We start from the raw sequence: 56771 nt of genomic DNA, 5'->3' as shown, positions 1-56771 counted from the left end.
CATCGACCGGGTCATCGCCGCAGCCGCGGTGCGCGGGGTCCGGATTCTCGCGGTGGCCGAAACGCATCTGCACAACGACTACGTGACCGGCGGGCAGGAACTGGCGCGCATCACCGGCGCCGCGTATCTGGTTCCGGCCGCGGCCGCGGTGTCCTTCGCCCGGACCCCGGTGGCCGACGGTGACGCCGCTCAGGTCGACGAGGGGCTCGCGCTGCGGGCGCTGGCCACCCCGGGGCACACCCCGCACCACATGGCGTACGTCCTGGAGGAGGACGGCCGCGCCGTCGCCGCGTTCACCGGCGGATCGCTGCTCATCGGTGGCGTGGGCCGGCCCGATCTGGTGGAGCCCCGGCTGACCGGGACCCTGGCGCGGGCCCAGTACGCCTCGGTGCACCGCCTCGCCGCCGAGCTGGACGACGCGGTCGAGGTGCTGCCGACGCACGGCTTCGGCAGCTTCTGCTCCTCCTCCCGCGCCGGGGGAACCTCGTCGACCATCGGTGCCGAGCGGGGGCGGAACGCCGCACTGGTCCAGGACGTGGACGCCTTCGTCGACGGCCTGCTCGCCGGCCTGGACGACGTCCCCGCCTACTACGCGCACATGGGACCCGCGAACGCGGCGGGCCCCTCCCCCGTGGACCTCACACCGCCGGCGCGCGCCGATGCGGAGGACATCGCCCGGCGGCTCGCAGCCGGCGAGTGGGTGGTCGATCTGCGCAGCCGGGTGGCGTTCGCCCAGGGGCATGTGGCCGGATCGTTCAACTTCGAGGGATCGGGGCAGCTCGCCACGTATCTGGCCTGGCTGATCCCCTGGGGCAGGCCGGTCACGCTGCTCGCGGGCACGGCCGACGAGCTGGCGCAGGCCCAGCGCGAACTGACCCGGGTGGGCATCGGCCGGCCCGTCGCGGCGGCCACCGGCGATCCCGTGTCCTGGGTGCGCGGACCGGAGGAGCTGCGGTCCTTCCGCCGGGCCGGCTTCGCGGACCTGGCCTCGGCGCGCCGACGCGCCGAGGACCCCGTGGTTCTCGACGTCCGGCGCACCGCCGAGCGCGCGGGCGGCGCGCTCGCCGGCTCGGTGCACATCCCGTTGCACGAGCTGCCCGGGCGCCTGGACGACGTGCCGCCGGGCGTCGTGTGGGTGCACTGCGCGGGTGGTATGCGCGCGGCCATCGCCGCGTCGCTGCTGGACGCCGCGGGCCGGGAGGTCGTGGCGGTCGACGACGGCTTCGACGGCGCTGCCGCGGCCGGCCTGACCCTGACGACGAACCGGCCCGCCGGCTGACAGCGGCCCACGGCGCCCCGGCCAGAGCCCCGGCCCCTGACAACGGCCCGGTCCGCCGGGCTGACAGCGGCCCCGGCCCCGGCCAGAACACCTTTCCCGTACTTCCGGAGTGCTTTCCATGTCTTGTCCGAAGTCCCTCCTCCCGTATCCGAAGTCCCTCTTCCGTCGCGGCCCCGGACGGATCGGCGCCGCCGAGGCCAGGCGGCGGACCGCCGACGGTGCGGCCGTGCTGCTGGACGTCCGCGAAGTGCCCGAGTGGCGTGCCGGCCATGCACCGGGCGCGGTGCACCTGCCGCTGTCCGTGCTGGCCGCCGGGGCCCAGCTGCCCACACCGGCAGGCCTGCCCGTGGTGGTGATCTGCCGCTCCGGCAACCGCTCGCGCCGGGCGGCCCGGATCCTCGCGGACCGCGGGGTGCCCGTCGTCGATGTCACCGGCGGGATGACCGCCTGGGCCACCGCCGGCTTCCCGGTACGAGACCGGCGCGGAGACGCGGGCAGCGTCGCATGACCCCGCTCGTACTGGCGCTGCTCGCCGGCGCCGTCGTCGGGCTCGCGCTCGGCGGACTGGGCGGCGGCGGCAGCGTGATCGCCGTGCCCGCCCTGATCTATCTGCTCGGCTTCGGTCCGGCCGCCGCCACCACGGCCGGACTGCTCATCGTCATCGCGACATCGCTCACCGGGCTGCTCGCCCATGCCCGGGACGGGCTGGTGCGCTGGCGGACCGGTGGACTCTTCGCAGCGGCGGGCATCGTGCCGGCGGCGCTCGCCGGGGCTCTGTCCGTACGCATCCCGTCCGGGGTCCTGACCGCGGCCTTCGCGGTGCTGGCCGTCGTCGCCGGGGTCCGGATGCTGCGCACGGCCGGTGCTCGGCAGGCGGATGCGGCACGGCCGGAGACCGTGCCGGCCGGGAGGGCGGCCGGGGCAGGGGCCGGGCTCGGCGCGGTGACGGGCCTGCTCGGGGTGGGCGGCGGCTTCCTCGCCGTTCCCGCCCTCGTCACCGTTCTCGCCGTGCCGATGTCGGCGGCCGTAGGGACCAGCCTGCTGGTCATCACCGTGAACTCCACGGCGGCACTGGCCGCCCGGCTCGCCACGCCGACGGCACTGGACTGGGCGCTCATCGCCCCGTTCACGGCGACGGCGGTACTCGGGGCCTGGGACGGGAAGCGGCTGGCCGGCAAGGTCTCCACGGAGTCGTTGCAACGGGTCTTCGGCGCGGTACTGCTGGCGGTCGCCGCCTTCATGCTCGTCGACTCCGTCACCTGAAACGGTGCCGGTCCGTGATACGAAACGGTGCCGGTCCATCGCACGAAACGGTGCCGGTCCGCTCGCCTGCAACGGTGCCGGACGTGGTACCAACGGTGGCGGGAGCCCCGCTACGCCCCCTCAGGCAAGGGAGAGGAAGAGCTTCTCCAGCCGGGCGCGCATCTGGTCCCGGTCCGCCGGTTCGCTGCCGCCGTCGGCCATGCAGTGCTGAAGGCCCGTCGCGATGATCGCGAAGCCCGCGCGGTCGAGGGCCCGCGAAACTGCGGCCATCTGGGTGATGACGTCCTCGCAGTCGCGCCCTTCCTCGATCATCCTGATGATTCCGGTGAGCTGGCCCTGTGCGCGGCGCAGGCGATTGAGGACCGACTTGAGTTCATCGGCCGCCATGTCGAGTTCCACACATCCTCCTTTTAATACCCCAAGGGGTATTCTAGCCCGTCCGGGGCAGGAGAGACGGAGTCTCTGCCTCACACCCGGTGAACGAAAGGAAACACTGCTCGTGACCAGCCCCGTATCCCTCTCCCCCACCCAGGCCGCCGCCCGTCTCGCGGAGTTCACCGTGATCGATGTGCGCGCTCCCGGCGAATACGCCTCGGGGCACGTCCCCGGCGCCCTGAACATCCCGCTCGACCGTCTCTCCGAGGCGGTGCCCGCCCTCAAGTCCGCCTCGGCCCGCGGCGCCCTGCTCGTGGTGTGCGCCTCCGGCGTCCGTTCCACGCGGGCCTGCGACATCCTCTCGGCGGCCGACATCGACGCGGCGACGCTGTCCGGCGGCACCTCCGCCTGGGAGGGCGAGGGCCACGGCCTCGACCGCCCGGAGGGCGGCCGGACCACCTGGCCGATGGAGCGCCAGGTACGGCTCGCCGCCGGCTCGCTCGTGGTGGCCGGTCTGCTCGCGGGTGTGCGCCGGCCGGCCGCCCGCTGGCTCTCCGCCGGTGTCGGAGCCGGACTCGTCTTCTCCGCCGTGACCAACACCTGCGGCATGGCGGCGGTGCTGTCGAAGCTCCCGCACAACCGCGCTCCGCGCTCGGCCGCGAACCTGAACGCGACGCTGGACGCGCTCCAGGGCTAGGGCCTTTCGTTCGGATCATGCCGGCTCGCGGGGGTCCGGCCCCCGTGAGGTCGGGTCGCAGCGGGTGGGGGCCGGTCGCACACCCGATGCGACCGGCCCGCGCCCGTGACCGAGGACTCAGACCTCGTCGCGGACCAGAGCCAGGAGCCGGTCGAGCACGCGCGGTCCGCCCGCGCGCAGTCCGTCGTGCTCGAACTCGTCGGTCACCCAGGTGCGCAGCCCGCGGATCGCTGCGGCGGTGCGCAGCGCGTGCGCGGTGTCCACGTACATGTCGTCGTGGTAGACGGCCGCGGCCACCGGCACCTCGTTGGCCGCCAGGCGCTCCATGTCGTACAACGGCTCCCAGTCACCACGCGTGGCAAGCAGTTCCGCCGTCTCGCGCAGCGGGCGCAGCGCCGGGTCCACGTCGAAGTGCCAGGGGTGGATGCTCTCACCCGTGAACAGGACCGGACCGTCCCCCTTGAGTGCCGCCTCGGCGTCGAACTGCGGGAACTCCGCACGGACCCGCTCGGCCGCCCAGCCCGTGGGGCGCTCGTCCTGGCCGTAGATGGCCTCGTGCAGGACCGCGTAGAGCGGGTGTCCGGCGAACGAGTTGGCCGTGCGCATGGCCTCCTGGAAGGTGTCGGAGAGCTCCGTGCCGTGCGGGGTGGTGACGAAGGCGTTCTCCAGCAGGTAGTGCAGCTGGGGGCTGCCGTTGCTCCCGCCGAGCATGATGCCGAGGGACTGGAATCCCTCGGGCGTGAGCCGGTGTCCGGCACTCTCCGGCCGGTGCTCCGCGAGGTGAGCGGTGATCTCGCGGGCGCGCTCGACGTCCTGCGGGTAGCGGGCGTAGTGCGCGGCGACCTTCCGCTCGATCCTCGGGTACGCGGCCCGGTACACGTCGTCCGCGTGGGCGTCGAGGGACGGCAGGCCCCCGGTGATCAGGACCGTGCTGAGGCCTTCCGGTGCGGACGAGAGGTACCGGACGGCGCAGAAACCGCCGAAGGACTGGCCGAGTACGGTCCAGGGCGCGCCGCCCGTCAGCTGCGGGCGGATCAGCTCGCAGTCGCGCACGATGCTGTCGGACCGGAAGTGCGCGAGGTAGTCGGCCTGCTCGCGCGGACCGCCGCGCAGCGGCAGGGTCTGCCGGTTCGCCGGGGTGGACAGGCCGGTGCCGCGCTGGTCCAGGAGCAGTACCCGGAACTCCTTCACCGCCCGGCCCAGCCAGGCCTCGGCCCCGGTGAAGCGCCGGGCGCCGAAGCCGGGGCCGCCCTCCAGGTAGAGCAGCCACGGCAGTTCCTCGTCGGCCCGGGAACCGGCCACCACCTCGCGGCCGAAGATCTCGATGTGCTCACCGCCGGGATCGGTGTGGTCGAGCGGCACGGAGAAGTGACGGTCGGTGAGGACGAGGCCGGGGTGGCGATAGCTGTTCAAGGAAACTCCTGGATCGATGGTTCACGGACAGTTCAGCACACCGCCGTGCCCCGGACGGTCCCGGCCCGTGTGCGGCTGACCCGACCGGCTCCTACCGTGCAGTCATGATCCGGTTCGAACAGGTCGGCAAGGTCTACCCGGACGGGACGACCGCGGTCGACGAGCTGTCCTTCGAGGTCGCCGAGGGGGAACTGGTCACCCTGGTCGGCCCTTCGGGCTGCGGCAAGACCACCACGATGATGATGGTGAACCGGCTGATCGAACCGACCTCGGGCCGGATCCTGGTCGACGGCGAGGACATCTCGAAGGTCGACCCGGTGAAACTGCGCCGCCGGATCGGCTACGTCATCCAGCAGGTGGGGCTCTTCCCGCACCGGACCGTCCTGGACAACACCGCGACGGTCCCGGCGCTGGTCGGCTGGAAGCGGTCCCGGGCCCGGGCGCGCGCGGCCGAGCTGCTCGATCTGGTGGGCCTGGATCCCGGGACGTACGGCTCGCGGTATCCCGCCCAGCTCTCCGGCGGCCAGCGCCAGCGGGTCGGGGTGGCGCGCGCCCTGGCGGCGGACCCTCCGGTGCTGCTGATGGACGAGCCGTTCGGCGCGGTGGACCCGGTGGTGCGGGAGCGGCTGCAGAACGAGTTCCTGAGCCTGCAGGCCACGGTCAGGAAGACGGTCCTGATGGTCACGCACGACATCGAGGAGGCGGTCCGGATGGGTGACCGGATCGCGGTGTACGGGCAGGGGCGCATCGAGCAGTTCGACAGCCCCGGAGCCGTGCTCGGGTCGCCGGCGACCCCGTACGTGGCGCGGTTCGTCGGCGCGGACCGCGGGCTGAAGCGGCTGTCCGTCACGACGATCGAACCGGAGGACCTCGAGGAGCCCCCGGTCGCCCGGCTGGACGAGCGGGCCGCGGTGGCGGCGGCCCGGCTCGGTGCGGCCGGTGCGCGCTGGGCGGTGGTGCTGGACGGTGACGACGAGCTGCACGGCTGGGTGTCGGCGGACGCCCTGAGGATCGCCGGGGACGACAGGACCGTGGCTGACCCGGCCCGCCGGATGGACGCGTGGGTGCCGGTGGGAGCCCCGCTCAAGCAGGCGTTCAGCGAGATGCTCCAGCACGATGCCGGGTGGGTGGCGGTGCTGGACGGATCACGCTTCCTCGGCGTGCTGACTCCGGCCAAGCTCCACGAAGCCCTGCGCCGTTCGGTGGACGCGGACGCGCGGGGCGTGGGACGCGACGAGGTGCGGTTCGACTCGGTGTCGGACGCCTGACGGCCGGACGGGATTCACTCGCCGACGGCGTGGCGCCAGAAGTCCCGCATCATCAGGGGCGGCTTGGGACCGGCCATCTCCATCTGGCTGAGCATGACGGCGACCGTGCCGGTGGCCGGGACGATGTGTGCCGTGGTGCCGGTGCCGCCGACCCAGCCGTAGCGGCCCGGTACGTTCCAGGGGTCGGTCCGTTCGACGTCCACCGAGCCGCCGAACCCCCAGCCCTGCCCCTCCGTGAACAGTCCGCTCGCCTTGCGCTGTGCGAGCGTCAGGTGGTCGGTCGTCATCCACCGCACCGATCCGGGCGTCAGCACAGCACGGCCGCCGAAGGTCCCGCCTGCGAGCAGCATCCGGCCGAAGGCGTACCAGTCGCCGGCGGTCGAGACCAGACCGCCGGCCGCGGAGGGGAAGACCGGCAGGCTGCTCCACTGGCCGTCGGGAGCGTCCACGAGCTCGGAGCCCCCTGCCTCACCCGCCCGGTAGTAGCCGGTGAACCGGTGGAGCTTGTGCGCGGGCACCGCGAAACCGGTGTCGCTCATGCCGAGCGGCTCGAAGAGCCGCTCGGCCAGGAACTCCGGCAACGGCTGCCCGGAGGCCCGGGCGATCAGAACGCCCAGGATGTCGGAGCAGGCGTTGTACAGCCAGGCCTTCCCGGGCTGGTGGAGCAGCGGGATCCTCGCGAGGGTCGCCATCCACTCGTCCGGGGCGGCGACGGCCTGCGGCCGGGGCGGCCCCTGCTTCAGCTCGCTGAACAGGGGCGCGACAGCGGGCAACGAGAAGTCGGACGGGAATCCGTACCCGGCCCGGAAGGTCAGCAGATCGAACACGGTGATGGGCCGGGCGGCCGGAACCACGTCGTCGACCGGGCTCTCGGGCGTGCGCACGACCATGGGCGACGCCAGTTCGGGCAGCCAGGACGAGACCGGGTCCTCCAGCGCGAACCGGCCGTCCTCGATCAGCATCATGGCCGCCGCCGCGGTGACCGGTTTGGTGAGGGAGGCGATCCGGAAGATCGAGTCCGGGGCCATCGAGGCACCACCGCCCGCCTCGGCGCTGCCGGCTGCCTGGACGTCGACCCGTCCTTGCCGGGCCACCAGGGCCACGGCTCCCGGCGCCGATCCATCGCGTACGTGCGTCTCCAGTAGTTCGCGCAGGGTGTTCATCGCTCCGCCTTGTCACCTGGCCGGGGGCTGTCCCAGGAATGACTTCCACGGCGCTGCGAACTCATCGGTGGCCGGGAAAGGGTTCCCTTGACCCGAACCCTGCGCAAAGCCTAGGTTTCCGCAGGGAGAAAGCGCTTGCTATCGGGTGGGCGCCCCTCACCGTGGAGGTGTTTGTCACGCCCAGCCAGGCTTCCCCCCGCAGGCCGATCCGGGTCGCGATCGTCGGCACCGGCGCGATCGCACGCGTCAGCCATCTGCCTGCCCTGCGTGCGCTGGCCGCCGAACAGCCCCTGGAGATCGTCGCGGCCGTCGATGTCGACGCCGCGTCCGCGGAGGCGTTCTGCGCCGAGGCGGGCACCGGCCGTCCGTACACGGACCTCGGCAGGATGCTCGCCGAGGAGCGGCCCGATCTCGTCACGCTCGGCACCCCGCCCCGCTTCCACCGCGACCAGACCGTCGCCGCACTGCGGGCGGGGGCCTGGGTGTGGTGCGAGAAGCCCCCCTGCCCCTCGTTGGAGGACTTCGACGCCATCGAGGCTGCGGAGGGCCCCGACAACGGCGGTCCGTACGCCGCGATCGTGTTCCAGCACCGGTTCGGCTCCGGCTCGGACCACGTCCGGGCGCTGCTGGCCGGGCAGGCCATGGGCCGTCCCCTGGTCGCCCACTGCCAGACCACCTGGTACCGGGACCAGGCGTACTACTCCGCGCCCTGGCGCGGGCGCTGGAGCACGGAGGGCGGGGGCCCGGCGATGGGCCACGGCATCCACCAGATGGATCTGCTGCTCGACCTGCTGGGCCCGTGGTCCGAGATCCGCGCGATGGCGGGGCGGCTGGTGCACGACGTGGAGACGGAGGACGTCTCCACCGCACTCGTCCGCTTCGAGAACGGCACCATGGCCACGATCGTCAACAGCGTCCTCAGCCCTGACGAGGTCAGCCGGATCCGGATCGACTGCGAGCGGGCGACGGTCGAGCTCACCCATCTGTACGGCCACCGCAACGCCGACTGGCGCATCACCCCGGCCCCGGGGGTGCCCGCCCAACAGGTCTCCCGCTGGCGGGACTTCGGCGCCGATGTGCCCAGCTCCCACGAGGCGCAGCTGCGCGGCCTGCTCAGCGACCTGCGGGCCGGCCGCCGGCCGCGCAGCAGCGGGGCCGACGGGCGTACCAGCCTGGAACTGGTCGCCGCCCTGTACAAGGCGGCCTTCACCGGGAACACCGTCCGGGCGGGTGAGATCGGCCCCGGCGATCCGTACTACAGCGCCTTGCACGGAAACGCCCCCGGCTGGGCGCCCGAGCCGGCCGGGGCTTCCTCGTGACCGGCGGGCCGGTCCTCGCGCACCGGCACGGCGACCACATCTCCGTCTCCGTGGCCGGCACCGGCGTGGAACTCCTGCGGTACGTGTACCGGCCCGAGGCGGCCTGGGAGGCACCGAAGCCGTACATCCATCCGCTGCGGACCCTTCTCGACCGGGTGGTGACCGACTACCGGCCCAACGACCACCGCTGGCACAAGGGGTTGCAGCTGACCGCCTCGCACCTGTCGGGGCAGAACCTGTGGGGCGGCAACACCTATGTTCCGGGCGAGGGCTATCAGGCGCTGCCCGAGCGGATCGGTTCGATGACGCACCGCGGGTTCGACGAGGTGTCGGTGCGGGAGGACGGAGCCACGATCGCCGAGCGGCTCAGCTGGCATCCGTACAGCGGTGAACTGTGGGCCGAGGAGGTGCGCCGGGTCGACGCGCACGATATCGACCCGTCGTCCGGCAGCTGGGTGCTGACGTGGTCGTCCGCCGTCACCAACCGGCGGGACGAGCCTCTGCGGTTCGGCAGTCCGACCACCCACGGACGTCAGGACGCGGGCTACACGGGGCTGTTCTGGCGCGGCCCCCGCGCCTTCCGCGACGGCCGGATCCTCACCCCGGACGGCGGGGGCCGCCAGGCGATGGGGCGGCAGGCGGCCTGGCTGGCGTACAGCGGCGAGCACGACGGAGCGGACGGCCACGCCACGCTCGTCTTCGCGCACGCCCCGGAGAACGACCACACAGGCGCGGGCGGTGAGCACCCCGCGCACTGGTTCGTCCGCAACGACCCGTTCGCCGCGGTCGCCCCGTCCTTCGCCTTCCACGACGAACTCGTACTGGAGCCCGGGGCCACGCTGGCCCGGCGTTACCGGGTGGTCGTCGCGGACGGGGCGTGGGACCGCGAGCGGATCGAGGGCCGGCTCGCGGAGCTCACCTGGTGAGCCCGCGGGCCGCCGCCGTCATCGGTCGGCGGGGATGAGGTCGTGCGAGCGAAGGTAGCTGCGGGCCACGTCCTCGGGGAGCCGGCGCCAGCTGTCCACCTGTTCGTTCATCCGGGCCAGGCCCCTGGTCGTGAGTACGGTGTTCAGCTTGCCCAGCGCCGAACGGACGCCCTCGCTCCCCGCCCGGGAACGGTTGACGACGGGTACCAGGTAGTCGGCGTTCTGCAGGTGCCGGTCATCCGCGAGCAGCACGAGTCCGAAGTCGTCCAGGGTGGCGTCGGTGGTGGTGGTCAGCAACATCTGGTCGCGGCCGCTCCGGACCGCCTGCTTGGCCTGGGTGGTGCCCACGCCTTTGGGGTCGACCCGGGTGATGTCGATGCCGTACGTCTTCTTCAGCCCGGGAGCGCAGTAGGGGCGCTGGACGCACTCGTCGCCCGCGGCCAGGCGGACCGGCAGTCCCGACCTCCCCAGGTCGCTCAGTGACTCCAGGTGGTGCTTCGTGGCGTAGGCGGAGGTCACCGCGAAGGCGTTCTGGTCGACGGCTCGGCCGGCGTCCAGGACGGTCAGGCCGCGGGGGGCGGCCAGGGCGCGCAGGGCCTTCATGGTGGCGGCGAGGCCGGGCGAGCCGACGGGAGTGGCGTCGGCACCGTTCTTCTTGGCGTTCAGCCAGTCGGCGAAGGTGGCGGCGTACTCGGGGACGACGTCGATCTGGCCGCTCTCGAGGGCCGGTTCGTAGATCTCGCGGTTGGTGACGGAAATGACCTTCGTGGAGTATCCGGCCCGGCCGAGCAGCAGCGCGTACATCTGGGCGAGCAGATCGCTCTCGGTGAATCCTGCCGAGCCGATGGTGAGGTGCTTGCTGTCGCCGGGCGGGGCGGTGACCTCACCCTGGTTCTCCAACGTGGGTCCGGCGGCGCAGGCGGACACCGGTGTCAGCAGCAGGAGCAGGGCACCGATCGTGTGCCGGGCCCTCATCCGGGGCTCCCCCCGCGGACCCGGCCCGGGGCGAGCCGCTGTGCCAGCTCGAAGAGACCTTCCACGATCAGGGCGAACACGGCGACCAGCACGGCCCCGGCGACCACCTGCGCGGTGGAGGCGAGATTGAAGCCGGCGGTGATGATGCGCCCCAGCCCCCCGCCACCCGCCAGCGCGGCGATGGTGGCGGTGGCGACGAGCTGGACCGCCGCGATCCGTACGCCGGTCATGATGAGCGGCATCGCGAGCGGCACCTCGACCTGGGCCAGCATCTGCCGGCCCGTCATGCCCATGCCCCGAGCCGCCCGTACGACGTCCTCGTCGACCTCCCGCATGCCGATGTAGGCGTTGGTGAGCAGGGGTGGCACGGCGAACAGGACGAGCGCGACGACGGTCGGTCCTTCCCCGAGCCGCCCGACCGGCGTGAGCAGCAGCAGGACCAGAACGGCGAAGGTGGGGACGGCACGGCCGACGTTGGAGATGTTGACGGCCAGGGCGCCGCCCTTGCCGAGGTGGCCGAGGATCAGTGCGACGGGCAGGGCGATGAGGCAGCTGATCAGCAGACAGGCGACGGTGAGGACGAGGTGCTGGGCCAGCCTGGTCCAGATGCCGTCCTCGCCGTACCAGTGCGCCGAGGTGGTGAGCCAGTTCCAGGCGCCGGAGAGGGTGTTCACGACTTCCTCCGTGTCCAGGGGGTGAGCAGGCGCTGGGCGAGGAGGAGCAGCAGGTCGGCGGCGACGGCGATGACGACGCACAGGACGGACGCGGTGAGGACCTGGGCCTTGAAGTAGGTGTTCATCCCCGAGTAGATGAGATTGCCGAGTCCGCCGTAGCCGACGATCGCGCCGATGGTGACGAGGGAGACGGCCGATACGGTGGCGATGCGCAGGCCCGCCATCGCGGCCGGCAGGGCGAGCGGGAGTTCCACGGCGACGAGCAGCCGTACGGGGCCGTACCCCATGCCGCGCGCCGCCTGCCGGGTCTCCTCGGGCACGGCGCGCAGCCCGGCCAGGATGTTGCGGACCAACAGGGTGAGCGAGTACAGGACGAGGCCCGCCACGACGAGCGAGGCGGAGAGCCCGTACACGGGGAGCAGCAGCGAGAACATGGCGAGCGACGGAACGGTGTAGAGGATGGTCGTCACCCCCAGCACCGGCCCTGCCGCCCAGCGCCAACGGCGGGCGGCGAGGGCGAGTGGCACCGCGATGACCAGTCCGATGAGCACGGAGGCCGCGGTCAGCTGGAGATGTTGCAGCACGGCGTCCAGGAGGATGTCCCGACGACTGCTCAGATACGCACCGCAGATCCACTCGTTGCGCGCGAGGCAGTCGTCCGGGGGCGCGGTCACCCGTCCATTGCAGCCCGGAGCGGTGCGGGGGCGCGCGTCCTGTTCCACTGTTGGAGGGGCGCCGGCCGCGGTACTCCCACCCGACGGGTGAATCGTGCAGGTGCGGGTCGGTACGCTGCGGCGCCGTCCGGGATCCTGACCAGGTCGCCCGGCCGGGAGAGCATCCCCGGTGGCCCGTGTCCATCGCGATCGGCTCCCGCCGCTCACCGGTCAGCGACGCGGCCAGGTCATCGGATGGTTCGGGGCCGTCGGACGGCACTCGACGCACGTCGCCGGAAGGTCGCCGAGCGGACCGCTCAGCACCGCCGGGCATTCAGCGAGGCTCCCCCATGCGGGGTATAGCCGCTCACCAGCCGTGCCGCTGCGCGTCGGTGAGGCCCTGCCCGGCGAAGTCGGGCGCGGTCGGCCGAGCCCAGGAGCGGCCGTTCCCCGCGAACACCTGGACAGGCACCACCGACATGATTAATCTACTTCACACTTATTCAAAAAATTGAGTATGGAGTTCGGAATGCACCCTTTCCGTAAAGCCGTCGAGGCCCATGACCTCGGCGCCGTCGAGGCCCTGCTGGCCGAGGACGTCGTCCTCGTCAGTCCGGTGGCGTTCAAGCCCTACCCCGGCAGGGCCCTCACCGCCGCGATCCTGCGCGCGGTCGACGACATCTTCACGGACTTCCGCTATGTCCGGGAGATGGCGAGCGACGACGGCCGCGATCACGCGCTCGTCTTCGAGGCGAAGGTGGGCGACCGGGAGATCAACGGCTGCGACTTCCTGCACATGAACGAGGCGGGCGAGATCGACGCCCTGACGGTCATGGTCCGGCCCCTCTCGGCCGCGCAGGCGCTGGCCGCCGCCATGGGTGCCCGCTTCGAGCAGATCAGCCGTGAGGCCTCCGCGGGCTGAGCGGGCCCCGCCAAGGCCTCGTAGAACGCGGGCGGTTGCTCCGGTTTCGCCATCATTCCGCGCGAAGCGTGGTTGATAGGATCACTGCCCTATGGAAACCAGTGCCGAGATCGCCATGGTCGACGTCCCACCGGGACGGGTGACCCTGTCGGACCGTCGTACACAGCGCAGCTGGGCGGTCGATCTCGCGCCGTACCGGCTCGCGGCGTGCCCTGTCACGCAGGGCCGGTACGCACAGGTGACCGGGGAGCGGCCGAGCACCGCGCAGGGCGAAACGCTGCCCGTCGAGGGTGTCTCCTGGCTGGACGCCGTCCGGTTCTGCAACGCCCTGTCCCTGCGCGAGGGGCTGGCACCCGCCTACCGCCTCCACGACGATGCCGCACGGGTCGAGTGGGACACGGCCTCCGACGGGTACCGCCTTCCGGCCGAGGCCGAGTGGGAGCACGCGTGCCGGGCCGGCACGACGGAGGCGCGGTACGGACGGCTCGACGACATCGCCTGGCATCGCGGCAACTCGCAGGAACGTCCGCACGAGGTGGGCGGCAGGCTGCCCAACTCATGGGGCCTGTACGACACGTTGGGCAACGTGTGGGAGTGGTGCTGGGACGTCTACGACGCCGAGGTCTACGGCACCTACCGGGTACTGCGTGGCGGTGGCTGGTTCGACGAACGCTGGAGCTGCCGGGCCTCGGTGCGCCGCCGCAGCCACCCGACGTTCCGGATCGACGACACGGGATTTCGCGTCGCACGCTCGGGCACCCGGTGAGCGGCCTCACCACGGAGCGGTGCGTCCGCCGCCGACGGTCCGCATCGACCGTGCCGCAGCGGTCAGTTCGACGGTGAAGGGGTGGCGCGGCGCGTGCAGTACGTCGCCCACCGCCCCGGTCTCGACGATCTCACCGTGCTCCAGCACGACGATGCGGTCGGCGAGGGCCGCCGTGTCCAGATCGTGGGTGATCAGGACCAGGGCGGGTACGGCGCCGGAGCGGAGCAGTCCCGCGAGCAGGCCGAGGAGGGAGCGCCGGGCGAACGTGTCGAGGCCCGAGGTGATCTCGTCGCAGACCAGGACCCGTGGGCGCGCCAGCAGGGCGCGAGCCAGGGCGGCGCGCTGGAGTTCGCCGCCGGAGAGCCGCGCGGGGGGTCGCAGCGCCCGCTCGGCCGGGAGGTCCAGCGTGCCCAGGACGTCGAGCGCTTCGGCCCGTGCCGCGACCCGGTCCACGCCGCGCAGCCGTACGGCCGTCCGCGCGATCTGATCGAGTACGGGGCGGCGGGCGTCGAAGGCGGCCTTCGCGTCCTGGAAGACGTACTGGACCGCGGCCAGTTCCTCGCGGTTGCGGTCCCGCAGACTGCGTGGCAGCGGCACCCCGTCCAGGAGCAGTTCGCCGTCGTGGTCCCGGTGGAGGCCGCTCAGACAGCGGGCCAGTGTCGTCTTGCCGCTGCCCGAGCGGCCGACGACGGCAAGGCTCTCTCCGGCGCGCAGGGTGAGGGACGCGTGGTGGAGAACCGGGGTCCGGCCGTGGCGTGCGGTGAGGGACCGGACGTCCAGCACGGTGGCGGCGCACGTCGGTACCGGTGCCGCGTGCGTGCCCCGCGGCTTCGCCGGCAGTTCGCGGGTCCACGCGCTGTCCGGTGCCCGCAGCACCTGCTCCGCGGGCCCGCCCTCGACGACTCTTCCGTCGCGCAGGACGACCACCTCGTCGGCCAGGGCGCGGACGACGTCCAGGTCGTGGCTGAGCAGGACCACCGCGATGCCCTGCCGGGCCACGGCGGTCAGCCGCTCCACGATGCGCCGCTTCGTCAGAGGGTCCTGACCGGTGGTGGGCTCGTCCGCCACCACCACGCGGGCGCCGAGCAGCAGCGCCTGGGCCAGGACCACGCGCTGCTGCTGGCCGCCGGAGAGCTGATGGGGGTAGCGGCGCAGCAGGGCACCGTCCGCAGGAAGCTGGGCCCGGGCGAGAGCATCGAGAACCAGCGCCCGATCCGCCGCCCTGCGCCGGGTCCGGGGAAGGTGCCTCACCTGTTCCCGGGCGATGTCGCCGAGCAGGGCGCCGGTCCGGCGCGCCGGGTTGAGTGCGGTGGCCGGGTGCTGCGGAACGTACGCGATCAGACCGTCCGCGACCCGCACGTCCCCCGTCACGCGCGCGCCGGGCGGATACTCGCCCAGCAGCGCGCGTCCCGTGGTGGTCTTGCCACTGCCCGACGCCCCTACCAGCGCGATGATCCGCCCCGGCAGCACCCGAAGGCTCACGCCGTCGACGATCGCCCGTCCGCCGGTCTCCACCCGGAGTTCCCGGATCACGGCTACGGGGGCTGCTCCGACGGCCGTCCCGGGCTGTGCGGCTGTGTTCACGAGTGGTTCTCCTTGCTGCCACGACGGGTGAGTGCGGCGTCGACGATCAGGTTTCCGCCCACGGTGAGCGCGACGATCAACAGGGCCGGGACCACCACCGCCCACGGCTGGACGAACAGACCGGTGCGGTTGCGGTCCACCATCACCGCCCAGTCGGCGGCATCCGGGGCGACTCCCACGCCGAGGAACGCCGCCGTGGCCACGAGGTACAGCGCCCCGGTCAGACGGACGCCGGCGTCGGCGGCGAGGGTCCGGGCGACCGACCTGCCGACGTAGCCGAAGGCGATCCGCGCCCAGCTCTCACCCTGCATGCGCAGCGCCTCCACCGCCGGGCGCGAGGCGGCTTCCGCCCCGGCAGCGCGGACGATCCGGGCCGCGTCCGGGATGTTGACGAGTGCCACCAGAAGGGCGAGACCGCCCGGGCCCGGGGCAACGAGGGCGGCCACCAGCAGAATCAGCAGGAGCGACGGGACGGAGAGGAGCACGTCCAGCGGGCGCATCAGCAGGTCCTCCACCCACCTGCGTCGTGTGAGGGACGAGATCAACCCGACCGGCAGCGCCACCGCATGGGCGAGGGCCGTCGAGGCGAGCGCGACGAGGACCACCGACCGCCCGCCGAGCAGCACCTGTCTGCGGACGTCCCTGCCGATGAAGTCCGTGCCGAGCCAGTGCCCGTCACCGGTGGTGAGCGAGGTGCCGCGCGGCCCGGAGTCGCCGGCGAACAGCGGCCCTGCCAGGGCGAGTACGAGCGGAATGCCGACGAGGAGCAGACCGGGGAGGAAGCGGCCGGCCCGGGCGCGCCCCTCCTTCCGCCGCGGCCGGCCGAGGACAAGTGTCTTCAGCCCGCGCCGGGAGCGGGCGAGCGCGAGGCCCATCACGCCGCCACGCCCGTGCGCGGCGCGAGGCGGTGGGTGACCAGGTCCGCCCCGAGATTGAGCAGTACGGTGGCCAGGCCGAAGACGACTGCCAGGCCCTGCACCACGGGAACGTCCCGCTCCGCGACGGCGTTCATCAGGACCGTGCCGAGCCCGGGGATCACGAACAGCGCCTCCACGACGACCACCCCGCACACCAGCCAGTCGACTGTGCGGGCCAGTTGCTGGGCGGCCGGGGCGATGGCATTGGGCAGGGCATGGGTGTAGCGGACCCGGGCGCCGGGCACGCCGCAGCGGAGCGCCTGTGCGACGTACGGCGAGGCCAGCGCGTCAGTCATACCGGCCCTGATCAGCCGGGCGAGCGAGCACACCGGGCGCGCCAGCAGGACGAGGACGGGAAGCACCAGGGCACCCGGGTGGGCGAGCAGATCGGTGCCGTATCCGACAGCGGTCGGCGGCAGCCATCCGAGCCGGAGCGCGAAGACCGTGACCAGCAGCACGCCGAGAGCGAACTCCGGTACGGCGTACAGCCCCAGCGTCACCGCGCTGACGATCCGGTCGACGGGGCGCCCTTCGTTCCGGGCGGCGAGCACCCCGAGACCGACCGCTGCGGGCACCAGCAGCAGGACGGTGGGGACGGCGAGCAGGAGGGTCGGCCCGAAGCCGTCCGCCAGGTAGCCGCTGACGGGCCTCCCCGAGGTCAGCGAGACCCCGAGGTCGCCGTGGAGCAGCCCGGCCGACCAGTCCAACAGGCGCTCGAGAGGCGGCCGGTCCAGGTGAAGGGCGGCTCGGACCGCCTCGATCCTTTCCGGGTCCGGCTGGTCGCCTGCCAGGGCCACGGCGGCATCGCCCGGAAGCGCCTCGGTGAGGGCGAAGACGAGCAGCACGACAGCTGCGGTCTGCGCACCACCGAGCAGCAGCCGCCGTGCCGCCCAGGGCATGGGTCCGCTCATGCGAGCCACACCTTGTCGAAGCGGGCCCAGTCGAGGGTGTTGGCGGGTGCCTTCTGCTCGATGCCCCTGACGCTGCGGGCGGTGCCGAGTATCCAGTCGGCGAAGCCCCAGATCAGAAAGGGGCCCTCGGTGTGGAGGCGTCGCTGCATGCGGGCGTAGACGGCGGCGCGCTGCTTCGGGTCCCGCGTCGACTGGGCCTGCTGGTAAAGGGCGTCGAAGTCCTGGTGGCGCCATTTGGTCGCGTTGGTGGTCGAGGCCGTCAGCAGGCGCTGGGAGAGGTGCGACTCGATGGGCATGGCGCCGGAGCGGTAGCAGCACAGGGTGCCGGCGTCGAGAATGTCCTTCCAGTAGGTGTCCTTGCTGCCGGTCCTCACCTCGACCGTGATACCGGCCCTGGCCGCCTGGTCACGGAAGACCGCGGCGGCCTCCGTGAAGCCGGCGGCGACGGGTGAGGTGTCCAGCGTGATCCGCAGATCCCGGGCGCCCGCCCGCTTCAGCAGGCTGCGGGCCCGCCCGAGGTCCTGCTCACGCTGGGGCAGGCTGCCTGCGTAGTACTCGTATCCCCTGCCGAACAGGTCGTTGCCGATCTCCCCTGCGCCGGACAGCGCTCCCTGGACGAGTTCCTCGCGGTCGGCGACGAGCATCAGGGCCTGCCGCACGCGCCGGTCGTCGAAGGGCGGACGGTCGGTCTTCATGGCGAACGACTGCATCGCGCTGTTGCGCAGCCGTACGATCCGGATCCGGCCGCCGCCCTCGTGGGCGCGGGCGGTCGCCGGGTTCAGCTCGTGGGCGTACTCGACCTGGCCGCCGATCAGGGCGTTGACCCGTGCGGACTCCTCGTTGGCGACGACGAACTCCAGTTCGTCCAGGTGCGGGGCGCCGTCCCAGTAGTCGTCGTTGCGCCGCAGGACGGTGGACCGGCCCGGGGCGAAGGACACCAGACGGAACGGCCCGCTGCCCACCGGCCTGTGGTCGTAGTCGCCGTCCCGGGCGGACGCGGGGACGATGTAGGCGCCGAATGCCGCCATCACATTGGGGAATTCGGCCGTCGGCCGCTTGAGGACGAACTCGACGGTCCGCTCGTCCAGGGCCCGGCTGGCCGCCAGGTCGATCGGCTCGAGGGACGCCTTGGCGCGGAAGGCACGCTCGGGGTCGGCGATGCGCCGGTAGCTGTGCAGCACGTCCTGCGCGGTCACGGGCTGCCCGTCGTGGAACGCCGCTGCCCGCAGGGAGACCTTCCACCGGTCCAGGCCGCTGTTGGGCTCCCAGGAGGAGGCGAGGCGGGGCCGGGCGGCGAGGTCGTCACCGTAGTCGGCCAGCTTGTCGTAGAGAGCCTTGGCGCGGGCGGCGTCGGCGAAGAGGTTGCTCAGGTGCGGGTCGAGGGTCTCGCTCGCCCCGCCACCGGCGAAGGCGGCCCGCAGTCGGCCGCCCCGCTTCGGCCTGCCGTCCCCCTGACCGTCGTCGGGGGCGGTGCCGGAGGCGCCGGCGCAGCCGGTCAGCGCGAGGGCGCCGAGACCGGCGGCGCCGGAGGCGGCCAGGAAGCCGCGGCGGCGCAGGCCGGGGAAGGGCGGGGGCGTGGTCGTACGGGAAGGGCAGCGGTGTCCGTCGCTGTGCATGGGGTGTCCTTGATCCGGTGGGAGCGTTCGGGCGGGCGGAGCGTTGACCGATGGGAAGGCTCAGGTGGGCAGGGTCGACCGGGTGGGCAGGGCCGGGAGCCGCCCGTGCCCGTCCACGCGGCGGGGCCGGTCAGCCCTCCGTGAGCCGGGCGATCACATGAAGCCGGTCGGCGTGCGTCGTCGCGGCGGGCAGGTCACCCTCGCGCCAGGGCGGCGCGGTCCGGGGCCCGGGGCCGTCGTGGAGGGCGAGGACCTCGAATCCGTGCGCGGTCAGCGCCCGGCGGAGTTCCGAGGGCTCGAACAGCCGCCAGGCCGAGCGCTGTTCGACCGGGGGTGACCCGTCGTCGGTGGTCCAGGTGCGGCTGCGGTGGAGCATGCGGGCACCCGGGTCCACGCGCAGCCGGGTGACGGAGCGGTGGACGATGCCGCGGTGGGTGAAGGTGTGGACGGCCGGGGCCGCGGGGAGCGCGGCACGCCCGAGGAAGTACGCGCCGTTGCGCATCTCCGCGAGGAGAAGGCCTCCGGGTGCCAGACAGCGGCGACAGGAGGTGAGGAAGCTGTCGGTCTCGGCGTCGGTCCGGCAGTACAGCAGCGCGCTGTCCAGGCACACGACGGCGTCGAACCTCCCTGCTCCCAGATCGAACGCGCGCAGATCGGCGCGGAGATACTCCGGTCCCGGGTGCTGCCGGGACGCGTGGCGGAGCATCGCGTCGGAGAGGTCGGCGCCGGTCACGGTGCGCCCCGCCGACTGGAGGTACGCGGCGTCGCGGCCGGTGCCGCAGCCGATGTCCAGGACGCGTGGGCCGGATCCGTGCCTTCTCAGCGTGTCCTCGGTCCAGCGTCCGGCGAGCCGGTGGGGGTCCGGGAAGCGGGCCTCGTACAGCGCCGGGTTGTCGGTGAGCAGGTTGGCGTCGTCCACGGAGCCCTCCTCAGGCATGGGCGGCTACGGGAACGGGCCGGTCGGGCAGCGCTCCGCGGCGGTGCAGCCGGGCGATCCCAGCTGCCGATACGAGACCGAACGCAAGGCAGCAGACCCAGGGCAGCCAGCCGGCACCGATGTGCCGTCCGGTGTCCATCGCCCGGCCGACGGCGGCGTTCGCGAGGGCGGCGGCGATGCCGGACACGACGTAGAAGACGCCGAAGTACGTGCCGGTGAGGCCGGGCCGGCCGAAGTCGGGGATCAGTTCCATCACGAACGGCTGGGCGACCATCAGTCCGGTCTGGAGCAGCAGGGCACCCGTGAGAACGGGAATCGCGCGCAGCATCGCCTGGCCCACGCCGGCTTCCGGCGGTGCACCGGTCGTCACGAGCATGGGCGGCACGAAGGCCAGGGCCATCAGCGCGAGGCCCGCGGCGATCCATCCGGCCCGGTTGCCCCGCCGCTTGAGTACGCGGGTGATGCGCAGTTGGAAGGCGAGCCCGGCGAGCGTTCCCACGAGGAACACCAGGCCTGCCGCGCCGTCCCACCCGGTGGCACGGCGCGCCCCGTCCGGGAGCAGCAGATAGAGCTGGCTCTCCAGTGCCACCATGGAGACCGCGGCACAGGCGAACGCCATGAAGGGGCGGTTGCGGACCACTTCTCGCCAGTCTGCAAACACGCTGTTCGTGGTGGTTGCGACCCGGCTCTGCGGCAGTGTCAGGGCCTGGGCAACGGTCAGCACGGCGAAGATCCCGGCCGCCGTGAGGGCGGCCGCCCGGAAATCGACCAGGAGCAGGGCACTGCCCAGAAGGGGGCCGATCAGGGCTCCTGTCGTCGCGAAGACGTTGAAGAGCGCGAACGCCTCCGCCTTGCGCTCCCCGGCCTCCTGGGCGAGGTGGGCGCGGACGGCGGGGTTGAACAGGGCGCCGGCCAGTCCGGTGAGCACGGAAGCGGTGAGCAGAACCGCGATCCCGTCGCCGAGTGCGAACAGTGCGAAGCCGGCCGTCCGCAGAGCGCAGCCGGCGATGATCACTCGGCGGGCTCCGAGCCGGTCCGAGGCCGATCCCCCGATGACGAACAGTCCCTGCTGGCTGAGGTTGCGCACGCCGAGCACGGTGCCGACCACGGCGGCGGACATCCCGAGGTCGTCGCTGAGATGCACGGCAAGGTAGGGGATGAGCAGGTAGAAGCCGGTGTTGACCCCGAACTGATTGACCAGCAGGAGGCGTACGGCCGGGGGCAAGGCCGATATCGTGCGCAAGGTGCTCACGGCCGCGCCTCTCCTTCGTGGCGGCTCCCCCGGACGACGCCGTCGGCCATGACATGCGACCGGGGCGCGTCGAACGGCGTGCGCGGGCGCACACCCAGTCCGGGGTAGATGCTCGCCCGCACGGTGCCGTCGTTACCGCCGATCCCGGCCCACGGGTCGTGGGCGAGCAGCAGGTGTCCGTCCAGGTCGGTCCACCGGGCCCGGTCCACGAGGTGCACGGCCGGTGCGATGCCGAGCGAACTGGCGGTGAGGCAGCCGAGCATGAGGGCGGTTCCGCTGCCGGCGATCAGCCCGGCGATACGCAGGGCCGCGCTCACGCCGCCGCATTTGGCGAGTTTGACGTTGATGCCGTGGACACGGCCGGCGAGCCGCCGGGCGTCCTCGATACCGACCGCGTCCTCGTCGGCGACCACGGGCAGGGGTGAGTGGGCGGCAAGCCGGGCCAGGGCCTCGGGGTCGCCCGGGGCGACGGGCTGTTCGACGGCCTCGACACCCAGTGCGGCGAAGCGCCCGAGGAGGGCAGGCGCCGCTGCCGCGCTCCAGCCGCCGTTCGGGTCGAGGAGCACACGCACGTGCGGGACGGCGGCGCGCACGGCACGTACGCGTGCCACGTCGTCCTCCGGGTCGGTCGAGCCGGCCTTCAGCTTGATGACGGTGAACCCCGCCTCCGCCAGCCGGACGGCAAGATCCGCGGCGCGGCCGGGCGCGGTGATCCCGATGGTCCGGGCGGTCGCGGCGACGGGGGCGACGGCCGTGCCGAGGAGGCGGTGCACCGGTGTGCCGGCGCGCTTGCCCACGAGATCGAGCAGCGCGGACTCGACGGCGGCCGTGACGGCCGGGGGTGTCCCGGGAACGGCCGGCCCGCCGGCGCCGGCGGGCTCCCCGGAGACGCGGCCGGACAGGACGGCCAGGGCCGTCTCCGGGTCGGGGAACCGTGCGAGTGCCCGGCCGCACCGGTCCAGCCAGTGGAGGACGGCCGCGGTGTCGAGGCCGTAGTACACGCTGGTGACGGTCTCGCCGTGGCCGTGCAGCCCCTGGTGCTCGATGGACAGGCGGACGGCGTCACGGGCGGTCGTGACGGAACGGGAGATCCGCAGCGGCTCGGACAGTCGCAGCCTGACGGTGCGCAGGCTCGTCCTCATCGGGCCTCCCCCGGCTCGTACGGCAGGCGGGTGTACGTCCAGGAATGCGCAGGAGTGGTTGCCGCGGGCATGCGGGCGACCGGCGCACCTCCCGGAACACGGGACACCGGCAGCCGTGCGGGCCGGCGGTCCTCGCACCGTCCGGTGACCGCACGGCAGCGTGTCCAGCCGGTCGCCTCCACGGCCTGCGGGTGTCGGATCTCCACGGGGCGGGTGGCCGCGGTCTCCGGCCCCAGCCCGTGCACGGCGTTGAACCCGTCGTCGAAGATGCTGCCGAGATAGCGGTGCGGTCCGTCCGGGAAGACCGTGACCACGACGGCGCCCGGGTGGACGCGGGCCGCCCAGGCCGCGACGAGTGCGACGGCGCCCGTGCTCCAGCCCCCGCTGACGAAATTGTCCCTGGCCAGCCGCCGGCAACTGTCCGCGGCCTCCGCGGGTCCGACCCAGTGGATCTCGTCGAACTGGTCGTGGGCCACGTTGCGCGGATGGATGCTGCTGCCCAGACCTCGCATCAGGCGGGGCCGGGCTGGCTGCCCGAAGATCGTCGATCCGGTGGCGTCGACGCCGATCAGCCGCAGTCCGGGCCAGCGTCTGCGCAGCGGACCGACCAGACCGGCGCTGTGACCGCCGGTTCCGACGCTGCAGACCAGGACGTCCGCATGGTCGAGGCCGTCAGCGATCTCGGTGGCCAGCGACGCGTAACCGGCCGTGTTGTCAGGGTTGTTGTACTGGTCGGGCCAATAGGCGCCCGGGAGTCCGGCAAGGAGCTCCCTGAGTCTGGCCAGCCGGGCGGCCTGCCAGCCGCCCTCGGGGGCGGGGTGGTCGACGAGTTCCAGCGCGGCACCATGGGCGTGCAGGAGACGGCGCATCGACGGTTCGAGTTCGGTGTCGCCGACCAGCACGACCGGATGGCCGAGCGCCTGGCCCGCGAAGGCGAGTCCGATACCGAGGGTGCCGGAGGTGGACTCCACCACCGGGGCGCCCGGGCGCAGTTCGCCGCGCTGTTCGGCTCCCAGCAGCATGGACACGGCGGCGCGCGCCTTCATCCCGCCCACGGCGAAGCCTTCGAGTTTGGCCCAGAAGCCGGGGTGCGGGCAGGGCAGGTCTGCGGTGATGCGGGCGAGCGGGGTCCCGCCGACGAGCCCGAGGAGTTCCCTGTTGCCCGCGGGGCGCAGAAGTGCGGTGGTCACAGGGCGCCTCCATAGCGGTGAACGGTTCCGGGACCGCCGTCGAGCCAGAAGAAGGGGTACGGCTCCGCGGACACGGCGGTGACTCCGGCGCCGATGAGCCTCGGCAGCACCGCGCTGCCGGTCTGGGCGAACACCACCAGTGGCTTACCGTGCCGCTGGGCGTGCACGCGCAGTGGTTCGAAGCTCCCGTTGCCGAGGGTCATTCCCGAAGCGAGGATCGCGTCGCAACGCTCCTGTTCGGCGCGCGCGTCTGTCCGTACCCGCTCACCCCACTCCGTCGATCCGCCCTTGAGATCGCACGGTACGTAGGCGAGACCGCGCTCACGCAGCGCCTCCAGCAGGGAGTTGACCACGCCGACGACGAGCACGGTGCTGCCCGGCGGGGTGTCGAGCATGCCGACGACGGCACGTGCCCGCGCCCGGGACTTCTCCAGCGAGCCGCCGGCCGGAAGCGCCCACGGCCGGGCGCCGGTGCCGGGGCCGTGGGGCAGCACATCCATCAGATACGCGTCGAGTGCGGCGATCCGCACCGGGCGCAGCCGGTGCGCGAGGAGCGCGGCCACGTCCGCGCCGACGCAGTCGTCGACGACCTCGGCGGGCAGTTCCCCCGGTTCGACGGCGCAGGAGCCGACGGCCGCGCCGAGGCGCAGACTCAGCACCTCGTTGCGGTAGCCGCTCCCGCGCCCCGGGTGCCGTACCGACTGCCGGGTGATGAAGGCCATGGCGATGTGGCGGGCTCGCGGATCGGGTCCGTACCGGCCCGCCAGGACTCCGGTGACGAGATCGTCGTACGAGGCCGCGGCGGCGGGGGCGGTCCGCGCGGTCCCGCTCATCGGTTCACGACCTGGGGGCGCAGCCGGGCAAGGAGCGCCTCGACGTCCGCTCGGGCGCCCGGCCCGTCGGGGTCACCTGCCATGACATGGCCCAGGTACTCGTTGTTGTCGCTCGCCACGCCGACCCGGGTGCCGGGGGTCGCGACGCCGATCTCCAGGACGCCGTCTCCCTCACCCACCTCGTCGACGCCGTCGACCCCTTCCAGGACGCCCTCGGCCCGGGGCACCAGGAAGCCGATGGCCGCGCTGTGCAGTCCGGTGGCGCGTGGCCGCAGGTCCGGTGCGTGCCCGAGCGCCACGCTCACGCACGCTGCTGCGAGGTCGATGCCGGTCACGTGGCGGACCAGTTCGGTGATGCGGTTGCCTGCCGGGCGGGGGTTGACCTCCACCACGCGGGGGCCGCCCGGGGTGAGCTTGACCTCGGTGTGCGCCACCACGGCGTCAAGCCCGAGCGCCTCCACGGCCCGCACGGCGGTCTCCCGCGCCGCGCGCTCGTCCTGCTCGGTGAGTGCCGCGGGGAACATGTGGCCCGTCTCCACGAAGGCCGGGGCTCCTCCGGTGGTCTTGTCCGTCACCCCGACCACCTCGGTCCGGCCGGCGAACGTCACGGTCTCCACGCTGACTTCGGGCCCGTGCATAAGTTCTTCGAGCAGCGCCACGGGCGCGCGGGCCTGGCCTCGCGCATTGACGGGAAAGTCCATGAGTGCCCGATGAGCATCGGCAAGGCCCGTCTCGTCGTCGACGCGCCGCACGAGCATTCCGGCGCACAGGTCCACGGGCTTGAGGACGAGTGGAAAGCCGATCTCCCGGGCGGCCCGCACGGCCTCCTCATGATCTCCGCAGACGGCGAACCGCGGTCCCGGTACCCCCGCTTCGGCGAGGATCCTCCGTGTGGCGTCCTTGCGGCAGGCGTTCACCACGGCTTCGGGAGTGGGGCCCGGAAGGTTCAGGGCGGCGGCGATCCGGGCGGCGACCGGCAGGTAGTAGTCGCAGGACGTGATCACCCCGTCGAACCGCAGGGAGGCGTGGGCCCGTTCGGCGAACGGCAGGAGCAGTTCGGCGTCGTTCGTGTCCGCCGTCAGCACGTGGCGGGCCGCGAGCAGCGGGTGGCCGACGCCCTCGGGGGCGGCGCGCAGGTAGTGGTGGAGATCGCGGGTGAGGAAGGTGAACTCGTGACCGCCTTCCCGGACCGCCCGTGGCAGAAGCCTGCTCATCGATCCGACCCAGCTCTCGACCATCAGCAGATGTGCCACGACTACCCCTCTTCGCCACGCAGTTCAGGACCGGACAGGCGGGAGCACCCGTTCGAGGGCTCGCGCCTGACTCGCCATACGTTATCGACAATCGTTTTCATTGTCATCTAGCTGGTGAGGACTCCCCCGGGCCGTCGGCGCGATGTGCGAGTGAAGAGGGGAATGTTCCGCCGATGCCGAACGGTCATGCTCAACGGAGGTTCGACCACAGCGCTTCGAGACGTCCGGACGATCGGGCCGACCGCGACGGCACGCCTGCCGTCCGCCCGGCACATCGGCCCGGCTCGGTTCCCGGCGGCGGGACCGGCCCCGGCGGTTGCGGGCCGACGGCACACGGTGTTGATTCGAAGTAGGTGTCCGGGCGGCCGCCATTTCCCCGATCCGGGGGTGAACCCCTGTGTTGTTCGCCGACCGCGCCGACGCGGGGCAACGGCTGGCCGAGGCCCTTCACCCGCTGGCGACAAGCGACCCGGTCGTGCTGGGGCTGCCGCGCGGCGGCGTACCGGTGGCCTTCCGGGTCGCCGCGGAGCTCGGCGCCGCACTCGATGTGATCGTGGTGCGCAAGCTGGGCGTTCCTTACCACCCGGAGCTGGGCTTCGGTGCCATCGGCGAGGGTGGTGTGCGGGTCATCAGCGAGGACATCGTGCGCCGCGGCCGGGTGTCGGAGGCGGATGTGGCCGCGGTCGAGCGAGCGGAGGAGGCCGAGCTGCTGCGGCGGGCGCGGACGTTCCGGGGCGAGAGGCCCCGTATCCCGCTGGCGGGGCGGACGGTGATCGTCGTCGACGACGGCATCGCGACCGGCGCGACCGCCCTGGCGGCCTGCGAGGTGGCGCGGGCCCAGGGTGCGGCGCGCGTGGTGCTGGCCGTCCCGGTGGCACCGCCGGACGCCGCCGAACGGCTCGGCGGACAGGTCGACGAGCTGGTGTGCCTGTCGACACCGCACGGATTCTCCGCCGTGGGCGAGTGGTACCGGGACTTCGGCCAGACCCCGGACGAGGAGGTCGTCTCGTTGCTCGCCCGGGCCGCGGCCCGGAGTTCGTCCCGGAGCACCGTCGAGGTGGCGGTGGAAGCGGGAGGCGTGGTGCTGCCGGGTGCGTTCACGGAGCCCGGGGACGTCGGAGCGGTCGTCGTGTTCGCCCACGGATCCGGCAGCAGCCGGCACAGCCCGCGCAACCGGTCGGTGGCGGCGGCCCTGAACCGGGCGGGACTCGGCACCCTGCTCCTCGACCTGCTCACCCCCGCCGAGGAGGCAGACCGCGCCAACGTCTTCGACATCGGCACCCTGGCAGGCCGGCTGGTCGACGCCACCGCCTGGGTGCAGCGCCGCGCACCCGTCCCCGTGGGCCTGTTCGGCGCGAGCACCGGGGCCGCGGCCGCGCTGCGGGCGGCCGCGGCCGTCGGCACGGAGCGTGGGACGGGCATCCGCGCCGTCGTTTCCAGGGGTGGCCGCCCCGACCTGGCGGGCGACTTCCTCGGCGGAGTACGGGCCCCGACGCTGCTCGTCGTGGGCGGCGAGGACACCCGGGTCCTGGAGCTGAACCAGCAGGCACAGGCACAGCTGCGCTGCGAGAACCGGCTCGACGTCGTCGCCGGGGCCACCCACCTCTTCGAGGAGCCGGGCGCGCTGGACGAGGTCTCCGAGCTTGCCCGCGAGTGGTTCACCGGCCATCTGTCCGCGCCGTCCGCCTGACGCGTGGCCGGTCCGCCCCAGCGGTGGAGCGTGCGGCCACCCCACGTTTCCGCGCGGTTTCCCCGACCGCCGAGCAACCCTGCGCGCGCATTCGCCGTCTTGATCCACAACAAGGCGGCACACCGCACACGACCGACCTCGACCCACCCCCCACGAGCACAGGGGTCCATCCGTCGCGCACCTATACGCACGCTGTATACATGGAGCGTATAGGCGCCTCGGGCAGCCCCGTACGCACGCGAAAGGCTCCCATGCACAGCAAAGCGATGGCGCCCGAGTACCAGGGCGCCCTCACCAAGATGTCCGTGAACGCATCGCTCACGGACGTTCTGGCCGAGGGGCAACGTCACCTGAAGGAGGCCGAACTGGCCGGCTCCCCCCAGGAAGTGGCCCGCACCGGCCTCGCGGTGGCCGAGGCACACCGCAGGCTCGGCCACGTACAGGACGCAGACCGGGCCTGGAAGGCCAGCTACCGGGCCGCCCGGTCAGCCGGCGCCACGGGGGCCATGGCCTGGGCACTGTGGAGCGGTGGGACGCTCGCCCGGCAGCGCGGCGAACTGCGACTCGCCTTCCGCCTGTTGCGGCTGGCCGCGGACCTGGGGAAGGCGGGCGGGGACGCGGTCGCTCGCGGCTACTCGCTCGCCGGCCTCGCGGAGACCGGACGCATCCAGGGTGACTACCGGACCGTCGCCACGCTGCATGAACAGCTTCTCGCCGAGGCACGTGCCCGTGGCGAGGCCCGCCACACCGTCTGGGCCCTGGAAGGCATCGCCCAGATCCACCGCAACACCGGATCGTTCGACACCGCCCTGGAGATGTTCGAGGAGGCCGCCCAGCTCGCCGGGGACGCCGACGACCGGCGCGGCCGGGCATGGGCGCTGCGCGGGATGGCCGACATCATCTCCGTACGGGACGACGACCCGGAGCGCGCGCTCGGTCTGCTCGCCGAGGCCGAACTCACCTGCCGTGCGATGAATTTGTCGAGCGCTCTCGCCTACAACCACAAGATGCGCGCCAATGTGCTCTATCGTGCCGGGCGCTACGAGGAGGCCCGGACGGTGTACGAGGATGCACTGGCGGAGTTCCGTGCGATGTCCGAGCCCCGCGGCGAGGCACTGGCGCGGCTCGGCCTCGTGAAATCGCTCGCCCGGCTCGGCCGCGACCGTGACCGGACCGCCGCGGAACTGGACGAACTACGGGGCACGTTGAGCCGGATCGGGCTGCTCAACGCCCGGGACATGGTCGACAAGGCGTACGCGGAGCTCGGCGTGACCCCGGCCGGCGCACCGGCTCCCGCCGACCGCGCGACGGCCCCGGCGGGCGGCCGCCGATGACGCCTCCCGTGGCCCAGCGGACGGACGCGCCGCAGATACTCGCCCGCTGTCGCGAACTCGTCCGTCCGGCGCTCGGCCGGGCCGTCGCGCAGTTGCACCCGTGGCATGCGGAGATCACCGCGTTCTCCCTCGGCTGGGGTGGGGCCGACGGCCGTGCCGTCCCCGGTGCGCAGGGCAAGGGGGTCCGGCAGGCCCTGGCCGTCCTCGGCGCGGAGGCGGTCGGCGCGAAGGCCGAGAGCGCGGTCCTCGGCGCGGTCGCCGTCGAACTGATCCACACGTTCTCCCTGCTCCACGACGACATCATGGACGGCGACGAGACCCGCAGGCAGCGGGCCACCGCCTGGAAGGCCTACGGGACCGGGCCCGCCGTCCTCGCCGGGGACGCGCTCTTCGCGCTCGCCGTCCGGACGCTGGCCGGGGCTCCCGGGGGCGCCTGCGTCCCGGCGGTCCGGCTGCTGGCCGGGACACTCGACGACCTGGTGCGCGGCCAGGCCGACGACCTGCTCTTCGAGTCCCGGCCCTGGACCGGTCCGGATGCCGTGGAGCCGCACGAGTACCGGCGGATGGCCGAGCAGAAGACAGGCGCGCTGCTGGGCTGCGCGGCCGGTCTGGGCGCCGTTCTCGGCGGCGCCGGCCGGTCCGAGACCGACGCCCTGACCGCGGCGGGGCGCCACCTCGGCGTCGCGTTCCAGGCCGTCGACGACGTCCTCGGGATCTGGGGCGACCCGGAGGTCACGGGCAAGCCGGTCCACAGCGATCTGCGTCGCCGGAAGAAGACGTACCCCGTCCTCACCGCCCTCGCCGCCGGCGGCCCGGCCGCTCGGCGACTGGGCACGGTGCTGCGTGGCGGTGGGGCTCTGGAGGACCGCGCGGCCCGGCGGGCGGCCGGTCTGATCGAGGAGGCCGGCGGCCGCGCGGCGGCCATGGCCGAGGCGGACCGGCACCTGGAGAGCGCCCGCGCCTGCCTGGAGAGCGTGGCTCTGGCTCCGGACGCTCGAGCGGACCTCCTCGCCCTGCTCCCGTACTTCGCAGAACGCACCCTGTGACGCCTCGCGCGGTCGGCCGGGACGGAAGGGGATCCGCCCACCGGCCGCGCACAGGGACCCGCGCACGCGGCGGGCGTGCTCAGGGATGCATCGAAGCGCCCTTGAGGATCTTGTCCACGGCGTTGCGGGGTCCGTGCACGGCCATCCCGACCAGGTCCATCTGGTCCCGCCGCACCGCGCGAACGGCGGCCCGGTTGTCCCGGTCGTTGCCCGTCGCGAAGAGGTCGGAGGTGAACACCGACAGGGCCACGCCCCGGCTGACGGCTCGGGTATGCGCTGTCGTCAGGAGTTCCTTCGGGCCTTCGAAGACCATGACCGGCTGGCGGAACATCGGCAGATAGCGGGTGTCATCGGCGTCGGCATACGGCTCGCCGACCACCTCGGGCACGACGGTGCCGAGCCCGCTGACCAGGAAGGCCGTCACGTTGAGCCGCTGCCAGGTCTCCAGGTCCTCCCGGAGCAGCACGGCGATCTTGGTGTCGAAGCGGACGGGGGCGAGTTCTTCTGTCATGGGACCGAGCCTGCCGGGCCGTGCGCCTCCCCGTCTTGTACGAACTTTGCACGGCTGCCCCCGGATCCCAAGGCGGCGCCCCGGGCGTACGATCGGCTCATGGCTGCACGTCCGGACATCACCGCGTGGCGTCCGTCGGTGGCGGGAATCGACGAGGTCTTCCACGCCCACTTCACCGACCACACCTACCCGATGCACACGCACGACGCCTGGACGCTGCTCATCGTGGACGAGGGAATGGTCCGCTACGACCTGGACCACCACGAGCACGGCGTACTCACCGACGTGGTCACCCTGCTGCCCCCGCACGTCCCGCACAACGGCGGCGCCGCCACCCCCGCGGGCTTCCGCAAGCGCGTCCTCTACCTCGACGTCGGCCAGGTCGACGAGGAACTCATCGGCATGGCCGTGGACCGGCCCGTTCTCCGCGATCCGGCTCTGCGCCGGGGGATCGACCGCCTGCACACGGCGCTCGCCGGACCGGGCGACGAACTGGAGGCGGCAAGCCGCCTCGCCCTGGTCGCCGAACGCCTCGACCGGCATCTGCGCAGCCGCCCGGAGCCCGTACGACACGTCCACGACCGCAGGATCGCGCACCGGCTGCGGGACCTGCTCGACGAACGGTTCGTGGAGGGGATCACGCTCCAGGAGGCGGGGCTGCGGCTGCACGCCCATCACGCGCACCTGGTGCGGGCCTTCAGCCGGGAGTTCGGCATGGCGCCGCACCAGTACGTGACGGGCCGCCGCGTCGATCTCGCTCGCCGGCTGCTGCTGCAGGGGCGGCCGGCGTCGGAGGTGGCGGGCGCCGTGGGGTTCTACGACCAGTCCCACCTGACGCGCCATTTCAAGCGGGTCGTGGGGACCGGTCCGGGGCACTATGCCCGCACCCGCGGCTCATCAGCCGCGCCGCCCGTATGACCGGTCGCTTCCGGACTGCCCCGATCCGTTCGGAGCCTCCGCCTTCGCCCAGCTGCCCCCGGACGGCCCCTCACCGGAGCCCGTCCGGTCGGCGTTCCAGACAGCCCCGGACGAAGGCCGCCTGCCCGGCGTGCTGGAGGTCGTCCGACAGCACGCTGACCAGGCGGACGCCCAGGGTGACCGGAGGCGACCAGGCTTCGTCGACGATGCGGTCCAACGCCTCGGCGTCGAGCCCCCGGACGAATGCGACCGACCGGTTGTGCACGGCGTCGTAGTACCCGAGCAGCAGTTCCGCCGAGCCGACCTGGACCGCGCCGACCTGTTTGCTGCTGTGGCCGTATCCCGTGGCCGCCTTGGTGACGGGCAGGTCGAAACGCGCGGCCCAGCCCTCGGTGAACCAGATCTGCTCGGCCTCCGCCGCGTCGGCGATGTGGTCGTCCTGGACGCGGGTCAGGTGCCAGACCAGCCACGCGATCGAGTTCGCCCCCTCGTCCAGGCGGGCGTTGAGGTCGTCGGGTTCGAGACCCCCGACGGCCGCGTGCACGGTCTCCCTGATGCGGGTGTATCCATCGGTCAGGATGTCTGCGACGTTCATGCCCTCACCTTGGCCGCTCCCCCGTCCGCACGCGCCTTCGACACGCCACGCGGCGTTCCGCGCCGATGAGGGCGCCATGCCATCCCTCGCACGATGCCGCCCTCCCTCACAGGCACGCCCGTCGGTCTGCCGTGGATACCGCCCTCCCGGAGGAAGCAGCCCTTACCGGTGCCCCGTTGCGTGAGCTTGCGCATCGTGCCGCTAATCACGGGGCGGGATGCCATCGCCGGGCGTGAAACCGGCGTACGCCCTGAAAGAGCGCTCTCCCAGCAGAGTGACGTGTACGCGCACAGCTGGCCACGAGCTCGGCGGTTGCGGCTGCCGACACGCGGCGCGGACGCCCGGAATGGGGACGTCGCTCCCCACCCGAGGTCACGTCGGCGCTACGGGCGTCCCTGCCGCACGAGGCTCGGGGCCTCCACCGGACGCTCCGCATGCCTGCCCACTCCGGCCGCCCGTGCGGCGCTGTGCAGGGAACGCAGTGCCACCAGCAGGAAGCCGATGTCGTCGAGGTAGATGGGGTCCGGCAACAGGTCGACGGGCGACACCGTGTAGATCACCGCGGCCCAGAACAGGGCCTTGTCCCGCAGGGGGATCCCGGCGTCGGCCAGCAGTTTCCTGGCACGCAGAACCCGTACCAGGAGAACGCCGGCGACACCCACGGTGAGCAGCACGACAGCCGCGCCGATGACGATCCAAGCCGTGGTGTCCATGCTTCATCGTGTACCCGCCTGCGGGAGAAATACCAGCGAGGGCGTCGGGCACCGGTGTGACGGTGCCCTCCTCGCTAGCCGGGGCTCTTCGCCTGCCTGCGCGAGCGGCGCTTCAGCGCGCGCCGTTCGGTCTCGTCCAGACCACCCCACACCCCGGCGTCCTGGCCGTTCTCCAGGGCCCACCGCAGGCACTCCTGCCGTACGGGACAGCCCTGGCACACCATCTTCGCCTCCTCGGTCTGGACCAGGGCGGGACCGGTGCTGCCGATGGGGAAGAACAGATCCGGGTCCGCGTCGCGGCAGGCCGCGAGCATGCGCCAGTTCTCCATGGGTTCTCACTCTCCTGACGGTCGTTTTCGTCCGTTCGGCTCCGTACGCTGCGGGTGACCGTCTTCGGGCTTCCGAAACCCCCTGCGGCGCACGATCCGCAGCAGTCGGAGCTGCGCGGGTGGGGGATCCGGGGCGACCATGGGAGACAGCGGACCTGCGTCCGGGCGCGAGGACTGCATGGGAAGGATCATCTGTGGGCGGCGCTGATGACATGCGGACCGGTTGGGGCGATGCGCGCCGGGAGGGTGTGCACCGCTCCCCGGAGGGGGGCCTGCTCGACGTCCTCGGCGTGGGGGCGATGGTGCTCGACACCGAGGGACGCATCGTGCTGTGGAGTCCGCAGGCGGAGCAGCTGCTCGGCTACGCGCCCGGAGAGGCGCTGGGGCGCTTCGCCGCACAGGTCCTCGTGGACGAGGAACACTTTGAGCTGGTGCTGAGGCTGTTCACCGGGGTGATGAGCAGCGGCGAGGCATGGGCGGGTGTCTTCCCCGTGCGGCACAAGGACGGAACCTCCCGGCTGCTCGAGTTCCGCAACATGAGGCTTCAGGACGACCGTGGCGACTTCTACGCCCTCGGGCTGGCCGCCGACGGGGCAACGCTGCGCGAGGTCGAACGGGACCTCGCGCTGTCCGTGCGCCTGGTCGACCAGTCACCGATCGGCCTGGCGGTCCTGGACGGCGACCTGCGTTATCTGGCCGCCAATCGCGCGCTGGAGCGGATGGACGGGCTCAGCGCCGGCGGGCACCTGGGCCGCCGGGTGGGAGAGGCTCTGCCGTTCCTGGACACCGACACCATCGAGGCGGCGATGCGCGACGTCCTCAGGAGTGGTGTTCCGCAGGTGTCGCACGAGGTGGTGGGGCGCACGCCGGCCGATCCCGGCACCGACCGCGCCTGGAGCGTGTCGCTGTACCGGCTGGACGACTCCGGAGGCCGGGTGCTCGGCATCGCCCTGTCGTTGATCGATGTGACCGACCGTTTCCGGGCGGCCGCCGAGGTGGAGCGCGCCCGGCACCGCCTGGCACTGATCGCCGACGCGTCGGTACGGATCGGGACCACGCTGGATCTGGAGCAGACGGCCCGGGAGCTGGCGGAGGTCACCGTGCCCGAGCTCGCCGACGTCGCCGCGGTCGATGTCCTGGACAGCGTCCTGAAGGGGCGCCCCGGCCTGACGGAGGGGCCGCTCCTCATCCAGGCCCTTGCCATCGTCGCGGCGCGGCCGAATCCCGTGGTGGAGGCCGCGGATCCGCCGGGCCACGCCGCCCAGTACGGTGCCGACCGCCTGATCACCCGCTGTGTGCGTACCGGCCGACCGGTACGGGAGCCGTACCTCGACGCGGGGATACTCGCGCGCATAGCCCGTGACAGCCGGTCCGCCGCGCTGCTCGCCCAGGCAGGTGCGCACTCCTACCTGGCGGTTCCACTGATCGCGCGGGGTGAGGTCCTGGGCGCGATCGACCTCATCCGTACGGACAATCCGCTGCCGTTCACCGAGGACGACGAGGTGACGGCGTGCGAGCTGGCCGCCCGTGCGGCGGTCAGCATCGACAACGCGCGGTTGTACCGGCAGCAGAGGGAGACCGCGCTCACCCTCCAGCGCAGCATGCTGCCGCGTGACCACCACGATCCCGTGGGGCTGGAGGTGGCGTCCCGCTACCAGCCGGCCGCTTCCCGGTACGAGGTCGGCGGGGACTGGTTCGACGTCATCGGGCTGCGGCACGGGCGGACCGCGCTGGTGGTGGGCGATGTGATGGGCAGCGGGATCAACGCGGCCACCACCATGGGACGGCTGCGTACCGCCACCCAGACCCTGTCCAGGCTCGGCCTCCAGCCCGCCGAGGTGCTCGGGCACCTCGACGAGATCACCGCCGACCTGGACCCGTCGTTCGCCACCTGCGTGTACGCCGTCTTCGACCCGGACGCCGGGCGGTGCCGGGTCAGCACCGCGGGCCATCTGCCGCCGGTGCTGATCCCGAGGGGCGGCGCGCCGCGCCTGCTCGGTCTGCCGCCCGGGGCGCCGCTCGGTGTGGGCGGTGTGCCGTTCAGCGACGTCACCGTCCCGTTCGGGCCCGGCGACCGGCTCGTGCTGTACACGGACGGGCTGGTGGAGACCCGTGACGACGACATCGACAGCCGGCTGGCCACCCTGCTGGAGCTGTTGCGCCGGCCGGATCCGTCGTTGGACGAGTCGTGCGACCGACTGCTGCGCGAGCTGCGGGCGCCTCAGAACCTCGATGACGTGGCCCTGCTGATGGCCCGCGTGCGCTGACGACGCAGGGGCGGTGGCACGCGACCGTGCCACCGCCCCTGCGTCCGGGTGCCCCGGCGTCCGGGGCACGGGTCCCACCTCGTCAGCGTGTGCACCCGCGGTGCCGACGGCACCGGTGCGATGCCGCGCCCGCCCGGCGCGCGCCCGCGAGGAGGAAGCCCAGCCCGATGCCGAACATCCAGGAGTCCTTGGCCAGCGGCACACCGTCCTGACTCGGGCGCACGCTGCCGGGCTCACGCATCCCGGGCACCCGCAGATACAGGCCGACCAGCCCGCCGGAGAATCCGGTGAGGGCCAGCCCGGCCAGCCTGGTCGGGACGAAGGGCACCAGAAGGCTGCTGCCGACCGCGATCTCGGACCAGGCGAGCAGCCGGGTGAACCGGTCGGGCTCGATCTTATTGAGGAAAGGGTAGGCCGTGCAGGCCATGCCGTGCAGGCCCTGCTGAGTGGCTTCGTCCGCCTTGAGCTTGCCCAGGCCGGAATTGAGGATGAACGCGCCGGTGGCGATGCGCGGCGGGAAGTCGCGTGGTTCGGGCAGCGGCAGCATGGGTGCCTCCCTGTCTCAGGTCGTCGGCCCCTGATCGAGCATATCCAGCGCGCCTTTCGGACGCGCGCAGAGAACGGCCGTCCGTCCCGGCCCGTCCCAGCTGAGGACCGTTCGTCTCACAGGGTCCTGCGCAGCACCTCGGCGAATTTCCGCGGGCTGCCCGAAGAGGGCAACGCATCGCCCGCCCTCCGGCGTGGGAGAGGGACAGACATCCCGGCGGGGCCTCGGCCATACTGATCACGGCGGGTACGGAGAGGCGGCACAGTGGTCCAACAACTAACGCGGTACGACGTCTTGGTGGTCGGCGGCAGCGGGGTGGACACCATCGTCCGCGTCGACGCGCTGCCGGTCCCGCTCGCCGACTCGGTGATGGTCGGCCCGATCGAGGAGTGGCCCGGTCACACCGGGGGCAATGTGGCCCTCGGTGCCCGTGCGCTGGGGCTGGACGTCGCGTTGCTCGACTGCATCGGCGACGACTGGACCGGTGCGCAGGTACGTGAGCGGCTGGCCAAGGGCGATGTGGAGTTCCATCCGATGGTCTCGGCGGCGGGCACCCGCCGCGCGGTGAACCTGGTGGACGCGACCGGCCGGCGGATGTCGTTCTACGACGCCCGCGATCCGGAGGACCTGCGGATGCCCCCGGACTTCTATCTGCCCCGGCTGCGGCGCGCCCGCCACGTCCATGTGTCCATCATGAACTTCACGCGCTTCCTCTACGACGACATCGAGGCGCTCGGCATTCCGGTCTCGACCGATCTGCACGACTGGGACGGAGTCGCCGACCACCAGCGGGAGTTCGCCCTCCGGTCCGATCTCGTGTTCTTCAGCGCGGCTGAAACGGGAGACCGTACGCCCGCGCTGATGCGGGAAATCCTGCGTGCGGGCCGCGCCACGACCGTGGTGGCCACGGCGGGTGCGGAGGGCTCCTACGTCCTCACCCGCGACGGCGGCCCGGAGCCGCGCCACGTCCCGGCGACCGTGCCCCCCGCACCGGTGGTGGACAGCAACGGTGCGGGCGACGCGTTCGTCACCGGTTTCCTGTACGGCAGGCTGGAGGGGCGGGACGCGTTCGGGTCCGCCCGTCTGGGCGCGGTCGCGGGTGCCTATGCCTGCACGGCACCGGGCTCCACCGCCATGATCGGCCGGGAGGCCCTGCTGGCGGCGGACAGCGGCGGCTCGTAGCCCTTCCTCGCACGCGGACGCGCCCCGACGAGCCGGATCTGCCGGCCCGCCGGGGCGCTTGCTCTGCGGGAGGGGCTCCGCAGCCGCCCACCTACTTCAGGTAGGGACCCGCGGTGCCGATCATGCCCGGGCCGTTCAGCACGTAGACGCGCATGTTGCCCTTGCCCGGGGCGGCGACGGTCAGCTTCCCGTCGGTGACCACCCGGGTGTCGCCGGTGACGGCGTCCTTGTACGTCCCGTTGGGGATCCCGGTGTACGAGGCCCCGCCCGTGACGGTGACGAGTGCGAAGCTGTCCGTCGTGCCGCTGGTGTAGCGGCGCTTGTACGCCATCTGGCCGGTGATGCCCTCGGTGGAGTACTGGCCCATCTGGAGGGCGGGCACGGCCCTGCGGATCTCGTTGAGCCGTTGGACGTGCTTGACCAGCGGCTTGGTCAGCGTGTTGGCGACCTCACCGGTTGCGGAGTCGACCTTGGAGAACTCCGAGGATGTGACGTTTCCCGCGAGGTGGTCGCCGTAGTAGGCACGGCCGGTGGTCGCCAGCGGGCAGCTGGGCCCGCAGTCGATCTTCTTGCCGGCCTGGAACTCGATCTCCGATCCGTAGTAGAGCGTGGGGATACCGCGGAAGGTCCACATCAGGGACATGTTCTCGGCCCAGGCGTCGGTGCCGCCCGTGTAACGCTCACTGCTCTTGTTGGGGCCGTAGTCGTGGCTGTCGACGTAGACGACGTTGTAGGTGGCGTCGTTCGTCGAGTCGTCGGAGTCCTTGCCGTTGTTGTAGGCGTTCGTGGCATCACCGAAGTTCATGTGCATGCGCATGTCGATGATGTTCATGCCGGAGAACTTGCTGTGGTCCGGCGCGTGGTAGGTGTTGCCGCTCAGGAACGCGTTGTCCGAGGTCGGCTGTGCCCCGGTGCCGAGCTGCTGCTCGTAGTCGTACATCTCCAGCGCGGCCTTGGCGTCGTCGGCGTCGTACTCCTTGCGCTCCTTCCAGGTGAAGAACTGCGCGGAGTGGTTCACCGAGCCGCGGTTCCACTTGTCGTTGACGAACGCGCCGACCTCGCCGAAGACCAGGAAGTTCCTCGCGGCCTCGGCACCGAACTGCTGGGTGACGCGCTCCTGGATCGCGGGCAGGAAGCGGCGGTTCCAGGTCGTGCGCGGGATATGGACGGCGGTGTCGATGCGGAAGCCGTCGACGCCCATGTCGATGTACTTGTTGTACGCGCCGATCAGGTAGTTCTGGACCGGTGCTGACTCGGTGTTGAAGTCTGCGAGGTCTTCGTGCAGCCAGCACGAGCGGGAGTCCTCGCCCTCCCAGTTGCCCAGCCAGCAGTTGTGGTAGTACGCCTTGGGGAACATCCCGGAGGTCGGGTTGGGCCACTGGCAGTTGTAGATCTTGTAGCCCTCGGGCGAGGTGGCTCCGGTCGGCTTGCCCCAGTTGAGACAGGTGTTGCCCGCGGGCTCGGCCGTGGACCACAGGTCGCCGTTGTAGTACGACTTGCCGCTCTTGGGGTCGACGGTGAGTCCGTCGTACTCGAAGCCTTCGTTCTTCTCGTCGTAGTACCAGCTCCACTGGCTGTCCCGGACGCCGTACACGGTCGGGGTGAACAGGCCCTTGGCTCCCCACCGCGAGGAGTGGTTGTAGACGACGTCCTGGTAGATCTTGACGCCCTTGGCGTGGGCCGCGTTGATCAGGTCCTGGTACGAGGCTCCGGCCGACTCCAGGCGGGGGTCGACCTTGTAGAAGTCGTAGCCGTGATAGCCGTGGTAGTCGTAGTCGGACCGGTTCAGGACGACCGGGGTGATCCAGATGGCCGAGAAGCCGAGCCCCTTGATGTAGTCGAGCTTGTTGACCAGGCCCTTGAAGTCGCCCCGGAACATGGGGTCGTTGTTGGCGGCGTTGCCGGACTTCACGTCCTGGCTGCCGCCCCGGTTGTTGCTCGCGTCCCCGTCGTTGAAGCGGGCGGTCAGGACGAAGTAGATCGGGTCCTTGCGCGGGTCGGTGCCCAGCGGCTTGCCCTGGGCCGCAGTCGGCGGCTTGGCCCCCGTGGTGGCCTTGGCGGCCGCTGAGGCTGCGGAGGTGTTGCCCGCCGCGTCGACCGCCTTGACGGTGTACGAGTAGGCGGTCTTCTCCTCCAGGTTCGACTCGGACAGCACCGTCGAACTCACGTCCGTGACGACGCTGCCCTTGGTGCCGCCGGTCCGGGTGACCTGGTACTTGGTCACCTTCTTGTTGTCGGAGGAGGGTTCCCAGGTGAGGACGACGGCCACCCCGTCGGCCTTGGCGGTCACCTGGGTGGGCGCCGTCGGCGCCTCGGTGTCCGGCGGTTCCGCGACGCACGGGTCCTTGGCGTCCTTGACGACCGCGCGGTCCTTCACGGTGCTGACGCCGGCGGCGATCGTGTAGTTGCCGCCGTTGTTGTTGTCCCAGACCCCGTTGCCGTTGTTGAACACGGCCTGCATCGACGTGGCGGAGCCGAGGTCGACGGTCTTCTTCACCCAGCCGGTGCAGGCGGGCTCCATGCCGACGCCGGGCACCGCGGTCCAGGAACCGCCTGCGGGCTGATAGTGCAGATTGGTGGTGGTCCAGCCGACGGTCGCCGTCGAGTAGTACACCGAGGCGGAGTTGGCGCCCGAGCCGGTGGGGCTCGGGCTCGGGTCAGGCCCCGTTCCCGCGCACGGGTCGCTGTGGGCCACGACCCCGTCCTTGACGGTGATGTTCCCGCTGCCCAGTTCGTAGTTCTTGCCGGCGTTGTTGTCCCAGACACCCGAGCCGTTGTTGAAGGTCGCCTTCAGTCCCTGCGCGGACCCGAGCGGCACGGTCTTCTTGACCCAGTCGGCGCAGGCGGCTTCCATCGCCACGCCGGGCACCGTGGTCCAGGAACCACCGTCCGGCGCGTAATGCAGGTTGTACGCAGTCCAGTTCTTCGTCTTGGTGTAGTAGAAGACGGTGGTGGACGTCTCGGACGCCGCGACCGGCTGCGCGTCGAGGTCAGGGGCGTCGGGCAGCGCGGTGAACAGACCGAGCACTGCGGCCGCGGCCGTGGCTGCTGCCAAGGGGCGTCTCGGCAGCCGGTGAGGGGTGCGTTTCATCGGTGTCTCCAGGGAAGGGCCACGGCGACGGCGAAGCCGGGGCGTCCAGGACGCAGGAGTCGGGGACCTGCGCCGTCCCGCCGGAAACCCTGACGCGCCTCAAGGTCCGAGCGATGGCGGTGCGTTCCGGCTGAAACTCCAGTCGGAATGTTGCTGCAATCTCTTGCAGCACGGAAGTTACCGGCGCATGACAAGGCCGTAAAGGGGTCCGACGCCATCCGACACGCCCCACTCAACCGGAGCAATACATTCCGCGTCGGCGGTCACCTCGGCACCGGCACGGCGCGCGCGAGGTCGCCGCTCAGAGCCGTACGGTCAACTGCGCCTGCACATGGGCCCGCAGCACGCCCGCCATGTCCGTCGCGCAGCCGCTGAGAAGCCACTGCGTCTGGAGTCCGTCCATGAGTGCGATCAGTTGCTGCGCCGCCTCGTCGGGGTCGATTCCCTCCCGGAGGGCACCCGCGTCGCGGGCTTCCGTGTAGGAGACGGCCGTGGTCCTGACCGAGTCCCGGTACCGCTCGACGAAGTAGGCGTGAGCGGGGTGGCCGGCGGAGGTGGCCTCGGCGGCGAGTACGGAGAACAGCTCGACGATTCCTCGCCGTTCGGCGTTCAGCGCGGCAAGGTCGACCATCCGGCGCAGACGGTCGACACCCGTGGGACCCCCGACGGAGAGCCACTGGCCGTCCACCTCGTCGCGGTGTTCGAGGACCGCGAGCAGCAGCGACCCCTTCGTGGGGAAATGGTGCAGCAGACCCGGGTGCGAGATGCCGCAGCGGGTCGCGATCACGCGCAGCGAGGCGCCCCGGTATCCGGCCTCGCCGAACATGGCCATGGCCTGGTCCAGGATCTCCACGCGCTTGGCACGCCCCTTCGCGTAGCCCCGACGCGCCTCACCCGTCACTCGCCACTCTCCCCGCTCAAGTCGGATGCCACTCCTGCGTACGGTCGCACACTGACATACTTACCACCCGGTCGGGATTCAGCGTACGGTGGTCCCGAGAACGTCACCGACGTTGTGAAAGGAACTCCCGTGGGCTCCTCCTTGCCCTATCTCGACCCCGCACGGCCCGTCGCCGAGCGCGTCGCCGACCTGATCGGCCGGATGACGCTGCCGGAGAAGGCCGGCCAGATGCTTCAACTGAACGCGAAGGACGGGGTGCGGCATCTCATCGAGGAGATGCACGCGGGATCGATCCTCCACGCCTCCCCCGACCGGGTCCTGGAGGCCGCGGCACTCACCGAGCGGACCCGGCTCCGGATCCCCCTCCTCGTGGCGGAGGACTGCATCCACGGGCACTCGTTCTGGGAGGGTGCCACGATCTACCCCACCCAGCTCGGCATGGCGGCGAGCTGGGACCCGGAGCTCGTGGAGCGGATCGCCCGGGCCACGGCTGTCGAGGTGGCCGCGACCGGCGTCCACTGGACGTTCTCCCCGGTCCTGTGCATCACCCGGGACCTGCGCTGGGGCCGCGTGAGCGAGACGTTCGGGGAGGACCCCTTCCTCATCGGCGAGTTCGCCTCGGCGATGGTGCGCGGATACCAGGGCGACGGACTGGACGACCCCACGGCGGTCCTCGCGTGCGCCAAGCACTTCGCGGGCTATTCCGAGACGCAGGGGGGCCGGGACGCCAGCGAGGCGGACATCTCCCGGCGCAAGCTGCGCTCGTGGTTCCTGCCGCCGTTCGAGCGGGTCGCCCGCGAGGGCTGCCGGACGTTCATGCTCGGCTACCAGTCGATGGACGGGGTGCCGATCACGGTCAACAACTGGCTGCTGAACGAGGTGCTGCGCGGCGAGTGGGGCTACACCGGCACGCTGGTGACCGACTGGGACAACGTCGGCCGCATGGTCTGGGAGCAGCGGGTGTACGCCACCCACGCGCAGGCGGCCGCCGCCGCGGTCCGCGCGGGCAACGACATGGTGATGACGACGCCGGCCTTCTTCGAAGGCGCGCAGGAGGCGGTCGCCGACGGCACGCTCGACGAGGCGGAGATCGACGAGGCGGTCCGGCGCATCCTCACCCTCAAGTTCGAGCTGGGCCTCTTCGAGAATCCGCGCCACCCCGACCGCGAGCGCCAGACCGCGGTGATCGGCAGCGCGGACCACGCCGCGCTGAATCTCGAAGCGGCGCGCCGCTCACTGGTGCTGCTGACCAACGACGGCACGCTGCCCCTGGCCGGCGGTCTAGGGACCGGTTCCGACGGCCGCGCGGTCGCGAGCCCCGGATCGGCGCCGCGCACGGTCGCCGTCATCGGGCCCAACGCCGATGACCCGCAGACCCAGCTCGGCGACTGGGCGGGCTCGTCCGGCCAGGCGGACTGGCTGCCGGACGGGCAGCCGCGCGCCATGATCCGTACCGTGCTGGACGGGTTCCGCGAGCATGTGCCGGACGGCTGGACCGTCACGCACGCCCGGGGAGCCGACATCCTGACCGTGGGCCCGGACCCCGAGGGCGCGTTCTTCCCCGACGGGCAGCCGCGGCCGGAGATCGTCGTACCGGCGGAGCCGTCCGAGGCCATGATCTCCGAGGCGGTCACCGCGGCAGAGGCTGCCGACTACGTCGTCGCGGTCGTGGGTGACCGCATCGAACTCGTCGGCGAGGGCCGCTCCACGGCGACGCTGGAACTGATCGGCGGCCAGGTCGCGCTGCTCGACGCGCTCGCCGCGACGGGCAAACCGCTCGTGGTGGTCGTCATCAGTTCCAAGCCGCTCGTCCTGCCGCCGTCCGCCCACCGCGCTGCGGCGATCGTGCACGCCTTCAACCCGGGCATGCTCGGCGGCCGTGCGGTCGCCGAACTCGCGCTCGGCCTGATCGAACCGTCCGGGCGCCTGCCCATCTCCTTCGCACGTCATGCGGGGCAGCAGCCGACGTACTACAACCAGGTGCGCGGCCAGCACGGCAGCCGCTACGCCGATCTGACGCAGCGTCCGGCGTTCGTCTTCGGCGAGGGACTCAGCTACACGACGGTCACGTACACGGATCTGGAAGTACTCACCGACGTCCTCGGAGCGGGTGACACGCTGCGGGCGCGCGTCACCGTCCGCAACACCGGTGAGCGGCCCGTGCTGGAGACCGTGCAGGCGTATGTCAGCGATTCGGTGACCTCCGTCACCTGGGCGGAGAAGGAGCTCAAGGCCTACCGTCAGGTGCCGCTGGCCCCCGGCGAGTCGCGCGACGTCGTCATCGAACTGCCGGTCGCCGAGTGCAGCCTCGTGGACGCCGAGGGCAGGCGCATCGTCGAGCCAGGTGCCTTCGAGCTCCTGGTCGGCCCCTCGTCGCGCGACGCCGTGCTGCTGCGGGCGGGGTTCACGGTCAAGGGGTAGGGCCTCCCGTCGGGGCCGGTCCGGGCTCGTGGGGAACCGGCACGCGCGTCGGCGACGCCCGTGATCGATCCGCGCGGGGCCCCTCGTCAGGGCCGGGCCGAGGTAGCCCAACCGGGGCCCGGCAACGGCCCGGCGGCATGTCGCGGGGGCACCCCGCGACATGCCGCCTACTGTCACCGGCACGGAACCTGGGAACGGGTGACGTCGCGGCATCGGCGCTGTGCGGGCGGCCCCGGCGGCCGCCCTCCCTCTCGACGACGACGTCACCGCTCATGACGGAGTACGGGGAGTGGCATGCCGGACGTACAGCAGCGCCGACCGCCGGGCGTGGCCGCCCTCGTCTGCGGACGGCGCACCAAATGGCTGATCGTGGCGTTGTGGCTGATCGTCTTCGTGGTCGCGGCGCCACTCGCCCAGAAGCTCACCGACGCCCAGGACAACGACGCCACGTCCTGGCTGCCGAGCAGCGCCGAGTCCACTCAGGTCCTGGAGAGCTCGAAGGACTTCAGGCCCGAGATCATCACCGCCATCGTGGTGTACGCCCGTGACGCCGGGCTGACCGAGGCGGACCGCTCCCGGATCGTCGAGGACACCGGGCAGTTGCGCGCGCTGGACGCACACGGCGTGCGGGGCACGGAGACCCGGGGCCCCGTCTACGACAGGAAGGTCGCGCCCCGGGCCGCTCAGGTCTTCGTGCCCATCACGATGGGCGAGGAGGGCTGGGAACAGATCGGCCCCGCGGTCGACGACATCCGGGAGGCCGTGGGCACGAGCGGCGGCGGTCTCGCCGTGCACGTCACCGGCCCCGGCGGCGTCACGGCCGACTCCGCGGAGGCGTTCTCCGGCATCGACTCCACCCTGCTGTTCGCCGCACTGGCGGTGGTGGTCGTGATGCTGCTGATCACCTATCGCAGCCCCACCCTGCTGTTGCTGCCCGTGATCGCGGTCGTGGCCGCGCTCTTCAGCGCGCAGGCGGTGATCTACCTGCTCGCCGCGCACGCGGGCCTGACCGTGAACGGGCAGAGCGCGGGCATCCTCACGGTGCTCGTCTTCGGCGCCGGCACGGACTACGCCCTGCTGCTCGTGGCCCGCTACCGGGAGGAGCTCCGACGGCACGAGGACCGGCACGAGGCGATGGCCCGGGCGCTTCACCGGGCCGGTCCCGCGGTGCTGGCCAGCAGCGGCACGGTGGTGCTCGGCATGCTGGTGCTACTGGTCGCGGAGATGAACTCGACCCGGGGGCTCGGGCCCGTGGCCGCGATCGGGGTGGCCGTCGCCCTGATCTCCATGCTCACGCTTCTGCCCGCCCTGCTGGTGATCTTCGGCCGCTGGGTCTTCTGGCCGGTCGTCCCGCACTTCGGCTCCGAAGAGCCGACCGAGCGCGGATTCTGGGCACGGACGGGTCAGCGGCAGGCCCGCAGGCCGCGCACGATCTGGATCGTCACCGCGGTGGTGCTGGCCGGCCTCTCCCTGGGGCTGACGCAACTGGAGGCCTCCGGCCTCAGCAACGCCGACTCGTTCACCGGCAAGCCGGATTCGATCACCGGCCAGGAGGTCCAGGACCGGTACTTCCCCGGGGGCAGCGGCGATCCCCTGGTGATCGTCGCAGCGGCCGACCGCGCCCCCGCTGTACGGGCCGCCGTGGCCACCACCCCGGGCGTGGTGCCCGGTTCGGTCGGTACGCCGCCCGGTGCCCGGCCGGAGGCGAACGGGCAGGTCATCCTCGAGGCGACCATGACCGACCCGGGGGACAGCGACGAGGCCAAGGAGACGGTGGAGCGGGTCCGCGACGCGGTGCACGCGGTGCCGGGTGCGGATGCCCAGGTGGGCGGCAGCACGGCCGCCCTGCTCGACATGGACACCGCGACGAGGCACGACAACCTGCTGATCATTCCGCTGGTGCTCCTGGTGGTGCTGATCATCCTGGGGCTGCTGCTGCGGGCGGTGGTGGCACCCCTGGTGCTGGTCGCGACCGTGGTGCTGTCCTTCGCCGCCGCACTGGGCATCAGCGCGCTGGCTTTCCGTCACGTCTTCGACTACGCGGGCGAGTCGACGGACTTCCCGCTCTTCGTCTTCGTGTTCCTGGTGGCACTCGGCATCGACTACAACATCTTCCTGTCGACGAGGATCCGCGAGGAGGCGGCGCTCCAGGGCACCCGGGCGGGTGTGGTCGCGGGTCTCGCCGCCACCGGCGCGGTGATCACGTCGGCCGGCCTGGTGCTCGCCGGTACGTTCGCGGCACTCGGCACCCTGCCGGTCGTGGTCTTCGCGGAGATCGGATTCGCGGTCGCCCTGGGCGTGCTGCTGGACACCTTCGTCGTGCGGTCGGTGCTGGTCACCTCGCTGTTCCTCGACATCGGACCGCGGGTGTGGTGGCCGAGCCGACTGGCCCGCGAGGAGGGCAGGACGGTGCGGGAGACCGGGGCACCGCCGCAGGCGTAGCCGGGTCACCGCACCGGACAGGGGGCCTTGGCAGGTCACCGCTCCGGGCGGGGGCTTCGCGGGCGTCACCGCTCGGGGTGGGGGGCCTTCGCCGGCGTCACCGCTCCGGACGAGGGCCTCGCGAGCGTCACTGCTCCGGACGAGGGCCTTCGCCGGCGTCACCGCTCGGTGGGCGCGCGGCCGGATCCGGCTCCGGCGCACCGGCCACGGTCCTCTCCTCCGCCGGCCCGCCGTCCGTCGTCCCGGCACCCGGCATCGCGCCGTCGCCGCGCAGACGCTCCAGGTCCGAGGGGCGCACCTGGATGACGAACAGGGCGATCAGTGCGGCGACGACGGCGAAGACCGCGGCAACGATGAACGCGTTGGAGACACCGGACGCCAGAACCTGGTCGCCCCACTGACCCGGCAGCTGGCCGGTCCTGCGGAACTCCGCCAACTGGGCCGGTGTCGCGTCCGCCAGGAATTTCGGTACCTGGTCGGTGGCCTCGTTGCGGCTGGCCGTTCCGAAGACCGTGACGAGGATGGAGAGGCCGAGCGATCCGCCCACCTGTTGCGTGGTGTTGAGGATGCCGGAGGCCGCACCGGCCTCCTTCGGCTGCACTCCTGAAACGGCCATCAGCGTCAGCGAAACGAACTGCAGGCCCATGCCGAGGCCGAACACCAGCACCGGGCCCAGGAGGCTGCCCAGGTACGAACTGTGGACGTCGGTCTGCGTCAGCCAGCCCAGACCGGCGGCCGCCAGGAGCGCGCCCGTCACCATGAAGGGCTTGGGCCCCCACCTGGGCAGCAGCTGGGAGGCGATCCCGGCGCCGACCGCGATGATGGCGCTGACCGGCAGGAAGGCGAGACCCGCCTTCAGGGGGCTGAAGTTCAGGATGTTCTGCACGAACAGCGTCAGGAAGAAGAACATGCCGAACATCGCGGCGGCAAGGCTCAGCATCATTCCGTACGTGCCGGCGCGGTTGCGGTCGCGGAACATCCACAGGGGCGTGATGGGCTGACGGGACCGGCCCTCGATCGCGATGAACAGGGCGAGCAGCACCACTGCCACGGCGAACGCCGCCAGGGTGAGGGTGTCGCTCCACCCCTCTTCGGAGGCCCGGATGAAGCCGTAGACCAGGGACACCATGCCCAGCGTCGCCGTGAGCGCGCCGAGGAGGTCGAAGTGGCCGGGATGGCGTTCGGACTCCCGGATGTAGCGAGGGGTGGCGAGCACGATCAGCAGGCCGATGGGGATGTTGACGAAGAAGATCCACCGCCAGTCCAGCCACTCCACCAGCACTCCGCCCGCCAGCAGTCCGATGGCGCTGCCACCTGCCGACACGGCCGCGAACACGCCGAACGCCCTGTTGCGTTCCGGCCCTTCGCGGAAGGTCGTGGTGATGAGCGACAGGGCGGTCGGTGAGGCGATGGCACCACCGACACCCTGGAGGGAGCGCGCGGCGAGCAGTTGCCAGGATTCCTGGGAGAGACCGCCGAGCAGGGAGGCGAAGACGAAGAGGGCGACCCCGAACATGAAGACTCTGCGGCGGCCGAGGATGTCACCCAGCCGGCCGCCGAGCAGGAGCAGTCCGCCGAACGTCAGGGTGTAGGCGTTGATCACCCAGGAGAGATTCTCGGTCGAGAAGCCCAGGGAGGTCTGGATGTGGGGAAGGGCGATGTTCACGATGGTGATGTCGAGGACCACCATCAGCTGACAGGAGCAGATCACGAGAAGGGCGATCCCGCTGCCTCGCCCCTTCTCCGGGGTTGTGGCAGCCTGCCGGGGTGTCGCGTGGGAGCCCGTCATGAGATTTCTGGCCGCTCGTACCGTCAGTGAACGTGGTCGTTCACTCCCCCGACGTTAGCCCTGCCGTTCGGCCGCCGCCATTCGGGCGACGGCACCGGCCGCCCCGCCGGCCTCGTCCGGATCGCAGGGGAGACGGAGCCGGCCGTACTGACCGGCGGGTGCCTCGCTCGCCCGCAGCCGCTCCTCCGGGAGCCGGATCACGGGAGGTCGCGGGCGCATCGGAAGCCGCCGTGGCCGGTCGAGGAGTCGGGGGTGTTGTGCGAGCGGGCGGCGACGCGGTAGCGGTTGCAGTACGAGGCATGGCACAGGTAGGAGCCGCCGCGGATGACGCGCTCACCGGGCCCGTAGGCATCGGCACACCACTCCCAGACGTTGCCCGAGGTGTTGTGGAGGCCGTATCCGTTGGGCTCGTACGCGGTGACGGGGACCGTGCCGGTCCGGCCGTCCGGCCGGACCGAGCGGTGCGGGAACGGACCACGCCAGATGTTGCACATCTCGCGTCCGCCGGGGGTGAGTTCGTTGCCCCACGGGTAGCGGGCGCCGTCGGCGCCCCCGCGGGCCGCGTACTCCCATTCGGCTTCGGTGGGCAGCCGCAGCCCTGCCCAGTCGCAGTAGGCGAGCGCGTCGTCATGGGAGATGTGGACCACGGGGTGATCCGCCCGGTCGCCGGTACCGGAGCCGGGCCCCTCGGGTGCGTTCCAGTACGCTCCCTCGACGCCCAGCCACCACGGGGCGCCCGGGACCCGGCCGATGACGTGCCGCCCGGCTGCCGGGTGGACGAGGAGGTGGAAGACGTAGGAGCTGCCGTGGCGTTCGGCGTCGGTGCGGAAGCCGGTGGCGTTCGCGAAGACGGCCCAGTCGGCGTTACGGACCGCTGTGGTGTCGATGGCGAAAGGGGCGACGGCCACCTCGCGCACCGGTCCCTCACGGTCGGAGGGGTAGCCCTCGCCGAAGCTGTCGCCCATCCGGAAGACCCCTCCGGACAGTTCGGCCATCGTCGGGTGCCCGACAGCCGGCGGCGGGGCCGTGCGGCGCACCGAGGGCAGCGGGAGCACTCCCGTACAGGGGCGGCCCGGCGTGCAGCACGCGGTCACGCGAGTGCTCCCGTCTTCTGCGGGCGAACCGTACGGGCGGCCTGGGGTACGGGTTCGGGCGCCGCCGCCAGCAGGGCCCGGGTGTACGGGTCGCGGGGGTGCTCGCACACCTCGTCGGCGCTCCCGGTCTCCACGATCCGGCCCTGGTGCATGACCGCGATGCGGTGGCTGACCTGCCGGACGACGGCGAGGTCGTGGGCGATGAAGACCAGGGCGAGGCCGAGATCGCGCTGGAGGTCGGTCAGCAGGCCGACGATCTGCGCCTGGACGGAGACGTCGAGTGCGGAGACGGGTTCGTCGCAGATGAGGACCGAGGGTTCGGGGGCGAGCGCACGCGCGATGCCGATGCGCTGACGCTGGCCTCCGGAGAAGGCGCGCGGGTGGCGGTCGGCCACGGCCGGGTCGAGGCCGGCCCGGCGCAGCAGTTCCGCCACTCGGTCCTGTCGTTCGGTCCGGTCGCCCAGACCGAAGGCGATCAGGGGCTCGGCAACGATCTCACCGACCGTCATGCGGGGGTTGAGGGAGGCGTACGGGTCCTGGAACACCATCTGCACCTGGCGGCGCACCGCGTGAAGGGCGCGCCTGGAGGGCCGGGTGACGTCTTCGCCGCGCAGCCGGATGCTGCCGCTGTCCGAGGTGTGGGCGTGGGCCAGAACCCGGGCCAGGGTGGACTTGCCGGAGCCCGACTCGCCGACGATGCCGAGGGTCTCCCCCGCCGCCAGGGTCAGGGACACGCCGTCGAGCGCGGGGGACGTCCGCCGCCGGGCGCCGCGCCGCTTGTACGTCTTGCGCAGTCCGTCGGCCTCCAGGACCACTGCTCCGGGGGCGGGGCGGTCGATGCGGGTGGGCGGGGCGGGTGCGGGCAGTGGTTCGGTGCGGTCCGCGGCGGGCAGGCAGGCCACGTGCACGCCGTGCGCCGAGCGGATGAGCGGCGGTGTCGCGGCACGGCAGCGGTCCTCGACGAGCGTGCAGCGGTCGGCGAAGGCACAGCCGTCGCCCAGCAGGGTGAGGTCGGGCGGGCTGCCGGGGATGCCGGTGAGCCGGGTGCCGGACGGGGTGGAGAGACGGGGTACGGCTGCGAGGAGCCCCGCGGTGTAGGGGTGGCGGGGGCGGGTGAGCACCTCGGCGGTGGATCCGTCCTCGACGACGGTGCCGCCGTACATGACGAGGACGCGTTCGCAGGCCCGGGCGACGACGCCCATGTTGTGCGTGATGAGGACGAGGGCGGTGCCGGTCTCACGGTTGAGGTCGGCGAGCAGGGTGAGGATCTGGTCCTGGACGGTGGCGTCCAGTGCGGTCGTCGGTTCGTCGGCGAGCAGGATGTCGGGTTCACCGGCGAGGGCCATCGCGATGAGGACGCGCTGTCGCTGGCCGCCGGAGAACTGGTGCGGGTGGTCGTCGGCGCGCCGGTGCGGCTCCGGGATGCCCACCCGGCCCAGGAGTTCGACGGCGCGGGCCCGGCGGGCGGCCTTGTCCCGGTCGCCGTGCGCGCGCAGCACCTCTTCGATGTGCTGGCCGGCCGTCAGGACGGGGTTGAGGGCCGTCATCGGGTCCTGGAAGATCATGCCGATGCGGGCGCCGCGCACGGCGCGCAGTTCCTGCTCGGTGGCGGCGGTCAGATCCCGGCCGTCCAGGTGGACCGTGCCGGTGGTGATGCGGCCGGTGCCGGGCAGCATCCGGTTCAGGGCGAGCGCGGTGGTGGACTTGCCGGAGCCGGACTCACCGACGACAGCCAGTGTCTCGCCCCGGTTCACAGTGAACGAGACGCCGCGGACGGCACGGAGCGCCGACCCGTCGGGGGCGGTGAACTCTACGCCGAGGTCGCGGACCCTCAGCAGTTCCTCGGCGGTCATCGGCGTATCTCCCGGTTGAGCGCCTCGGCGATGAGCGAGAGTCCGAGGACGAGCGCGGTCACGGTGATCAGAGGGCCCGCGGCGAAGTTCGGGGCCTGGGCGAGATAGGGCATGGACTGGCTCAGTACGGCTCCGAGGGTGGGCTCGGGCGGTCGTACGCCGACCCCGAGGAAGCTCATCGCTCCTTCGATGAACACGGCGACGGTGAGGGAGACGGCGATCTGGACGATGAGCGGGTCGGCGGCGTTGGGCAGGATGTGACGGACCAGCACCCGCCCACCGGAACTGCCGCCGACCCGGGCGGCGGTCACGTACTCCCGCTCCCGCTGGACGAGGATCCCGCCACGCAGCAGCCGGCCGAAAGCCGGGATCTCCGCGAGCGCGATGACGAGGACGACCGGGAGGCGGCCGGGCCCCAGGATCGCGGTGACCGCGAGCGCCAGGATCAGGCCGGGGAACGCGAGAAGGAGGTCGAAGATCCGCTGGACGACGGTGTCGGCAACCGGGTGGGCGGCCGCGACGAGGGCGAACAGGCAGCCGAGCGCGGCGCCGAGGGGTACGGCGAGCGAGATGATGCCGAGGTCGGCCCGGATGCCGTGGAGGACGCGGCTGAGCAGGTCGCGGCCCAGGTCGTCGGTGCCCAGGGGGTGGCCCGGGGTCCCGAGGCCGGCAAGGCTCTGGCCGCTCTGGTCGGTGGGGCCGTGTCCGGAGAGGAGCGGCGCGAGCAGCCCGGCGAGGACGACCGCGCCGACGAGGACGAGGCCGGTGCGGGCACGTGCGGTGGACAGGGCGCTGCGGTAAGGGTGGCGGGTGCGGCCGCGCGGCTTGGAGGCGGGCGGGGGCGGCCCGGCGGTGAGGAGGTCGGTCGTGGAGGTCATGGGCGTTACTCCCACCTGATCCGGGGGTCGAGCCAGGCGTACACGAGGTCCGTGAGCAGCTGGACGAGGACGAAGACGGCGACGAGGAGCAGCAGGAGGTCCTGGACGACCGGGTAGTCGCGGCGCTGGAGGCCCTGCTCCGCGAGCTGGCCGAGGCCCGGCCAGGCGAAGATCGCCTCGACGAGCACGGCTCCGCCGAGCAGGTGCCCCACCTGCATGCCGAGCAGGGTGACGACGGGCGGGAGCGCGTTCGGCAGAACGTGGCGCCACAGCAGCCGGCGCGGTGCGACCCCCGCGGCTGTCGCGGTGCGGATGTAGTCCTCGGCGAGTCCTCGTTCGATGCCGTCCTTGAGGTAGCGGCCGAGAACCGCGGCGCTGGGCAGGGCCAGGCAGAGCGCGGGCAGCAGCAGGTACTGCGCGGCGAGGTCGGGTGCGGTCAGGAAGGCGACCCGGCCGCCCGGCGGCAGCACGCCGAGGATCACGGCGAACAGCAGGACGAGCAGGACTCCGGTGACGAAGGGGGGCACGGCCAGGGCGGCCGTGGTGGTCACCCGGACCGCGGTGCGGATCCAGCGGTTGCGGGAAGTGGCCCCGAGTACGCCGAAGGCCGTACCGAGGAGGACGACCAACAGGAGTGCGGCGACGGTGAGTTCGGCGGTGGCGCCGAGGCCGTCCCCGATCAGGTCGGCGGTCTGCCCGCCGATCGCGTACGAGGGTCCGAGGTCGCCCGTGAGCAGGGACCCGATCCAGTGGGCGTACTGGGAGAGCAGGGGTGCGTCGAGGCCGAGCCGGTCCCGGATCGCCGCGACGGTCGCCGCGTCCGCGTCGGGGCCGGCGAGCGTGGTGGCGGGGTCGCCGGGGACGAGACGCAGGATGGTGAAGATCAGGAACGAGGCGGCGAGCAGGACGAGGAGGGCCGACGGCAGCCGTCGGATCAGGTAGCTGCGCACGTCACACCAGGTAGGCGTTGTCGAGGTTGAGATACGAGAACTTGTTCAGCGTGACGCCGTGCAGCCGGTCGGCGGCGACCTGGATCTGTCCGCGGACCACGAGGTCGATGAGGAACGCCTCGTCGAGCAGGATGGAGGAGATCTTCTCGTGCTGGGCGTTGGCCTCGGCCGGGCGCGTCTCGGGCTTGGTCCAGGCTTCTCGCACCACCTGGGTGTACTCGGCGGACCGGTACTTGGACGTGTTCTTCGCCTCGTTGAACGGATAGGCGCTCACGGCGAGGGTGGAGGGCTGGACCTGGGCGAAGCCGTGTCCCATGGTCCACAGCGCCGGCATGTCCTGGGAGATGAGCTTCTTCTGACCGGTGGCCGGGTCGGTGGGCTGGAGCGTGACGTGGACGCCGACCTGCTTGAGGTCGTACTGGAGAGCTTCGGCGATCGCGGTCTCACTGGGCAACGCGAGGTGCAGCAGGGGAAGTTCGAGCTTGGTGTGCCCGGCGGACTTCAGCAGCTGCCGGGCCTTGGCGGGGTTGTGGGAGTAGTGGGTGCGGTGTGATTCGGTGAAGGCGGGAGAGGACTTGGGCCAGGGGGAAGCGGAGGCCAGGCCGTAGCCGCCGAGGGTCTGCGCGAGCAGCCGGTCGCGGTCGACGGCCCAGGCGAGCGCCTGGCGCACGGTCCGGTCGTTCAGCGGCGCGACGGTGGTGTTGACCCCGAGGTAGACGGCGCCACCACCTGTGTCGTAGTCGCTGATGCTGAGATGCGGATCGCTCTTGACGACGCCGAGGCTCTTGCCCGGCACGTTGAAGGAGAGCTGGGACTGGCCGGAGCGCAGCGACGAGATCAGGGCGTCGGCCTGGGGTATGACGCGCAGTTCGACACCGTCGAGGTAGGGACGGCCGGCCTGCCAGTACGAATCGTTCCTGGCCAGGCTCAGACCGGAGCCGGGGCTCCACTTCGTCAGCTTGAACGGGCCGGTTCCGATGAGCCGCCTTCCGGCGACAGCGTCCTCGACCGTCGCCGGATCAGCGATGATCATGAACTCGAACAGGTCGAACAGGTTGTTCACCGGGTGTGCCAGCTTGAGTACGAGTTCATGGTCGCCGCGCTTCTCGAACCCGGTGACCGTCGCCGCCGTGGCGCGCAACTGGGCGGCCCGTACCGGATTCTGCAGGTTCTTCACGGCGAAGATCACGTCGTCCGCGGTGAACGCGCGGCCGTTGTGGAAGGTCACGTCGTCGCGCAGCCGCAGCGTGATGCTGCGCCCGTCCCTGGCGTACGTCCAGGAGCGGGCGAGCTCCGGTTTCGGGCGGAGCCGGTCGTCGTAGCGTGTCAGGGTGTTGTAGATCAGCCGGTGCTGGAGGGACTGCCCGCTCTGGGAGAACAGCAGGGCGGGCGTGAAGTCGCTGTTGACCGCGACATCGAGCACACCGCCGCGCTTGGGTGCTGCGCTCGCGCCCTGCGGGGCGGACGAGGCATCCGACACCGCCGAGCGGCAGCCCGCCAGGCCCAGCCCGAGAAGCAGGGTGCCGCCTCCTGCTGCACGCAGTGCCGAGCGCCGGGAGGGTCCTGGGGACGTGAGGGGGTACAGCTCGGTCATCGAAGCCTGCCTGTGACGGTGGAGGACTGTGAAGGGAAGGCGCAGCGCGACGCACACGTGCATTGGTTCCGCTGCGGGAGGAATTGAGCGTGAGAGCAAGCGAGCCGAGGAGGACGCTGTTCAGGGGTGCTTCGGGAACGTGCGCGAGCAGTGCCGACAGCGCATGGAGAAGCCTGGTGAGGTGGGGCCGATCAGGTCGTGACGCGGTGCCGGACCCCGGGGGATTCGGCTCCGGCCGGGAGCGTGGTTCCCTCGGTGAGGTATCAGCGAGGCGCTGCGAACACCCGGGACGGGCCCGCGGAAGAAACGGTCCGGGTCAGTTGTGGACGGCACAGACCGCGCTGGCCTGTCGACAGAGGTCGACGTGCCTGCGGGAGATGAGGCGCATGTCCGGGTTCACGGGAGCAATATGACAGCGGCTTCGCCGGACGGTCAACCCGGCCTGTCCGGATCCTGGTACGGATCCTCCTCAGAGCCCTGCCGGGCGGCTAACGCGGGGACGCGGTCAACGGGCTTCTGAACAGCGGGTTCAGCGAGATGGTGCCCGCCGCGACAGGGGTGACCGCTGTCCCGGCATGCGGACTGACGATCCGTTCGGGATCCCCGCACACGTGGGAGTGGTCCACTGCCGCTCCCCGGATCTCCTCCAGGTAGTCCGGATTGACCAGGCTGGAGTGCTCGGTGACCACGACCAGATCCGGGTTGAGGACATCGAGCAGCAGGGCTGTCGCTCTGCCGACCGCGCGGGCACGCTCGCGCAGCAGCCGGTCCGCGCGCCGGTCGCCGGCCGCCGCGGCGTCCACCACCAGGAAAGCGTCGGGGTCGGGCACGATCCCACGCCGCACGGCTGTCTGCGCGAGAGCCGTGTTGGAAGCCGTGGCCTCCAGGCAGCCGGACCGTCCGCAGGCACAGGTGGCAGTGGAGTCGGGAACGGGCAGATGCGCCACGTCACCGGCCCCGGACCCCGGGCCCTGGTGGATCACCCCGGCGATGCCGAGGGCCGCGTCCACCACGTTACCGACGAAGAGGTGGACCAGGCTGCGGCGTGCTGCGGGCCGGCCGAAGAGGATCTCCGCCTGGGCGACGGCCCGGGCATGGTTGTCGACCCGCACCTCGACGCCGCCCAGCCCGCGGGCGAGTTCGGCGGCAAGGGGCCGCTGGTGCCAGCCGAGCGCGTCGTGCCGCACGGCCGTCCCCGTCACCGGGTCCACCCACCCTCCGAGGGCAGCGCCCACACCCAGCAGGCGCCGCCCGCGACCCACGTCGCCGAGAAATGAGCGCAACCCTTCGGCGATCCGGAGCGACAACTCGCCCGGCGCGATGCCGTCGTGCGGGAGGGCACGGCGGGCAAGCAGCCGTCCGCGCAGGTCCAGCAGGCCGAACGTCGAACCGGGTACACCGATGTGGACCCCGGCCGCCACCGGCCCACCGCTCTCCCCCGTGTGCAGATCGACCGGAATCTGAGGTCTGCCGACTCCGCTGCTGGCCACCAGCTCGGGCAGTTCCCGCACCAGGCCGAGATTTACCAGGTCGGTGCACTGACGGGACACGGCAGCGGGACTCAGCCCGGAAAGGCCGGCGATCGTCCGGCGCGCGACCGGCCCGTGGTCGAGCACGGTGCGCAGCACCGTGGCGGCGTTGGCCTCGCGCCTGCCGTCACCGGTCGCCCGGAAGACGTGGGGAGCAATTGTCATGGGGGCCTTCCTCAGGTCCTGCGACACAGGGGCGGGTCGCAACGTTACGGCGGCATGAATTCGTCTCCGGGCTCGTGCCCTGCGGTGGGACGGCCTGTGCGGGCCCCTCGGCAGGACAGGAGAACACGCAGCTCAGAGGTGTTTTCGCGGTGCCGTTCCGGAGGTGGTGCGGGCCCCGCGCAAGGGCCGATTGAATCACTGCCCGGCGCCCCGCGGGGCGGGGGCGGCCGCTTGACGTGCGCCGCACGCCGCTGCGAGTCTCCGGAACATGTTCGCGACGGCCGTTACCGATGCGCGGCCCGCCCGCGCCGGCCGCACCGCAATGCCGCCCGCGTGTCCGGGCCGCTGTACCGCCGCCTGACCAGGCTGCCCCGCACCGCACTTCGGACGCCTCTCTCCACACACACCTCCGCTCCCGGACGGCACCCCGTCCGTCGGCGGACGCCACACGCCCCTATTACTTCCGCTCACAAATTAATCGACTCAGCGTCGACCGGTACCCATGAGCCGCCGACGCCGAGCGTGCTCCTCGAAGGGAATCTGCCATGACCGCCACCACCACCGCCCCTGCTCCCGCCATTACCGTCCAGAAGCTCGGAGGCCGCATCGGCGCCGTCATCTCCGGGGTCCGCCTCGGTGGCGATCTCGCCCCGGAGACCGTCGCGGCGGTCCGGGAAGCGCTGCTTGCCAACAAGGTCGTGTTCTTCCGCGGCCAGGACCATCTGGACGAGGACAGCCATGAGGCGTTCGGCCGGCTGCTCGGCACCCCGGTCGCCCACCCGACCGTCCCGTCCGCCGACGGCCGCTACTCGCTCGGCATCGACTCCGACCACGGCGGCCGGGCCAACCAGTGGCACACCGATGTCACGTTCGTCCCGGCCTACCCTGCCTTCTCCATCCTGCGCGCCGTCGTCATCCCTCCCTACGGCGGCAACACCCTGTGGTCCAACACCGCAGCCGCGTACGCCGAGTTGCCGGAGCAGCTGCGGGCCCTGGCGGACAGCCTGCGGGCCGTCCACTCCAACGACTACGACTACGTCGCCCTTCGTCCGACCGCCCGGCCGGAGGCGCTCGCCAAGTACCGGGAGGTGTTCACCTCGACGAAGTTCCTCACCGAGCACCCGGTGGTCCGCGTACACCCGGAGACCGGTGAGCGGGTCCTGCTCCTCGGCAACTTCGTCCAGCGGATCAGTGGCCTGACCGGCAGCGACTCCCGGGCCCTGGTCGACCTGTTCCAGTCCCACATCGAGCGCCCGGAGAACACGGTCCGCTGGGACTGGCAGGTGGGCGACGTCGCCATCTGGGACAACCGCGCCACCCAGCACTACGGCGTGGACGACTCCGACACCCACGAGCGCAAGCTCCGGCGCGTCACCATCGACGGCGACGTCCCGGTCGGCACCGACGGCCGCTCCTCCACCCTCATCAGCCCCGAGGCGGTGCCCGACCCGTCCTTCGGCATCGCGTCCGGTGCCTCGACGGCCCAGACGGCGGGCGCATGAGCGGGACCACCCCGCACGGTGAGGCACCGGTCCCGGCGGGGGGGGGCGGGGGGGGCGCGGCCGCGGCGGGCGGGGGCGTGGGGGGCGGGGGGGGGCCCGGGG

The 56771-nt window shown here is 72.0% G+C and carries 49 protein-coding genes (1 of these 49 running past the window's edge); 18 read left to right on the top strand and 31 right to left on the bottom strand.

The window, feature by feature from the left end:
* The 3 genes from ABZ434_RS29160 to ABZ434_RS29150 all read left to right on the top strand — a co-directional run.
* A protein-coding gene (locus ABZ434_RS29160; RefSeq protein ID WP_359142807.1) for an MBL fold metallo-hydrolase crosses the window boundary here: on the top strand, window positions 1-1279 show its 3' portion. 98 nt of this gene lie to the left of the window's left edge; the window shows 1279 of its 1377 coding nt (coding positions 99-1377); its start codon lies beyond the left edge, outside the window; the stop codon is at window positions 1277-1279.
* 118 nt (window positions 1280-1397) lie between these two features.
* Window positions 1398-1787 (top strand): rhodanese-like domain-containing protein, encoded by a 390-nt coding sequence (locus ABZ434_RS29155; RefSeq protein ID WP_359142805.1) that lies wholly within the window; start codon window positions 1398-1400, stop codon window positions 1785-1787.
* Complete coding sequence (locus tag ABZ434_RS29150) at window positions 1784-2542, top strand: sulfite exporter TauE/SafE family protein (RefSeq protein WP_359142803.1); 759 nt, start codon at window positions 1784-1786, stop codon at window positions 2540-2542. The genes ABZ434_RS29155 and ABZ434_RS29150 overlap by 4 nt, the downstream gene beginning before the upstream one ends.
* Before the next feature lie 120 nt (window positions 2543-2662).
* On the opposite strand, the gene ABZ434_RS29145 is transcribed toward ABZ434_RS29150, so the two are convergent.
* Window positions 2663-2941 (bottom strand): metal-sensitive transcriptional regulator, encoded by a 279-nt coding sequence (locus tag ABZ434_RS29145; protein ID WP_148015298.1) that lies wholly within the window; start codon window positions 2939-2941, stop codon window positions 2663-2665.
* A gap of 100 nt (window positions 2942-3041) precedes the next feature.
* Between ABZ434_RS29145 and ABZ434_RS29140 the strand changes: the two genes are divergently transcribed.
* The gene (locus ABZ434_RS29140; protein ID WP_328897933.1) at window positions 3042-3614 is read left to right on the top strand and encodes a rhodanese-like domain-containing protein; all 573 of its coding nucleotides are present in this window, start codon (window positions 3042-3044) and stop codon (window positions 3612-3614) included.
* Between the two features lie 117 nt (window positions 3615-3731).
* Here the strand turns inward: ABZ434_RS29140 and ABZ434_RS29135 are convergent, their stop codons facing one another.
* Window positions 3732-5027: an alpha/beta fold hydrolase gene (locus ABZ434_RS29135; RefSeq protein WP_359142800.1), complete on the bottom strand. Its 1296-nt coding sequence runs from the start codon at window positions 5025-5027 to the stop codon at window positions 3732-3734.
* A gap of 104 nt (window positions 5028-5131) precedes the next feature.
* Here ABZ434_RS29135 and ABZ434_RS29130 point away from each other — a divergent pair, with 104 nt between their 5' ends.
* On the top strand, window positions 5132-6295 hold the full coding sequence (locus ABZ434_RS29130) for a betaine/proline/choline family ABC transporter ATP-binding protein (RefSeq protein WP_359142798.1): 1164 nt from the start codon (window positions 5132-5134) through the stop codon (window positions 6293-6295).
* Window positions 6296-6309: 14 nt separating this feature from the next.
* On the opposite strand, the gene ABZ434_RS29125 is transcribed toward ABZ434_RS29130, so the two are convergent.
* Complete coding sequence (locus tag ABZ434_RS29125) at window positions 6310-7458, bottom strand: serine hydrolase domain-containing protein (protein WP_359142796.1); 1149 nt, start codon at window positions 7456-7458, stop codon at window positions 6310-6312.
* A 167-nt stretch (window positions 7459-7625) separates the two neighbouring features.
* Here ABZ434_RS29125 and ABZ434_RS29120 point away from each other — a divergent pair, with 167 nt between their 5' ends.
* Window positions 7626-8777: a Gfo/Idh/MocA family oxidoreductase gene (locus tag ABZ434_RS29120; protein ID WP_359142840.1), complete on the top strand. Its 1152-nt coding sequence runs from the start codon at window positions 7626-7628 to the stop codon at window positions 8775-8777.
* Window positions 8774-9703, top strand: a complete 930-nt coding sequence (locus tag ABZ434_RS29115; RefSeq protein WP_359142794.1) for a PmoA family protein — start codon at window positions 8774-8776, stop codon at window positions 9701-9703. Before ABZ434_RS29120 ends, ABZ434_RS29115 begins: the two co-directional genes overlap by 4 nt.
* 18 nt (window positions 9704-9721) lie before the next feature.
* Here ABZ434_RS29115 and ABZ434_RS29110 read toward each other — a convergent pair whose 3' ends face one another.
* From ABZ434_RS29110 to ABZ434_RS29100, 3 genes are read right to left on the bottom strand one after another with little or no spacing between them, the layout of a single operon-like run.
* The gene (locus tag ABZ434_RS29110; RefSeq protein ID WP_359142792.1) at window positions 9722-10678 is read right to left on the bottom strand and encodes an ABC transporter substrate-binding protein; all 957 of its coding nucleotides are present in this window, start codon (window positions 10676-10678) and stop codon (window positions 9722-9724) included.
* On the bottom strand, window positions 10675-11352 hold the full coding sequence (locus ABZ434_RS29105; RefSeq protein ID WP_359142790.1) for an ABC transporter permease: 678 nt from the start codon (window positions 11350-11352) through the stop codon (window positions 10675-10677). Before ABZ434_RS29105 ends, ABZ434_RS29110 begins: the two co-directional genes overlap by 4 nt.
* Window positions 11349-12026, bottom strand: a complete 678-nt coding sequence (locus tag ABZ434_RS29100; protein ID WP_359142788.1) for an ABC transporter permease — start codon at window positions 12024-12026, stop codon at window positions 11349-11351. The genes ABZ434_RS29105 and ABZ434_RS29100 overlap by 4 nt, the downstream gene beginning before the upstream one ends.
* Window positions 12027-12534: 508 nt before the next feature.
* Here ABZ434_RS29100 and ABZ434_RS29095 point away from each other — a divergent pair.
* Both ABZ434_RS29095 and ABZ434_RS29090 read left to right on the top strand, forming a co-directional pair.
* On the top strand, window positions 12535-12927 hold the full coding sequence (locus tag ABZ434_RS29095) for a nuclear transport factor 2 family protein (RefSeq protein WP_359142786.1): 393 nt from the start codon (window positions 12535-12537) through the stop codon (window positions 12925-12927).
* Between the two features lie 91 nt (window positions 12928-13018).
* On the top strand, window positions 13019-13693 hold the full coding sequence (locus ABZ434_RS29090; protein ID WP_359142784.1) for a formylglycine-generating enzyme family protein: 675 nt from the start codon (window positions 13019-13021) through the stop codon (window positions 13691-13693).
* Window positions 13694-13699: 6 nt separating this feature from the next.
* Here ABZ434_RS29090 and ABZ434_RS29085 read toward each other — a convergent pair whose 3' ends face one another.
* The 10 genes from ABZ434_RS29085 to ABZ434_RS29040 all read right to left on the bottom strand — a co-directional run bounded on the left by ABZ434_RS29085 (window position 13700) and on the right by ABZ434_RS29040 (window position 25328).
* Entirely contained in the window at window positions 13700-15277 is a 1578-nt protein-coding gene (locus ABZ434_RS29085; protein WP_359142782.1) for an ATP-binding cassette domain-containing protein, read from the bottom strand.
* Window positions 15274-16152: an ABC transporter permease subunit gene (locus tag ABZ434_RS29080; protein ID WP_359142780.1), complete on the bottom strand. Its 879-nt coding sequence runs from the start codon at window positions 16150-16152 to the stop codon at window positions 15274-15276. The genes ABZ434_RS29085 and ABZ434_RS29080 overlap by 4 nt, the downstream gene beginning before the upstream one ends.
* Window positions 16152-17105, bottom strand: coding sequence for an ABC transporter permease (locus ABZ434_RS29075; protein WP_359142778.1), 954 nt, complete (start codon window positions 17103-17105; stop codon window positions 16152-16154). Before ABZ434_RS29075 ends, ABZ434_RS29080 begins: the two co-directional genes overlap by 1 nt.
* On the bottom strand, window positions 17102-18721 hold the full coding sequence (locus tag ABZ434_RS29070; RefSeq protein ID WP_359142775.1) for an ABC transporter substrate-binding protein: 1620 nt from the start codon (window positions 18719-18721) through the stop codon (window positions 17102-17104). Before ABZ434_RS29070 ends, ABZ434_RS29075 begins: the two co-directional genes overlap by 4 nt.
* A gap of 130 nt (window positions 18722-18851) precedes the next feature.
* Complete coding sequence (locus tag ABZ434_RS29065; protein WP_359142773.1) at window positions 18852-19640, bottom strand: class I SAM-dependent methyltransferase; 789 nt, start codon at window positions 19638-19640, stop codon at window positions 18852-18854.
* 10 nt (window positions 19641-19650) lie between these two features.
* Window positions 19651-20910, bottom strand: a complete 1260-nt coding sequence (locus ABZ434_RS29060; RefSeq protein WP_359142771.1) for an MFS transporter — start codon at window positions 20908-20910, stop codon at window positions 19651-19653.
* A complete protein-coding gene (locus tag ABZ434_RS29055) occupies window positions 20907-22052 on the bottom strand; it encodes an enolase C-terminal domain-like protein (protein ID WP_359142769.1) in 1146 nt (381 codons plus the stop codon). The genes ABZ434_RS29060 and ABZ434_RS29055 overlap by 4 nt, the downstream gene beginning before the upstream one ends.
* Entirely contained in the window at window positions 22049-23242 is a 1194-nt protein-coding gene (locus ABZ434_RS29050) for a PLP-dependent cysteine synthase family protein (RefSeq protein ID WP_359142767.1), read from the bottom strand. The genes ABZ434_RS29055 and ABZ434_RS29050 overlap by 4 nt, the downstream gene beginning before the upstream one ends.
* Entirely contained in the window at window positions 23239-24075 is an 837-nt protein-coding gene (locus tag ABZ434_RS29045; protein ID WP_359142765.1) for a DUF364 domain-containing protein, read from the bottom strand. Before ABZ434_RS29045 ends, ABZ434_RS29050 begins: the two co-directional genes overlap by 4 nt.
* Entirely contained in the window at window positions 24072-25328 is a 1257-nt protein-coding gene (locus ABZ434_RS29040) for an ATP-grasp domain-containing protein (protein WP_359142764.1), read from the bottom strand. Before ABZ434_RS29040 ends, ABZ434_RS29045 begins: the two co-directional genes overlap by 4 nt.
* A 397-nt stretch (window positions 25329-25725) precedes the next feature.
* Here ABZ434_RS29040 and ABZ434_RS29035 point away from each other — a divergent pair, with 397 nt between their 5' ends.
* The 3 genes from ABZ434_RS29035 to ABZ434_RS29025 all read left to right on the top strand — a co-directional run bounded on the left by ABZ434_RS29035 (window position 25726) and on the right by ABZ434_RS29025 (window position 29398).
* Window positions 25726-27018, top strand: coding sequence for a phosphoribosyltransferase (locus tag ABZ434_RS29035; protein WP_359142762.1), 1293 nt, complete (start codon window positions 25726-25728; stop codon window positions 27016-27018).
* 251 nt (window positions 27019-27269) lie between these two features.
* Window positions 27270-28352 carry a tetratricopeptide repeat protein gene (locus tag ABZ434_RS29030; protein WP_359142760.1) on the top strand — a complete coding sequence of 361 codons (1083 nt, stop codon included), beginning with the start codon at window positions 27270-27272 and terminating at the stop codon, window positions 28350-28352.
* A complete protein-coding gene (locus ABZ434_RS29025) occupies window positions 28349-29398 on the top strand; it encodes a polyprenyl synthetase family protein (RefSeq protein ID WP_359142758.1) in 1050 nt (349 codons plus the stop codon). The genes ABZ434_RS29030 and ABZ434_RS29025 overlap by 4 nt, the downstream gene beginning before the upstream one ends.
* 79 nt (window positions 29399-29477) lie before the next feature.
* Here the strand turns inward: ABZ434_RS29025 and ABZ434_RS29020 are convergent, their stop codons facing one another.
* Window positions 29478-29909: a DUF2000 domain-containing protein gene (locus ABZ434_RS29020; protein ID WP_359142756.1), complete on the bottom strand. Its 432-nt coding sequence runs from the start codon at window positions 29907-29909 to the stop codon at window positions 29478-29480.
* A gap of 99 nt (window positions 29910-30008) precedes the next feature.
* On the opposite strand from ABZ434_RS29020, the gene ABZ434_RS29015 reads away from it, so the two are divergent.
* The gene (locus ABZ434_RS29015) at window positions 30009-30827 is read left to right on the top strand and encodes an AraC family transcriptional regulator (protein WP_359142754.1); all 819 of its coding nucleotides are present in this window, start codon (window positions 30009-30011) and stop codon (window positions 30825-30827) included.
* A 70-nt stretch (window positions 30828-30897) separates the two neighbouring features.
* On the opposite strand, the gene ABZ434_RS29010 is transcribed toward ABZ434_RS29015, so the two are convergent.
* The 3 genes from ABZ434_RS29010 to ABZ434_RS29000 form a co-directional block, all read right to left on the bottom strand.
* Window positions 30898-31422, bottom strand: coding sequence for a DUF664 domain-containing protein (locus tag ABZ434_RS29010; protein WP_359142752.1), 525 nt, complete (start codon window positions 31420-31422; stop codon window positions 30898-30900).
* A gap of 383 nt (window positions 31423-31805) precedes the next feature.
* A complete protein-coding gene (locus tag ABZ434_RS29005) occupies window positions 31806-32135 on the bottom strand; it encodes a YkvA family protein (protein ID WP_359142750.1) in 330 nt (109 codons plus the stop codon).
* 74 nt (window positions 32136-32209) lie between these two features.
* Window positions 32210-32464, bottom strand: a complete 255-nt coding sequence (locus ABZ434_RS29000) for a WhiB family transcriptional regulator (protein ID WP_359142748.1) — start codon at window positions 32462-32464, stop codon at window positions 32210-32212.
* A 212-nt stretch (window positions 32465-32676) separates the two neighbouring features.
* Here ABZ434_RS29000 and ABZ434_RS28995 point away from each other — a divergent pair, with 212 nt between their 5' ends.
* Window positions 32677-34731 (top strand): SpoIIE family protein phosphatase, encoded by a 2055-nt coding sequence (locus ABZ434_RS28995; protein WP_359142838.1) that lies wholly within the window; start codon window positions 32677-32679, stop codon window positions 34729-34731.
* Window positions 34732-34813: 82 nt separating this feature from the next.
* Here ABZ434_RS28995 and ABZ434_RS28990 read toward each other — a convergent pair whose 3' ends face one another.
* On the bottom strand, window positions 34814-35278 hold the full coding sequence (locus ABZ434_RS28990; RefSeq protein ID WP_359142746.1) for a hypothetical protein: 465 nt from the start codon (window positions 35276-35278) through the stop codon (window positions 34814-34816).
* Window positions 35279-35542: 264 nt separating this feature from the next.
* On the opposite strand from ABZ434_RS28990, the gene ABZ434_RS28985 reads away from it, so the two are divergent.
* Window positions 35543-36460, top strand: a complete 918-nt coding sequence (locus tag ABZ434_RS28985) for a carbohydrate kinase family protein (protein WP_359142744.1) — start codon at window positions 35543-35545, stop codon at window positions 36458-36460.
* 91 nt (window positions 36461-36551) lie between these two features.
* On the opposite strand, the gene ABZ434_RS28980 is transcribed toward ABZ434_RS28985, so the two are convergent.
* Window positions 36552-39551 (bottom strand): carbohydrate binding domain-containing protein, encoded by a 3000-nt coding sequence (locus ABZ434_RS28980; RefSeq protein ID WP_359142742.1) that lies wholly within the window; start codon window positions 39549-39551, stop codon window positions 36552-36554.
* Between the two features lie 301 nt (window positions 39552-39852).
* Window positions 39853-40452 carry a TetR/AcrR family transcriptional regulator gene (locus tag ABZ434_RS28975; RefSeq protein WP_359142740.1) on the bottom strand — a complete coding sequence of 200 codons (600 nt, stop codon included), beginning with the start codon at window positions 40450-40452 and terminating at the stop codon, window positions 39853-39855.
* Window positions 40453-40581: 129 nt separating this feature from the next.
* On the opposite strand from ABZ434_RS28975, the gene ABZ434_RS28970 reads away from it, so the two are divergent.
* Window positions 40582-42873 carry a glycoside hydrolase family 3 N-terminal domain-containing protein gene (locus ABZ434_RS28970; RefSeq protein ID WP_359142738.1) on the top strand — a complete coding sequence of 764 codons (2292 nt, stop codon included), beginning with the start codon at window positions 40582-40584 and terminating at the stop codon, window positions 42871-42873.
* Between the two features lie 294 nt (window positions 42874-43167).
* Window positions 43168-45315 (top strand): MMPL family transporter, encoded by a 2148-nt coding sequence (locus ABZ434_RS28965; protein ID WP_359142736.1) that lies wholly within the window; start codon window positions 43168-43170, stop codon window positions 45313-45315.
* A gap of 127 nt (window positions 45316-45442) precedes the next feature.
* On the opposite strand, the gene ABZ434_RS28960 is transcribed toward ABZ434_RS28965, so the two are convergent.
* The 8 genes from ABZ434_RS28960 to ABZ434_RS28925 form a co-directional block, all read right to left on the bottom strand.
* Window positions 45443-47104, bottom strand: coding sequence for an MFS transporter (locus ABZ434_RS28960; RefSeq protein WP_359142734.1), 1662 nt, complete (start codon window positions 47102-47104; stop codon window positions 45443-45445).
* Between the two features lie 197 nt (window positions 47105-47301).
* Window positions 47302-48099, bottom strand: coding sequence for a formylglycine-generating enzyme family protein (locus ABZ434_RS28955; protein ID WP_359142732.1), 798 nt, complete (start codon window positions 48097-48099; stop codon window positions 47302-47304).
* A gap of 95 nt (window positions 48100-48194) precedes the next feature.
* Window positions 48195-50051, bottom strand: coding sequence for an ABC transporter ATP-binding protein (locus tag ABZ434_RS28950; RefSeq protein ID WP_359142730.1), 1857 nt, complete (start codon window positions 50049-50051; stop codon window positions 48195-48197).
* On the bottom strand, window positions 50048-50929 hold the full coding sequence (locus ABZ434_RS28945; RefSeq protein ID WP_359142728.1) for an ABC transporter permease: 882 nt from the start codon (window positions 50927-50929) through the stop codon (window positions 50048-50050). The genes ABZ434_RS28950 and ABZ434_RS28945 overlap by 4 nt, the downstream gene beginning before the upstream one ends.
* Window positions 50930-50934: 5 nt before the next feature.
* Window positions 50935-51879, bottom strand: coding sequence for an ABC transporter permease (locus ABZ434_RS28940; protein ID WP_359142726.1), 945 nt, complete (start codon window positions 51877-51879; stop codon window positions 50935-50937).
* Window position 51880: 1 nt separating this feature from the next.
* Complete coding sequence (locus tag ABZ434_RS28935; RefSeq protein ID WP_359142724.1) at window positions 51881-53473, bottom strand: ABC transporter substrate-binding protein; 1593 nt, start codon at window positions 53471-53473, stop codon at window positions 51881-51883.
* 316 nt (window positions 53474-53789) lie between these two features.
* The gene (locus ABZ434_RS28930) at window positions 53790-53861 is read right to left on the bottom strand and encodes a putative leader peptide (RefSeq protein WP_359142836.1); all 72 of its coding nucleotides are present in this window, start codon (window positions 53859-53861) and stop codon (window positions 53790-53792) included.
* 100 nt (window positions 53862-53961) lie between these two features.
* Window positions 53962-55167 (bottom strand): ROK family protein, encoded by a 1206-nt coding sequence (locus ABZ434_RS28925; protein WP_359142722.1) that lies wholly within the window; start codon window positions 55165-55167, stop codon window positions 53962-53964.
* A gap of 545 nt (window positions 55168-55712) precedes the next feature.
* On the opposite strand from ABZ434_RS28925, the gene ABZ434_RS28920 reads away from it, so the two are divergent.
* Complete coding sequence (locus tag ABZ434_RS28920) at window positions 55713-56669, top strand: TauD/TfdA family dioxygenase (RefSeq protein ID WP_359142720.1); 957 nt, start codon at window positions 55713-55715, stop codon at window positions 56667-56669.
* Window positions 56670-56771 lie beyond the last annotated feature (102 nt).

Source organism: Streptomyces sp. NPDC005761 (genome assembly GCF_040630635.1).
In the GTDB taxonomy this organism is placed as follows: Bacteria; Actinomycetota; Actinomycetes; order Streptomycetales; family Streptomycetaceae; genus Streptomyces.
This window is presented reverse-complemented; position numbering and strand designations above follow the sequence as displayed.

What these genes read in the sequence shown, in the direction of transcription:
- ABZ434_RS29005 (WP_359142750.1), bottom strand. Translation starts at nt 32,135, where the DNA reads ATGGACACCACGGCTTGGATCGTCATCGGCGCGGCTGTCGTGCTGCTC.
- ABZ434_RS29055 (WP_359142769.1), bottom strand. Translation starts at nt 22,052, where the DNA reads ATGAGGACGAGCCTGCGCACCGTCAGGCTGCGACTGTCCGAGCCGCTG.
- ABZ434_RS29025 (WP_359142758.1), top strand. Translation starts at nt 28,349, where the DNA reads ATGACGCCTCCCGTGGCCCAGCGGACGGACGCGCCGCAGATACTCGCC.
- ABZ434_RS28960 (WP_359142734.1), bottom strand. Translation starts at nt 47,104, where the DNA reads ATGACGGGCTCCCACGCGACACCCCGGCAGGCTGCCACAACCCCGGAG.
- ABZ434_RS28925 (WP_359142722.1), bottom strand. Translation starts at nt 55,167, where the DNA reads ATGACAATTGCTCCCCACGTCTTCCGGGCGACCGGTGACGGCAGGCGC.
- ABZ434_RS28955 (WP_359142732.1), bottom strand. Translation starts at nt 48,099, where the DNA reads ATGGCCGAACTGTCCGGAGGGGTCTTCCGGATGGGCGACAGCTTCGGC.
- ABZ434_RS28980 (WP_359142742.1), bottom strand. Translation starts at nt 39,551, where the DNA reads ATGAAACGCACCCCTCACCGGCTGCCGAGACGCCCCTTGGCAGCAGCC.
- ABZ434_RS28935 (WP_359142724.1), bottom strand. Translation starts at nt 53,473, where the DNA reads ATGACCGAGCTGTACCCCCTCACGTCCCCAGGACCCTCCCGGCGCTCG.
- ABZ434_RS28990 (WP_359142746.1), bottom strand. Translation starts at nt 35,278, where the DNA reads ATGCTGCCGCTGCCCGAACCACGCGACTTCCCGCCGCGCATCGCCACC.
- ABZ434_RS29020 (WP_359142756.1), bottom strand. Translation starts at nt 29,909, where the DNA reads ATGACAGAAGAACTCGCCCCCGTCCGCTTCGACACCAAGATCGCCGTG.
- ABZ434_RS29095 (WP_359142786.1), top strand. Translation starts at nt 12,535, where the DNA reads ATGCACCCTTTCCGTAAAGCCGTCGAGGCCCATGACCTCGGCGCCGTC.
- ABZ434_RS29030 (WP_359142760.1), top strand. Translation starts at nt 27,270, where the DNA reads ATGCACAGCAAAGCGATGGCGCCCGAGTACCAGGGCGCCCTCACCAAG.
- ABZ434_RS29010 (WP_359142752.1), bottom strand. Translation starts at nt 31,422, where the DNA reads ATGAACGTCGCAGACATCCTGACCGATGGATACACCCGCATCAGGGAG.
- ABZ434_RS29075 (WP_359142778.1), bottom strand. Translation starts at nt 17,105, where the DNA reads ATGAGCGGACCCATGCCCTGGGCGGCACGGCGGCTGCTGCTCGGTGGT.
- ABZ434_RS28965 (WP_359142736.1), top strand. Translation starts at nt 43,168, where the DNA reads ATGCCGGACGTACAGCAGCGCCGACCGCCGGGCGTGGCCGCCCTCGTC.
- ABZ434_RS29130 (WP_359142798.1), top strand. Translation starts at nt 5,132, where the DNA reads ATGATCCGGTTCGAACAGGTCGGCAAGGTCTACCCGGACGGGACGACC.
- ABZ434_RS28950 (WP_359142730.1), bottom strand. Translation starts at nt 50,051, where the DNA reads ATGACCGCCGAGGAACTGCTGAGGGTCCGCGACCTCGGCGTAGAGTTC.
- ABZ434_RS29090 (WP_359142784.1), top strand. Translation starts at nt 13,019, where the DNA reads ATGGAAACCAGTGCCGAGATCGCCATGGTCGACGTCCCACCGGGACGG.
- ABZ434_RS29110 (WP_359142792.1), bottom strand. Translation starts at nt 10,678, where the DNA reads ATGAGGGCCCGGCACACGATCGGTGCCCTGCTCCTGCTGCTGACACCG.
- ABZ434_RS29000 (WP_359142748.1), bottom strand. Translation starts at nt 32,464, where the DNA reads ATGGAGAACTGGCGCATGCTCGCGGCCTGCCGCGACGCGGACCCGGAT.
- ABZ434_RS29045 (WP_359142765.1), bottom strand. Translation starts at nt 24,075, where the DNA reads ATGAGCGGGACCGCGCGGACCGCCCCCGCCGCCGCGGCCTCGTACGAC.
- ABZ434_RS29125 (WP_359142796.1), bottom strand. Translation starts at nt 7,458, where the DNA reads ATGAACACCCTGCGCGAACTACTGGAGACGCACGTACGCGATGGATCG.
- ABZ434_RS29150 (WP_359142803.1), top strand. Translation starts at nt 1,784, where the DNA reads ATGACCCCGCTCGTACTGGCGCTGCTCGCCGGCGCCGTCGTCGGGCTC.
- ABZ434_RS28995 (WP_359142838.1), top strand. Translation starts at nt 32,677, where the DNA reads ATGCGGACCGGTTGGGGCGATGCGCGCCGGGAGGGTGTGCACCGCTCC.
- ABZ434_RS28945 (WP_359142728.1), bottom strand. Translation starts at nt 50,929, where the DNA reads ATGACCTCCACGACCGACCTCCTCACCGCCGGGCCGCCCCCGCCCGCC.
- ABZ434_RS28920 (WP_359142720.1), top strand. Translation starts at nt 55,713, where the DNA reads ATGACCGCCACCACCACCGCCCCTGCTCCCGCCATTACCGTCCAGAAG.
- ABZ434_RS29015 (WP_359142754.1), top strand. Translation starts at nt 30,009, where the DNA reads ATGGCTGCACGTCCGGACATCACCGCGTGGCGTCCGTCGGTGGCGGGA.
- ABZ434_RS29080 (WP_359142780.1), bottom strand. Translation starts at nt 16,152, where the DNA reads ATGGGCCTCGCGCTCGCCCGCTCCCGGCGCGGGCTGAAGACACTTGTC.
- ABZ434_RS29155 (WP_359142805.1), top strand. Translation starts at nt 1,398, where the DNA reads ATGTCTTGTCCGAAGTCCCTCCTCCCGTATCCGAAGTCCCTCTTCCGT.
- ABZ434_RS29070 (WP_359142775.1), bottom strand. Translation starts at nt 18,721, where the DNA reads ATGCACAGCGACGGACACCGCTGCCCTTCCCGTACGACCACGCCCCCG.